The 55,788-nt window shown below is 39.5% G+C and carries 67 protein-coding genes (1 of these 67 cut by a window edge); 38 read left to right on the top strand and 29 right to left on the bottom strand.

Translation table 11 applies throughout. The features are described from left to right. Positions 1–71: 71 nt before the first annotated feature. The 12 genes from argS (at position 72) to QOL23_RS01730 (ending at position 9,670) form a co-directional block, all read left to right on the top strand. Positions 72–1,706 carry an arginine--tRNA ligase gene (argS, locus tag QOL23_RS01675; RefSeq protein WP_283399846.1) on the top strand — a complete coding sequence of 545 codons (1,635 nt, stop codon included), beginning with the start codon at positions 72–74 and terminating at the stop codon, positions 1,704–1,706. Continuing rightward, entirely contained in the window at positions 1,706–2,329 is a 624-nt protein-coding gene (locus QOL23_RS01680) for an SPOR domain-containing protein (protein WP_283399847.1), read from the top strand. Before argS ends, QOL23_RS01680 begins: the two co-directional genes overlap by 1 nt. Next, positions 2,326–3,711 (top strand): YchF/TatD family DNA exonuclease, encoded by a 1,386-nt coding sequence (locus QOL23_RS01685; RefSeq protein ID WP_283399848.1) that lies wholly within the window; start codon positions 2,326–2,328, stop codon positions 3,709–3,711. The genes QOL23_RS01680 and QOL23_RS01685 overlap by 4 nt, the downstream gene beginning before the upstream one ends. Next, positions 3,699–4,106, top strand: coding sequence for a nickel-responsive transcriptional regulator NikR (gene nikR / locus QOL23_RS01690; RefSeq protein ID WP_283399849.1), 408 nt, complete (start codon positions 3,699–3,701; stop codon positions 4,104–4,106). The genes QOL23_RS01685 and nikR overlap by 13 nt, the downstream gene beginning before the upstream one ends. A 34-nt stretch (positions 4,107–4,140) precedes the next feature. Then, the gene (locus QOL23_RS01695; RefSeq protein ID WP_283399850.1) at positions 4,141–4,884 is read left to right on the top strand and encodes a YebC/PmpR family DNA-binding transcriptional regulator; all 744 of its coding nucleotides are present in this window, start codon (positions 4,141–4,143) and stop codon (positions 4,882–4,884) included. Beyond that, on the top strand, positions 4,877–5,965 hold the full coding sequence (locus QOL23_RS01700) for a lytic transglycosylase domain-containing protein (protein WP_283399851.1): 1,089 nt from the start codon (positions 4,877–4,879) through the stop codon (positions 5,963–5,965). Before QOL23_RS01695 ends, QOL23_RS01700 begins: the two co-directional genes overlap by 8 nt. Next, entirely contained in the window at positions 5,952–6,752 is an 801-nt protein-coding gene (locus QOL23_RS01705) for a tRNA (adenine-N1)-methyltransferase (RefSeq protein ID WP_283399852.1), read from the top strand. The genes QOL23_RS01700 and QOL23_RS01705 overlap by 14 nt, the downstream gene beginning before the upstream one ends. Then, positions 6,739–7,359: a MotA/TolQ/ExbB proton channel family protein gene (locus QOL23_RS01710; RefSeq protein WP_283399853.1), complete on the top strand. Its 621-nt coding sequence runs from the start codon at positions 6,739–6,741 to the stop codon at positions 7,357–7,359. Before QOL23_RS01705 ends, QOL23_RS01710 begins: the two co-directional genes overlap by 14 nt. Further along, positions 7,356–8,135: an exodeoxyribonuclease III gene (gene xth, locus QOL23_RS01715; protein ID WP_283399854.1), complete on the top strand. Its 780-nt coding sequence runs from the start codon at positions 7,356–7,358 to the stop codon at positions 8,133–8,135. Before QOL23_RS01710 ends, xth begins: the two co-directional genes overlap by 4 nt. 17 nt (positions 8,136–8,152) lie before the next feature. Then, the gene (locus QOL23_RS01720) at positions 8,153–8,971 is read left to right on the top strand and encodes a 2,3,4,5-tetrahydropyridine-2,6-dicarboxylate N-succinyltransferase (RefSeq protein WP_283399855.1); all 819 of its coding nucleotides are present in this window, start codon (positions 8,153–8,155) and stop codon (positions 8,969–8,971) included. A 70-nt stretch (positions 8,972–9,041) separates the two neighbouring features. After that, positions 9,042–9,257: a hypothetical protein gene (locus QOL23_RS01725; protein WP_283399856.1), complete on the top strand. Its 216-nt coding sequence runs from the start codon at positions 9,042–9,044 to the stop codon at positions 9,255–9,257. Continuing rightward, complete coding sequence (locus tag QOL23_RS01730; protein ID WP_283399857.1) at positions 9,254–9,670, top strand: PIN domain-containing protein; 417 nt, start codon at positions 9,254–9,256, stop codon at positions 9,668–9,670. Before QOL23_RS01725 ends, QOL23_RS01730 begins: the two co-directional genes overlap by 4 nt. On the opposite strand, the gene QOL23_RS01735 is transcribed toward QOL23_RS01730, so the two are convergent. From QOL23_RS01735 to QOL23_RS01745, 3 genes are read right to left on the bottom strand one after another with little or no spacing between them, the layout of a single operon-like run. Further along, positions 9,667–10,509: a CoB--CoM heterodisulfide reductase iron-sulfur subunit B family protein gene (locus tag QOL23_RS01735; RefSeq protein ID WP_283399858.1), complete on the bottom strand. Its 843-nt coding sequence runs from the start codon at positions 10,507–10,509 to the stop codon at positions 9,667–9,669. The two genes, QOL23_RS01730 and QOL23_RS01735, sit on opposite strands and share 4 nt — an antisense overlap. After that, positions 10,509–11,624, bottom strand: coding sequence for a succinate dehydrogenase/fumarate reductase iron-sulfur subunit (locus tag QOL23_RS01740; RefSeq protein WP_283399859.1), 1,116 nt, complete (start codon positions 11,622–11,624; stop codon positions 10,509–10,511). Before QOL23_RS01740 ends, QOL23_RS01735 begins: the two co-directional genes overlap by 1 nt. 13 nt (positions 11,625–11,637) lie before the next feature. After that, positions 11,638–13,332, bottom strand: coding sequence for an FAD-binding protein (locus QOL23_RS01745; protein WP_283399860.1), 1,695 nt, complete (start codon positions 13,330–13,332; stop codon positions 11,638–11,640). A gap of 148 nt (positions 13,333–13,480) precedes the next feature. Between QOL23_RS01745 and sdhA the strand changes: the two genes are divergently transcribed. From sdhA to QOL23_RS01760, 3 genes are read left to right on the top strand one after another with little or no spacing between them, the layout of a single operon-like run. Further along, on the top strand, positions 13,481–15,181 hold the full coding sequence (sdhA, locus tag QOL23_RS01750; protein ID WP_283399861.1) for a succinate dehydrogenase flavoprotein subunit: 1,701 nt from the start codon (positions 13,481–13,483) through the stop codon (positions 15,179–15,181). A gap of 11 nt (positions 15,182–15,192) precedes the next feature. Then, a complete protein-coding gene (locus QOL23_RS01755) occupies positions 15,193–16,158 on the top strand; it encodes a succinate dehydrogenase/fumarate reductase iron-sulfur subunit (protein ID WP_283399862.1) in 966 nt (321 codons plus the stop codon). A 2-nt stretch (positions 16,159–16,160) separates the two neighbouring features. Continuing rightward, on the top strand, positions 16,161–17,018 hold the full coding sequence (locus tag QOL23_RS01760) for a CoB--CoM heterodisulfide reductase iron-sulfur subunit B family protein (protein ID WP_283399863.1): 858 nt from the start codon (positions 16,161–16,163) through the stop codon (positions 17,016–17,018). A 2-nt stretch (positions 17,019–17,020) separates the two neighbouring features. Here the strand turns inward: QOL23_RS01760 and QOL23_RS01765 are convergent, their stop codons facing one another. Continuing rightward, the gene (locus tag QOL23_RS01765) at positions 17,021–17,704 is read right to left on the bottom strand and encodes an O-methyltransferase (protein WP_283399864.1); all 684 of its coding nucleotides are present in this window, start codon (positions 17,702–17,704) and stop codon (positions 17,021–17,023) included. 134 nt (positions 17,705–17,838) lie between these two features. Here QOL23_RS01765 and QOL23_RS01770 point away from each other — a divergent pair, with 134 nt between their 5' ends. After that, positions 17,839–18,690: a nucleotide-binding protein gene (locus QOL23_RS01770; protein ID WP_283399865.1), complete on the top strand. Its 852-nt coding sequence runs from the start codon at positions 17,839–17,841 to the stop codon at positions 18,688–18,690. Next, entirely contained in the window at positions 18,681–19,553 is an 873-nt protein-coding gene (locus QOL23_RS01775) for a P-loop NTPase (protein ID WP_283399866.1), read from the top strand. The genes QOL23_RS01770 and QOL23_RS01775 overlap by 10 nt, the downstream gene beginning before the upstream one ends. Here QOL23_RS01775 and QOL23_RS01780 read toward each other — a convergent pair. Beyond that, positions 19,536–19,832: a NifB/NifX family molybdenum-iron cluster-binding protein gene (locus tag QOL23_RS01780; protein ID WP_283399867.1), complete on the bottom strand. Its 297-nt coding sequence runs from the start codon at positions 19,830–19,832 to the stop codon at positions 19,536–19,538. The genes QOL23_RS01775 and QOL23_RS01780 overlap by 18 nt on opposite strands. A gap of 76 nt (positions 19,833–19,908) precedes the next feature. Between QOL23_RS01780 and QOL23_RS01785 the strand changes: the two genes are divergently transcribed. Genes QOL23_RS01785 through QOL23_RS01795 form a run of 3 tightly spaced genes read left to right on the top strand, consistent with a single transcriptional unit; the run spans position 19,909 to position 20,960 of the window. Continuing rightward, positions 19,909–20,193, top strand: a complete 285-nt coding sequence (locus QOL23_RS01785) for a type II toxin-antitoxin system RelE/ParE family toxin (RefSeq protein ID WP_283399868.1) — start codon at positions 19,909–19,911, stop codon at positions 20,191–20,193. 20 nt (positions 20,194–20,213) lie between these two features. Then, a complete protein-coding gene (locus tag QOL23_RS01790) occupies positions 20,214–20,558 on the top strand; it encodes a HigA family addiction module antitoxin (protein WP_283399869.1) in 345 nt (114 codons plus the stop codon). Between the two features lie 18 nt (positions 20,559–20,576). After that, complete coding sequence (locus tag QOL23_RS01795) at positions 20,577–20,960, top strand: NifB/NifX family molybdenum-iron cluster-binding protein (RefSeq protein ID WP_283399870.1); 384 nt, start codon at positions 20,577–20,579, stop codon at positions 20,958–20,960. Here the strand turns inward: QOL23_RS01795 and polA are convergent. Together polA and murC are read right to left on the bottom strand one after the other, a co-directional pair. Next, the gene (gene polA / locus QOL23_RS01800; RefSeq protein WP_283399871.1) at positions 20,957–23,461 is read right to left on the bottom strand and encodes a DNA polymerase I; all 2,505 of its coding nucleotides are present in this window, start codon (positions 23,459–23,461) and stop codon (positions 20,957–20,959) included. The two genes, QOL23_RS01795 and polA, sit on opposite strands and share 4 nt — an antisense overlap. Further along, positions 23,454–24,809 (bottom strand): UDP-N-acetylmuramate--L-alanine ligase, encoded by a 1,356-nt coding sequence (gene murC / locus QOL23_RS01805; RefSeq protein WP_283399872.1) that lies wholly within the window; start codon positions 24,807–24,809, stop codon positions 23,454–23,456. The genes polA and murC overlap by 8 nt, the downstream gene beginning before the upstream one ends. Positions 24,810–24,882: 73 nt before the next feature. Between murC and rsgA the strand changes: the two genes are divergently transcribed. Genes rsgA through QOL23_RS01820 form a run of 3 tightly spaced genes read left to right on the top strand, consistent with a single transcriptional unit; the run spans position 24,883 to position 27,522 of the window. Beyond that, a complete protein-coding gene (gene rsgA, locus QOL23_RS01810; RefSeq protein ID WP_283399873.1) occupies positions 24,883–25,764 on the top strand; it encodes a ribosome small subunit-dependent GTPase A in 882 nt (293 codons plus the stop codon). 12 nt (positions 25,765–25,776) lie between these two features. Then, on the top strand, positions 25,777–26,568 hold the full coding sequence (gene panB, locus QOL23_RS01815) for a 3-methyl-2-oxobutanoate hydroxymethyltransferase (RefSeq protein ID WP_283399874.1): 792 nt from the start codon (positions 25,777–25,779) through the stop codon (positions 26,566–26,568). Between the two features lie 6 nt (positions 26,569–26,574). Next, positions 26,575–27,522: an RluA family pseudouridine synthase gene (locus QOL23_RS01820; RefSeq protein WP_283399875.1), complete on the top strand. Its 948-nt coding sequence runs from the start codon at positions 26,575–26,577 to the stop codon at positions 27,520–27,522. Here the strand turns inward: QOL23_RS01820 and QOL23_RS01825 are convergent. After that, positions 27,506–27,946: a hypothetical protein gene (locus QOL23_RS01825; RefSeq protein ID WP_283399876.1), complete on the bottom strand. Its 441-nt coding sequence runs from the start codon at positions 27,944–27,946 to the stop codon at positions 27,506–27,508. The genes QOL23_RS01820 and QOL23_RS01825 overlap by 17 nt on opposite strands. Next, positions 27,943–28,230, bottom strand: a complete 288-nt coding sequence (locus QOL23_RS01830) for a nucleotidyltransferase domain-containing protein (protein ID WP_283399877.1) — start codon at positions 28,228–28,230, stop codon at positions 27,943–27,945. The genes QOL23_RS01825 and QOL23_RS01830 overlap by 4 nt, the downstream gene beginning before the upstream one ends. Before the next feature lie 179 nt (positions 28,231–28,409). Here QOL23_RS01830 and QOL23_RS01835 point away from each other — a divergent pair, with 179 nt between their 5' ends. Both QOL23_RS01835 and QOL23_RS01840 read left to right on the top strand, forming a co-directional pair. Next, positions 28,410–28,790: a prepilin-type N-terminal cleavage/methylation domain-containing protein gene (locus QOL23_RS01835; RefSeq protein WP_283399878.1), complete on the top strand. Its 381-nt coding sequence runs from the start codon at positions 28,410–28,412 to the stop codon at positions 28,788–28,790. Positions 28,791–28,848: 58 nt separating this feature from the next. Beyond that, positions 28,849–29,220: a type IV pilin protein gene (locus QOL23_RS01840; RefSeq protein ID WP_283399879.1), complete on the top strand. Its 372-nt coding sequence runs from the start codon at positions 28,849–28,851 to the stop codon at positions 29,218–29,220. Positions 29,221–29,230: 10 nt separating this feature from the next. Here the strand turns inward: QOL23_RS01840 and QOL23_RS01845 are convergent, their stop codons facing one another. After that, positions 29,231–31,210 (bottom strand): LPS-assembly protein LptD, encoded by a 1,980-nt coding sequence (locus QOL23_RS01845; protein WP_283399880.1) that lies wholly within the window; start codon positions 31,208–31,210, stop codon positions 29,231–29,233. A gap of 110 nt (positions 31,211–31,320) precedes the next feature. On the opposite strand from QOL23_RS01845, the gene QOL23_RS01850 reads away from it, so the two are divergent. Together QOL23_RS01850 and QOL23_RS01855 are read left to right on the top strand one after the other, a co-directional pair. Further along, positions 31,321–31,629, top strand: a complete 309-nt coding sequence (locus QOL23_RS01850; RefSeq protein WP_283399881.1) for a hypothetical protein — start codon at positions 31,321–31,323, stop codon at positions 31,627–31,629. 3 nt (positions 31,630–31,632) lie between these two features. Beyond that, entirely contained in the window at positions 31,633–33,090 is a 1,458-nt protein-coding gene (locus tag QOL23_RS01855) for an ABC1 kinase family protein (RefSeq protein ID WP_283399882.1), read from the top strand. On the opposite strand, the gene QOL23_RS01860 is transcribed toward QOL23_RS01855, so the two are convergent. Genes QOL23_RS01860 through QOL23_RS01885 form a run of 6 tightly spaced genes read right to left on the bottom strand, consistent with a single transcriptional unit; the run spans position 33,037 to position 38,322 of the window. Further along, positions 33,037–33,567, bottom strand: a complete 531-nt coding sequence (locus tag QOL23_RS01860; RefSeq protein ID WP_283399883.1) for a shikimate kinase — start codon at positions 33,565–33,567, stop codon at positions 33,037–33,039. The genes QOL23_RS01855 and QOL23_RS01860 overlap by 54 nt on opposite strands. Continuing rightward, positions 33,564–34,376 carry a hypothetical protein gene (locus QOL23_RS01865; protein WP_283399884.1) on the bottom strand — a complete coding sequence of 271 codons (813 nt, stop codon included), beginning with the start codon at positions 34,374–34,376 and terminating at the stop codon, positions 33,564–33,566. Before QOL23_RS01865 ends, QOL23_RS01860 begins: the two co-directional genes overlap by 4 nt. Next, positions 34,367–35,602: a hypothetical protein gene (locus QOL23_RS01870; protein ID WP_283399885.1), complete on the bottom strand. Its 1,236-nt coding sequence runs from the start codon at positions 35,600–35,602 to the stop codon at positions 34,367–34,369. Before QOL23_RS01870 ends, QOL23_RS01865 begins: the two co-directional genes overlap by 10 nt. Further along, the gene (locus QOL23_RS01875) at positions 35,580–36,026 is read right to left on the bottom strand and encodes a TIGR00725 family protein (protein ID WP_283399886.1); all 447 of its coding nucleotides are present in this window, start codon (positions 36,024–36,026) and stop codon (positions 35,580–35,582) included. Before QOL23_RS01875 ends, QOL23_RS01870 begins: the two co-directional genes overlap by 23 nt. Then, positions 36,023–36,916, bottom strand: a complete 894-nt coding sequence (locus QOL23_RS01880; RefSeq protein WP_283399887.1) for a KaiC domain-containing protein — start codon at positions 36,914–36,916, stop codon at positions 36,023–36,025. The genes QOL23_RS01875 and QOL23_RS01880 overlap by 4 nt, the downstream gene beginning before the upstream one ends. A gap of 11 nt (positions 36,917–36,927) precedes the next feature. Continuing rightward, positions 36,928–38,322, bottom strand: coding sequence for a phosphoglucomutase/phosphomannomutase family protein (locus QOL23_RS01885; protein WP_283399888.1), 1,395 nt, complete (start codon positions 38,320–38,322; stop codon positions 36,928–36,930). An 80-nt stretch (positions 38,323–38,402) separates the two neighbouring features. On the opposite strand from QOL23_RS01885, the gene QOL23_RS01890 reads away from it, so the two are divergent. The 4 genes from QOL23_RS01890 (at position 38,403) to QOL23_RS01905 (ending at position 41,021) form a co-directional block, all read left to right on the top strand. Next, positions 38,403–39,122, top strand: coding sequence for an MBL fold metallo-hydrolase (locus QOL23_RS01890; protein WP_283399889.1), 720 nt, complete (start codon positions 38,403–38,405; stop codon positions 39,120–39,122). After that, positions 39,123–40,475, top strand: a complete 1,353-nt coding sequence (gene ffh / locus QOL23_RS01895) for a signal recognition particle protein (RefSeq protein WP_283399890.1) — start codon at positions 39,123–39,125, stop codon at positions 40,473–40,475. 64 nt (positions 40,476–40,539) lie between these two features. Then, entirely contained in the window at positions 40,540–40,770 is a 231-nt protein-coding gene (gene rpsP / locus QOL23_RS01900) for a 30S ribosomal protein S16 (protein WP_283399891.1), read from the top strand. Between the two features lie 11 nt (positions 40,771–40,781). Next, positions 40,782–41,021 carry a KH domain-containing protein gene (locus tag QOL23_RS01905; protein ID WP_283399892.1) on the top strand — a complete coding sequence of 80 codons (240 nt, stop codon included), beginning with the start codon at positions 40,782–40,784 and terminating at the stop codon, positions 41,019–41,021. An 18-nt stretch (positions 41,022–41,039) separates the two neighbouring features. On the opposite strand, the gene QOL23_RS01910 is transcribed toward QOL23_RS01905, so the two are convergent. The 13 genes from QOL23_RS01910 to QOL23_RS01970 form a co-directional block, all read right to left on the bottom strand. Beyond that, positions 41,040–41,594 (bottom strand): hypothetical protein, encoded by a 555-nt coding sequence (locus tag QOL23_RS01910; RefSeq protein ID WP_283399893.1) that lies wholly within the window; start codon positions 41,592–41,594, stop codon positions 41,040–41,042. 21 nt (positions 41,595–41,615) lie between these two features. Further along, positions 41,616–42,278 carry a fructose-6-phosphate aldolase gene (fsa, locus tag QOL23_RS01915; RefSeq protein ID WP_283399894.1) on the bottom strand — a complete coding sequence of 221 codons (663 nt, stop codon included), beginning with the start codon at positions 42,276–42,278 and terminating at the stop codon, positions 41,616–41,618. Further along, positions 42,275–42,787, bottom strand: coding sequence for a metal-dependent hydrolase (locus tag QOL23_RS01920; RefSeq protein ID WP_283399895.1), 513 nt, complete (start codon positions 42,785–42,787; stop codon positions 42,275–42,277). Before QOL23_RS01920 ends, fsa begins: the two co-directional genes overlap by 4 nt. Continuing rightward, on the bottom strand, positions 42,784–43,431 hold the full coding sequence (locus tag QOL23_RS01925; protein ID WP_283399896.1) for an MBL fold metallo-hydrolase: 648 nt from the start codon (positions 43,429–43,431) through the stop codon (positions 42,784–42,786). Before QOL23_RS01925 ends, QOL23_RS01920 begins: the two co-directional genes overlap by 4 nt. 4 nt (positions 43,432–43,435) lie before the next feature. After that, complete coding sequence (locus QOL23_RS01930; RefSeq protein ID WP_283399897.1) at positions 43,436–43,978, bottom strand: LabA-like NYN domain-containing protein; 543 nt, start codon at positions 43,976–43,978, stop codon at positions 43,436–43,438. Further along, on the bottom strand, positions 43,947–45,224 hold the full coding sequence (locus QOL23_RS01935) for a cation diffusion facilitator family transporter (RefSeq protein WP_283399898.1): 1,278 nt from the start codon (positions 45,222–45,224) through the stop codon (positions 43,947–43,949). Before QOL23_RS01935 ends, QOL23_RS01930 begins: the two co-directional genes overlap by 32 nt. 1 nt (position 45,225) lies before the next feature. Next, entirely contained in the window at positions 45,226–46,737 is a 1,512-nt protein-coding gene (locus tag QOL23_RS01940) for a helicase HerA domain-containing protein (protein WP_283399899.1), read from the bottom strand. A 106-nt stretch (positions 46,738–46,843) separates the two neighbouring features. After that, complete coding sequence (locus QOL23_RS01945) at positions 46,844–47,341, bottom strand: hypothetical protein (RefSeq protein WP_283399900.1); 498 nt, start codon at positions 47,339–47,341, stop codon at positions 46,844–46,846. A 72-nt stretch (positions 47,342–47,413) separates the two neighbouring features. Continuing rightward, the gene (gene cmk / locus QOL23_RS01950; RefSeq protein WP_283399901.1) at positions 47,414–48,067 is read right to left on the bottom strand and encodes a (d)CMP kinase; all 654 of its coding nucleotides are present in this window, start codon (positions 48,065–48,067) and stop codon (positions 47,414–47,416) included. Continuing rightward, positions 48,067–49,392, bottom strand: a complete 1,326-nt coding sequence (locus QOL23_RS01955; RefSeq protein ID WP_283399902.1) for a nicotinate phosphoribosyltransferase — start codon at positions 49,390–49,392, stop codon at positions 48,067–48,069. Before QOL23_RS01955 ends, cmk begins: the two co-directional genes overlap by 1 nt. Positions 49,393–49,394: 2 nt before the next feature. Continuing rightward, positions 49,395–50,051 (bottom strand): endonuclease III domain-containing protein, encoded by a 657-nt coding sequence (locus QOL23_RS01960; protein ID WP_283399903.1) that lies wholly within the window; start codon positions 50,049–50,051, stop codon positions 49,395–49,397. Next, complete coding sequence (gene kdsA, locus QOL23_RS01965; protein WP_283399904.1) at positions 50,044–50,835, bottom strand: 3-deoxy-8-phosphooctulonate synthase; 792 nt, start codon at positions 50,833–50,835, stop codon at positions 50,044–50,046. The genes QOL23_RS01960 and kdsA overlap by 8 nt, the downstream gene beginning before the upstream one ends. Positions 50,836–50,849: 14 nt before the next feature. Beyond that, positions 50,850–51,611, bottom strand: a complete 762-nt coding sequence (locus QOL23_RS01970; protein WP_283399905.1) for a pseudouridine synthase — start codon at positions 51,609–51,611, stop codon at positions 50,850–50,852. 131 nt (positions 51,612–51,742) lie between these two features. Here QOL23_RS01970 and deoC point away from each other — a divergent pair, with 131 nt between their 5' ends. From deoC to QOL23_RS02005, 7 genes are all read left to right on the top strand, one after another. Next, positions 51,743–52,402, top strand: coding sequence for a deoxyribose-phosphate aldolase (deoC, locus tag QOL23_RS01975; protein ID WP_283399906.1), 660 nt, complete (start codon positions 51,743–51,745; stop codon positions 52,400–52,402). Beyond that, complete coding sequence (locus tag QOL23_RS01980) at positions 52,356–53,231, top strand: riboflavin kinase (protein WP_283399907.1); 876 nt, start codon at positions 52,356–52,358, stop codon at positions 53,229–53,231. The genes deoC and QOL23_RS01980 overlap by 47 nt, the downstream gene beginning before the upstream one ends. Then, positions 53,203–54,126: a GTPase Era gene (gene era, locus QOL23_RS01985; RefSeq protein ID WP_283399908.1), complete on the top strand. Its 924-nt coding sequence runs from the start codon at positions 53,203–53,205 to the stop codon at positions 54,124–54,126. Before QOL23_RS01980 ends, era begins: the two co-directional genes overlap by 29 nt. Positions 54,127–54,136: 10 nt before the next feature. Beyond that, the gene (waaF, locus tag QOL23_RS01990) at positions 54,137–55,135 is read left to right on the top strand and encodes a lipopolysaccharide heptosyltransferase II (protein ID WP_283399909.1); all 999 of its coding nucleotides are present in this window, start codon (positions 54,137–54,139) and stop codon (positions 55,133–55,135) included. Positions 55,136–55,197: 62 nt separating this feature from the next. Next, positions 55,198–55,446, top strand: coding sequence for a type II toxin-antitoxin system prevent-host-death family antitoxin (locus QOL23_RS01995; RefSeq protein ID WP_283399910.1), 249 nt, complete (start codon positions 55,198–55,200; stop codon positions 55,444–55,446). Continuing rightward, positions 55,443–55,724 (top strand): type II toxin-antitoxin system RelE/ParE family toxin, encoded by a 282-nt coding sequence (locus tag QOL23_RS02000; protein ID WP_283399911.1) that lies wholly within the window; start codon positions 55,443–55,445, stop codon positions 55,722–55,724. Before QOL23_RS01995 ends, QOL23_RS02000 begins: the two co-directional genes overlap by 4 nt. A gap of 54 nt (positions 55,725–55,778) precedes the next feature. After that, positions 55,779–55,788 carry the 5' end (the start) of a methionine adenosyltransferase gene (locus QOL23_RS02005; protein WP_283399912.1) on the top strand. It continues 1,187 nt past the right edge of the window, so only the first 10 of its 1,197 coding nucleotides appear in the window; its start codon is at positions 55,779–55,781; its stop codon lies beyond the right edge, outside the window.

The raw sequence follows: 55,788 nt of genomic DNA on the forward strand, positions 1-55,788 counted from the left end.
ATCTGTTGATAGATAAGCCTGAATTGTAAGATAATTTCTCTTAAACAAATCCAGAACCGGAGCAAAGGAAAATGAAGGAATTTATAAAAGAAAAAGTATCAACAGCGGTCAAAAATTTGTTTAATAAAGAAGAAGTAGTTGAAAGAGCTTCTTTTGAAAAACCTAAAAGAAAAGAATACGGAGATTTTGCTACAAACGTTGCGTTTCTACTGTCAAAACCGCTTAAAAAAAACCCAAGAGAAATAGCCAAAAAAATAGCCAGCGAGTTGAAATCCCTACCAGAATTTGAAAACGTAGAAGTAGCTGGCGCCGGTTTCATCAACTTTAAGTTTAGCCAAACGTTTTATTCCAACTTACTGAAAGAAATCAAAGAAACTGAGTTCTATAAATCCAACTTCGGCAGAGGACAGAAAGTTTTACTTGAATACGTTTCCGCTAACCCCACAGGTCCTCTACACGTGGGACACGGTAGGGGAGCAGTTGTTGGTGATGTAATCTACAACGCTATGAAGCTAACAGGATTTGAACCAGAAAGGGAATTCTATATCAACGATGCCGGAAGGCAGATTAGACTCTTAGGGATTTCCATACTTTACAGGTTAAAAGAGCTATCAGGAGAAGAGGTTGAACTACCCGAAGATGCATACAGAGGAGAGTATATAAAGGAATTAGCGGAAAAACTCTTAAAGGAAAAACCTGAAATAAGAGAGATGGACGAAGAAGAGGCGATAAACGTAGCTGCCGAGTTCGGCAAAAACGAGATGTTAAAAGAAATAAAAGAAGACTTGAAGGCGCTGAGAGTTGAATTTGACAACTGGTTCAGCGAAAAAACGCTCCACGAAACAGGAATGATAGAAAAAGCCATAGAAACGTTAAAAGATAAAGGTTTGATTTACGAGAAAGAAGGAGCATTGTGGTTTAAATCAACAGCTTTCGGTGATGATAAAGATAGAGTTGTTAAAAGGAGCAATGGAGAATATACATACTTCGCGGCAGATATAGCCTACCACCTAAATAAAATAGAAAGGGGATACGACAGAGCTATAAACGTATGGGGAGCAGACCATCACGGATACGTTAAGAGAGTAAAAGCTGCAATAGAAGCGTTCGGTAAAGACCCTGACTGGCTTGAAGTAGTTCTCATACAGCTGGTCAAACTGTTTAGAAACGGACAGGAAGTGAAAATGTCAAAAAGAGCAGGAAACTTCGTAACGCTGCGCTGGTTGATGGATGAAGCCGGAACTGATGCAGTAAGGTTTTTCTTCCTGCTTAAAAGGCACGATACACCTCTTGATTTTGATATAGACCTTGCCTTATCTCAAAAGAGCGAAAACCCCGTTTACTACGTCCAATACGCCCACGCAAGATTGTGCAGTATTCTTGATAAAGCTGAAGAAAAAGGGCTGAAACCTTCCGATGAAAACCTTAACCTGTTATCTTCTGAGGAGGAAAAAGAACTGATAACCGGTTGCTATTCCTTAAGGTATGAACTCCAGCACGTAGCAGAAAGAATGGAACCACACAGGTTAACTTACTACCTCATTGAACTTGCATCAAAACTACACAAGTTTTACAACAAACACAAGGTAATTGATGAAGAAAACAAGGCGTTAAGCGAGGCAAGGCTTTACCTCATCAGCGCTGTAAGAAAAACCATAGCCAAAGGGCTTGAGATTATTAACGTAACCGCACCGAGGAGGATGTAATGGAAAACAGTAAAAAGCTTCAAATGATACTTATGTTCGTTGCAACACTCGTTATGGCACTTGCTTACATGGTGGGGTACTTTGTGGGCAAAGAAGCCGGATTTAAACAGGCAAGTGCAAAGTTTGAAGTGGAAAAGAAAAAACTTTTAAAAACGTTAGCTGAGCTAAATCCAGTTTCAAGACCGATAGAAGAAAGGGTTGTAAAGGAAACTGCAAAAAAACCGCCGGTAAGCAAAAAAGAGACAAAAGCTAAAGAGAAGCAGCAAGTTAAAACTGAAAATGCAACAAAACCCCAGAACCAGACGGTAAAAGTGGAAGAAGAGAAAAAAGCAGAAGAAAAGACTGAATCTACCGCGAATAGCAATACAAATATTCAGGAAAAAGTCAAAAAGTATGAGAATGGCAGGTATTATGTGCAGGTGGGGATTTTTAGGAATAAAGCAAACGCATTAAAACTTGCAAGTAAATTGAATAGCAAAGGTTTTCCCACAAAGACACTGATAACGAAACACTACGTGAAAGTTATAGTAGGCTACTATGAAACCTACAAAGAAGCTTACCAGGCACTGAAAAAGCTTAAAGCAGAGGGATATCAGGGAATAGTAAAAAGGAGGAAATCTTGATAGACACTCACGCTCACATACATTTCCCGCAGTTCGACGAAGACAGAGAACAGATAATAAGAGAATGTGAAGAAAAGTTAGACGCTGTAGTTACCGTAGGGTGTGACCTTGAAGATTCTAAGAAAGCGATAAAAGTGGCTGAATCTTCAAAAAACGTTTATGCATCGGTAGGGATACATCCTCACGAAGCGAAGAACTACTCAGAGAAGGATTACGACCGCTTAGTTGAACTGATAAAAAGTAGCAGTAGAGTTGTAGCGGTTGGGGAGGCGGGGTTGGATTTTTACAGAAACCTTTCTCCTAAAAATAAGCAATACGAAATCTTTGAAATGCAGGTAGAAATAGCAAAACAGCTTAATTTACCCATCATTATTCATACACGGAACGCTGCGAAAGAGATGGCAGCATTTATAAAAACTAAAATGGCTGGCTGTAAAGGCATAGTTCACTGTTTCAGCGGTGAAAAAGAGCTGTTAGAAGCAGCACTTGATGAAGGACTTTTTATATCCTACTCAGGGATAGTAACCTATCCCAAAAACAGCCAATTGAGAGAAACGCTAAGATACGTCCCAAGTTCAAGACTTCTCGTAGAAACTGATTGCCCATACCTTTCACCTCAACCAGTAAGAGGGAAAAGAAACAAGCCAACTTACGTAGCTTATACAGCAATGGAAATAGCTAAATTCCTTAAAATAAACTTCACCGATATAGACAGAATAACAACCATCAACGCAAAGAGAGTATTTCATTTACCTTTAACAGCAGAAGAAAAGAAAGAAAGGCTCGTCTATCAGGTGGGGAATAAACTCTACATCAATCTAACAAATAAATGTCCCTGTAACTGCAAGTTTTGCTTCAGAGGAACAGAGAACTTCATTTTAGGATACAACCTCAACTTAACGAGAGAACCAATAGCCGAAGAATACATGTATAGAATCAAAAACCCATCTATTTACGATGAAGTAGTCTTCTGCGGTTACGGAGAACCGTTTGAAAGATACGAAACTCTCAAAACTGTAGCCAAATGGCTGAAGAAAATGGGAACAAAGAAAGTCAGAGTTGACACCTGCGGTCTTGGAAATCTAATAACTGGTAAAGATACAACCAAAGAACTAAAGGGTCTGATAGATACTTTCAGCATCAGCATCAACGCCGGTAATAAGGAAGAATACCTTAAAACGGTAAGACCTAAATTCGGAGAGAAAAGCTGGAACGCCGTTATAGACTTTATAAAAGAAGCAAAGAAAGAAGGTTATGAGGTTATAATAACCGCTGTGGAACATCCTCAATTTAACAAAGACGATTTCATTAAATTAGCTAATGAACTTGACGTTAAATACAGGATAAGACCATTTAAGAGGTTTAAAAAATGGGAAGAGTAGCAAGATTTGCAGTATCAATAGATGAAAAGCTGTTAGAAAGGTTTGACGACTACCTTGAAAAGAAAGGATATGTAACCCGCTCAGAAGCTGTTAGAGACTTGATAAGGAACGCCCTAATTGAAGAATCTATAGGAGAAGATAAAGATGTTTTCGGCACTATAACGATTGTTTACGACCATCACCAGAAGGAATTAGCAGATAAAATAACAGAAATTGAGCATAGCTACCTACACAACATTATCTCTACCATGCATATACATATAGACCACAACCACTGCCTTGAAACCATCGCCGTAAAAGGAAAGGCAAGTAAAATAAAAGAGTTAGCAGATAAAATAATCACCCTGAAAGGAGTTAAACACGGGAAACTGGTCGTAACAGGAATAGAACCTTAATTTTTTAACCGAAAAAAAATAAGGAGGTTTATAGATGGCTGGACATTCCAAATGGGCAAACATTAGACATAGAAAAGCTGCTCAAGACGCTAAAAGAGGAAAAATATATACAAAATTAGCAAGGGAAATAACCGTAGCAGCAAGAGAAGGAGGTGGAGACCCGGAAACAAACCCAAGACTCAGAGCTGCAATTGAGAGGGCAAGGAAATTCAACATGCCCAAAGAAAACATAGAAAGGGCAATAAAAAGAGGAACTGGCGAGATAGCTGGTGAATCCTACGAAGAGGTAACTTACGAAGGTTATGGACCAGGTGGAGTTGCCATAATAGTTAAGTGCCTCACTGACAACAGAAACAGAACCGCTTCAGAAGTAAGACATGCATTCTCAAAACACGGCGGAAACTTAGGAACTTCCGGTTGCGTTTCATGGATGTTTGAAAGGAAAGGAGTAATTACTGTATCTGCTGAGAAGTATGATGAAGAAGAAGTAATGATGGCAGCAATAGAAGCAGGTGCCGATGACGTTGTAAAGGAAGAAGACAAGTTCGTAATTTATACAGAACCTTCCTCTCTTGAGGAAGTAAGAAAAGGAATTGTAGAAGCAGGAATAGAAATAGAAGAAGCAAAACTTGATTTAATTCCCACTACAACTACAAAAGTGGAAGGCGAAACAGCAGAAAAAGTATTAAAGCTACTTATGGCGCTTGAAGACTTAGATGACGTTCAAGAAGTTTATTCTAACTTTGATATGCCTGAAGAGGTTTTAAAGAATGCTTAAAAAGCTATTAGCACTTTCCTTGTTGAGTCTCTTCCCATTAAATGTCAAAGCTGACAATCAACAAAACTTCAGCGGAACAGTATTTTCCGAGTCGGTAGCAATACTTTCCACAGCGTTAAAATCCAACCAAAACGTTTTAAACTATCAAAACTTAACTTTAGATATACCCTGGGATAAACCCTCTTTTCAATTCTGGAAATCCTATTATCAAAATAGATGGAACAGGCTAAAACTCATATCTCAACTGGAAAGCTTCAAGCTATTCTATCCCACCATCAAAAAAGTATTCAAAGAGGAAGGACTCCCAGAAGAACTTTCTCTATTAGCAGTAGTAGAAAGTCACGGAAATCCAGCTGCAGTTTCAAAGGCAGGTGCAGCCGGATTGTGGCAACTAATGCCAGCTACAGCAAGGCTTTACGGATTAAAAGTTAACTGGTTCATAGATGAACGGTTTGACATTGAAAAATCCACCCACGCCGCCGCCCGCTACCTCAAATACCTCTACTCACTCTTCGGCAGGTGGGATTTAGCAATAGCAGCATACAACGCAGGACCAGGCACAATTCTGAAACGCATTAAAGCCTTAGGTAAAGACCACTTCTGGGATTTAACAAAACTTCCCGACGAAACCCTCAACTACGTCCCCAAATTCTACGCCGTCCTTTCCGTTGCAGAAAGCCTGGGCATATTCAAAAAACCATCTCAAAACCACCTGATAAAAATCAAAGTCTTAGGAAGAACTTCCCTCTACAGAATATCAAAAAGGCTAAAAGTCCCCTACTCAATAACCAAACACTTCAATCCTCAGTTTAAAAGGAGAATCGTTCCTTACGGCTACTACGTCTACTTACCAAACAACTACATCCACAGAGAAAAACTCTTAAAATACGTAAAATCCTCCCGCATCTACGTCTACGTTCCAAGAAGAGCCGAAAGAATTACTACAATAGCAAGGCGCTTCGGCGTAAGCCCAAAGCTAATAAAAGAACTTAACAGCATAAGAAGAAACGTCGTTTACAGAGGTCAAACCATACTTATCGTGAAAGTTGAAAGGAGTAACGCAGATAATGGCAGCAGTTAAAGAAACCGACACCGTAATCCTCTACGACCCGGAAAAAGAGAAGAAATACTTCCTCAACCTTTCTCTATCTAAAGGAAAGTTCAACACAGACAGAGGAGAGATTGAGTTAGAATCACTAATAGGAAAACCCTACGGCAGCTTCATTGAAACCCACAAAGGTTTCAAATACATTATCCTGCCATGCACCGTCGTTGACTTCATAATGCACAAACTTAACAGGCTAACCCAGATAGTCTATCCAAAAGATGCAGCGTTCATAGCCCTGAAGCTCAACGTAAAGCCGGGAGACACCGTGATAGAAAGCGGAATCGGCAGCGGTGCAATGACGGCAGTCTTTGCCCACATAGTCGGAGAAAACGGCAAAGTCATAAGCTACGAAAAAAGGGAAGAATTCATAAAAAACGCCCTATCAAATCTGAGAAAATTAGGCTACGAAAACAGAGTTATTACAAAACATAAAGACATCGCCGAAGGATTTGAAGAAACAGAAGTAGATGCAGTATTCTTAGACGTAAGAGAACCCTGGCTCTACATTCATCACGCCTACAAAGCCCTGAAAACAGGAAACATGTTAGGAATCTTAGTCCCAACGGTAAACCAAATCATTGAAACGCTCAAAAAACTGCAAGAACTACCTTTCATGGATATAGAAGTCTGCGAAATCCTTCTAAGAAAGTATAAAACCGTTCCAGAACGTTTAAGACCGGAAGACAGAATGCCGGCACACACGGCGTTCCTGATTTTTGCCAGAAAATTACCGCAGGAGACAGAAAATGGAAGCCTTTGAACTACTACAAAAATCTGGAATAATAGGCTACATACTGCTGTTCCTTTCCATAATTTCTCTAACCATAATAATTGAAAAGCTAATCGTTCTAAGGCTTTCAAAGTTAGTTCCAAAAGAAGATTTAAAGCTCTTAGTTGATTTCTTGAGCGAAGGAAACATAGGAGACGCCGTAGAACTGTGCAAAAGGAGAAAATCCCTTCTCAACTCAATAGTGATGGAATCCCTGAGAAACATAGGAACACCTTCAAAAGAAAACTTCCTTCACGCTTTTGAAGCTGTCGCTAAAAGAAAATTCTTAGAACTTGAAAGGGGACTTGCCCTCTTAGCCACAATTGCAGCCATCTCACCGCTTTTAGGTTTAACAGGAACTGTTTTAGGAATGATTAAAATATTCGGCGTCCTTACTGCCGGCTCGTCAGCAATCGGCAACCCTCAACAGCTATCAGCAGGAATAGCAGAAGCCTTACTTACAACTGTTTTTGGACTATTCGTAGCAATTCCGGCAGTTGTAATGTATAACCTGTTTCAGAAAAAGTTAGACAAAATAGCTGCAGAAGTTGAAACAGCCGGAATTTTAATAGCAAACAACTTCAAAGGGTTAAAATGATTAAGGTAGCAACCTGGAACGTAAACTCAATCAGAGCAAGACTAAACTACGTATTAGACTGGTTAAAAGAAACGAAAACAGACGTTCTATCAATGCAGGAAACGAAAGTTGAAGACCACCTTTTCCCGGAATTAGAATTCAAAAATGCAGGTTACCACGTTTACTACTACGGGCAGAAAGCCTACAACGGCGTCGCTACCTGCTCAAAAGAAAAGGCAGTAAAAGTAATCAAAGGCTGGGGAGACGACGAAGACGACGAAAAAAGAGTTATTACGGTAAAACTTCCCGAACTATCCATAGTTAACGTCTATGCACCAAGGGGTGGCGAAAAAGGGACAGAAAGGCACGCATTTAAAATTTACTTCTTTGCAAGGTTAAAGCTTTTCCTTCAGGAAAACTTCTCACCTGATGAACCTCTGTGCGTCGTAGGGGACATGAACGTAGCAAGAGACGAAAAAGACGTTTTTGACCCGATTATCTGGAAAGACCGCCCCGGATTTATGGACGAAGAAAGAGAAGCCTTTGAAGACTTACTCTCTTTCGGGCTTTACGACCTATTCAGAGAAAAACACCCCGACAGAATCCAGTATACCTGGTGGGACATAGAAACAGGAGCGTTCAGCCAGAACAGAGGGCTCAGAATAGATTACATATTAGTAACAAAACCGTTACTTGAAAAAGCAGTTCAGGTAGATGTAGATATAAACGCAAGGAAGAAAAAGAAAGGTATCTTACCGTCCGACCATGCTCCAGTATGGGCAACGTTCAACATATAAATAAGGAGGTCAAACAGATGGAAAACCTGAAAAAACTCATAGAAGAAGCCTGGAAGAACAGAGAACTTCTTAAAGAAAAAGAGTATCAGGAAGCTATTAGAGAAACCGTAGATTTAATAGACAAAGGGAAGCTAAGAGTTGCAGAAAGAATTTCCGTAGGAAACTGGAAAGTAAACGAATGGGTAAAGAAAGCTATACTGCTCTTCTTCCCAATTTCCGAAATGAAAGTGATGGAAGTAGGACCTTTTGAGTATTACGACAAAATACCTCTAAAGAAAAACTGGGAAAAGTTAGGCGTAAGAGTCGTTCCACCTGCAACTGCAAGATACGGCTCTTTCATAGAACCTGGCGCCATTTTAATGCCCTCCTACGTTAACATCGGCGCTTACGTAGGTTCTGGAACGATGGTTGATACGTGGGCAACGGTAGGTTCCTGCGCACAGATAGGTAAAAACGTCCACCTTTCAGGAGGCGTAGGAATAGGCGGCGTTTTAGAACCACCAAACGCAAGACCTGTAATAATAGAAGACAACTGTTTTATCGGTTCAAGGTGTATTATCGTTGAAGGCGCAATAATAGAAGAAGAGGCTGTTTTAGGCGCTGGTGTCGTAATCACTGCGTCAACTAAAATTATTGACGTCACCGGCGACGAACCTGTTGAATACAGAGGTAGAGTTCCTGCAAGAAGCGTTGTAATTCCAGGAACAAGAGTGAAGAAATTTCCAGCCGGCGAATACCAGATTCCCTGCGCCCTGATTATCGGCAAAAGAAAGGAATCAACGGACAAAAAGACATCGTTAAACGAAGTATTAAGAGAATTCAACGTTCCCGTATAACTCTCTCGGTGGCTTCCGCCACCGAACCTTAATAAATTAAATTTAACAAAAGCAAATTCAGAGGAAAAAATTGGGAAAGTTAGTTATAAAAATACCGGGTAATAAAGAGGAAACTTTTGACCTCACTTCTCCTGAAAAGCACACAGAAAATATGGAAAGACTTCAATTTTTGCTTACTGAACTACAGCAGAAAAATGCACTAAAACGACTAAAAAACTTACAGGGGATATTATCCAAGGATTTTCACGTAACAGAAGATGAACTCCACATGCAGGAAAGCAAATGACAAGAGTTTTTATAGATAGCTCTTTCATAATAGAACTTCTCAAAGGGAACGAAAAAGCAATAGCTCTAAATGAGAAACTAATAGAAACTTACGGAATTCTACTCGTTTACAACCATATAGTTTTCAGTGAAATAACCTATCAACTATACTTCAAAAGAAATATACCTTGGGAAACGCTTAACGATATCTTGGCAACTTTTCTGATATTAGAAATGGATAAAAAAGTCTTAAACATAAGTTTTGGTTTTATCAAAAACTACAACTTAAAACCAAACGATGCTTTAATACTTGCTACCTGTAAACGATACAATGTCAAATACCTAATCTCTTTAGATGAAGACTTCTCTCTCCCATGTAAAAACGAAGGGATATCTCTCTTAAACTCTCCAGAAACTTTCAGTAAACTTTTCTAAACAGGAACTTTAATCAAATGGTATTTCAAACCGCTTTCCTCTCCACTAAGCCCAAAAGCGTAAGCCATAAGCTCCGTTAAAAACGCCGATGGAACGTTCGGCGGTAATTCCATCTTCGTCTGGTATATATCAAAAGCCTTAAAACATAATGGACATGGCGTGGCAATAATATCGCCACTAACTTCTTTAACGCTATTTAAAATCCTGTCAATCTTGCGTAAAGTCATGCTTTTATCTGTATAAAAAGAGTGATAACCGCAACAAACGTCTTTACACTCGTAATCACTTACAACCTTCGCCCCCAGAGCTTTTAAGATTTCTTCAAGAGAAGAAGGATTATCGCTGTTATCAACTGCTATCTCTTTAGGATAGAGAACGTGGCAACCGTAATAAGGAACAACCTTAACGCCTGTTAAAGGATTTACAACCGCTTCCTTTATCTTCTCATACCCAACAACGTCCCTGAAAAAATCAAGTAGGTGATAAATCTTGGCAGTCCCTTTATATTCAAGCCCTTCAGGTTTAAGCAATCTATTCATTTTCTCTTTCAATTTTTTATTCCTATCAGCAGCCAACTTGGCTTTCGCTATAACCATATAGCAGGTATTACAGGATATCAACATATCAAGACCTTTAGCTTCCGAAAGGGCAATATTCCTCAGGTTTATCGCGTATGAAAGCTCTCTTTCTTCTTCCTCTATCGTATTTCCGCCGCAACAGGTAGTTTCCTCCAAAAGCTCAAGCTCCACTCCCAACTTCTCAAAAACTTTCCTCATAGTATCAAACATGTGAGCATCCTGTCCCTGAAAACAGCAACCCTGATAAAAACCGATTTTCATTAGTTCCCTCCGAAAAAACTCTTCAACTTTTCAACTAAACCTTTAGCGGTTTCTGAATCAGAAGAAACCCTATCAAGCACGGTACATATATCAGCCTTAAAGAAATCGCTCACAAGCCTGTCTATTTCTCTAACGTGAGAAAAATCAATTCTCATCGCTTTCTCTTCCGATTTAGAAAGAATTTCAAGATAAGTATCCCTGAACTTAAGTAAACCTTTAACAGGCTTCGGAACTTCCCAGACTTCAGCTCCCATACTCTCATAGGCAGATTTCAGTTTCTCAGCTTCACTATCCCCATAAACTTCAGCAGGAAGATAAAGCCTGTTTATCTGCCCGGTTGCGTATATCCAGTCAACGTAATGCTTGAGCTTTTTAGCTCCCGGTTTATCGGTAAAGCCTTTCTTTATTGAACGCCTGCGTAAATTCTGGATATCCTCTGCAGGTTTAACCCCTTTAGGACAAACGTGAAGACACTTCTGACACTGAACGCAGCTCCACAAACCGCCAGAAATGGCGTATCTGATTCTCCTATCCTTTGCAGTTTCTATATCTCGCCTGTCAACTTGAAACCTGTATGCCCTTGAAAAAGCAAAAGGTCCTCTATACCTTTCGTTATCCTCCACAGCTTCACAGGCAGAGTAACATGAAAAACAGAGCATACAGTGAATCTGGTCCTTATAAAGCTCCATTTCTTCAGGATAGATAATGCTCTCATGCATCGGGTCTGAAGGAACAACAGAAGGATCAGGAACGAGCCACGGCATCAAACTTTTCATCTTCTCTATAGGTTCATCAATATCGGTAACCAAATCTTTAATCACTTTCATATGATTTAAAGGCTCTATCTTTAAAAGTTTCCCTTTCCAGGTCTCGTAAAGCTCTTTCATGGGCGTTTTACACGCCAACTTTGTCTTCCCGTTGACCCTTACAGCACAGGAACCGCAAACTTCACTCCGGCAAAACGCCCTGAAAGAAAGAGTTGGATCAAGGTTATCCTTCACGTATAAAAGCGCGTTTAGAAGCGTCCCTTCTACAGGAACTTCATAATCCTTATAATAAGGAACGCTATCCTTATCCGGGTCGTATCTAAAAACCTTCAGGATTACAGTTTCCATAAGTTCCTCCAGATTAATACTTCCTCTCTTCTGGCTGAAACTTGGTTATTCTCACCGGTTTCCAATCTAAAACTAAATCTCCGCTTCCATTCCTTTTAACAATTGAATGTTTCAGGAAGTTCTTATCATCTCTTTCGGGATAATCCGTTCTCGCATGAGCTCCACGGCTTTCTCTTCGCTCTATCGCAGGTAAGGCAATAGGTATAGACAAATCAACAAGGTTGAGAAATTCAAGAACTGAAATTAAGTCAGTATTAAACCTTTTACCCATATCGTAAACCTTAACATGCTTAGCCCTTTCCTTAATCTCATAAAGTTTCTGTAACCCTTCCTTCATAGAAGTTTCCTCTCTAAAAACTCCAAAATGGTTCATCATCACTTCACCAAGCTCCCTTCTTAAATCAGCTAACCTTTCCTTACCATCATTTTCCATCAGTTCAATTATCTTTCTCTCATCATCCTTTTGAACAGCTAAAGATGGATTAGTTTCCGGCGCTTCATCCGCATACTTTACAGCCTCTAAAGCTGTCAATCTTCCAAAAACTAAAATATCAAGTAGAGAGTTACCACCAAGCCTGTTTGCGCCGTGAACGGATATGCAGGCACATTCACCTGCTGCGTAAAGTCCTTTTATCTCAGTTCTTCCCATCTTATCCGTATCTATTCCACCCATAGAGTAGTGAGCAGTCGGTGCAATAGGTATGGGTTCTTTTACAGGGTCAACGCCTTCATACAAAATTGCGTGCTCTCTCGTTTGTGGAAGCCTCTCGTTTATCCTCTCTTCACCCAAATGGGTAAGGTCAAGGCAGACGTAATCTCCCTTTTCTCCGCAACCCCTACCCTCGTTTATCTCCGTTTGTATTGCCCGAGCCACAATGTCTCTTGGCGCAAGCTCCATCTTTTCAGGCGCGTAACGCTTCATAAAACGCTCTCCATCCCTATTCCTTAAGTATCCGCCTTCACCTCTCGCGCCTTCTGTCACGAGTATCCCCGTTTTAGCCAGTCCAGTCGGATGAAACTGGATAAACTCCATGTCCTTCAACGGCAACCCTGCCCTTAAAGCCGCGGCAGTTCCATCACCGGTATTACCTAAAGCGTTTGAAGACCTATTCCAGTAAACTCTCGCATGACCGCCTGTAGCTAAAATTACCGCCTTCGTTCTTATCAGATGAACGCCACCGTTCCTTACATCCCAGGCAGTGACGCCTTCTATCTTTTCCCCATTGTGAATTAGAGAAAGAAGAAACCACTCATTCAAAAACGTTACGTTATTTTTCAAGCACTGCTCATAAAGGGTCTGCAGTATGTAAAACCCCGTTTTATCCGCCGCATAACAGGTTCTCGGAAATGAGGCACCGCCAAAAGGTCTCTGCGCAATCCTTCCATCAGGACGCCTTGAAAAAGGAACGCCTCTGTGGGCAATATCGTAAATAACCGCTGCTCCCATCTTACACATAATGTCAACGGCATCCTGGTCAGCCAAAAAATCGCTTCCCTTCACCGTATCATAAGCGTGTGCATCAGGGCTATCGCCCACCGAATGAGTCAAAACAGCGTTAATACCACCTTCAGCAGCACCTGTATGAGAACGAGTCGGATAAACTTTGGTCATTACAGCAACTTTAAGAATCGTATTTTCTGCCGCCCACAGCGCTGCGTATAAACCAGCACCTCCACCACCAACTATTAGAATGTCATAATCCAGCATATTAATCCTCCAATAAAAATCAGAAGATATGAATACTCAAATATAATACACCTTAATCCAATTTTACAAAATTTTTACATCTTTTTAAAAATCCCCACCTCTTTATGTTATCATTTCCACCACTAACAACAGTCCTCAGGGAGGAAAAATGCTTCAGTTTGACATCCTAATAGTAGGCGCAGGTGGAGCCGGTCTATACGCAGCCTTAGAAACGAGTAAAAGGAAAGGTTTAAAAGTAGCCGTTCTATCAAAAGTATTTCCAACCCGTTCCCATACAGGAGCAGCTCAGGGCGGTGTAAACGCAGCTTTGGGCAACGTTGCCCCCGATAGCCCAGAAAAGCACTCTTACGACACAATAAAGGGAAGTGACTTTTTAGCCGACCAAGACGCAGTAGAGCTAATGTGCGAAATGGCACCTAAAATAATAAGAGAAATGGAACATATGGGACTTCCATTCTCAAGACTTGAAAACGGAAAAATAGCCCAGAGACCATTTGGCGGCGCTTCATTTCCAAGGACCTGCTACGCAGCGGACAAAACCGGACACGTAATGCTTCAAACTCTCTACGAACAATGTTTGAAAAACGAAGTAACGTTTTTAAACGAATGGTTTGCCCTATCCCTCGTTCACAACGGCGAAAAAATAGCCGGCGTAGTAGCAATAGATTTGAGAACCGGAGAAATCCACGGCATAAAAGCAAAAGCAGTAATTTTAGCCACAGGCGGTCACGCAAGAATTTACTGGAAAAGAACGTCAAACGCTTTAGGTAACACAGGCGACGGTCCAGCAATGGCTTTAAGGGCAGGCGTGCCGTTGAAAGACATGGAATTCGTTCAGTTCCACCCAACAGGACTCAGAAGAACAGGAATACTCGTGACAGAAGGTGCAAGGGGCGAAGGTGGATACCTCATAAATAAAAACGGCGAAAGGTTCATGGAAAAATACGCGCCTGAAAAGATGGAGCTCGCACCGAGAGACTTGGTTTCAAGGGCAATAGAAACTGAAATAATGGAAGGTAGAGGTTTCAAAGACGATGAAGGCAACGAATTCGTTTACCTTGACCTGAGGCATTTAGGAAGGAAAAAAATACTTGAAAGACTTCCTCAGATTAGAGAATTAGCAATAGACTTTGAAGGCGTTGACCCCATAAACGAGCCAATACCTATAAGACCAACAGCCCACTACTCTATGGGTGGAATAGATACAGACATTTACGGAAGAACAGAGATAAAAGGACTTTACGCAGCAGGCGAATGCGGTTGCGTCTCCGTTCACGGTGCAAACAGACTCGGTGGTAACTCTCTACTTGATATAGTAGTCTTTGGAAAGATAGCTGGAGAGGACGCAGTAAATTACGTAAGCGAAACATCTTTTGCTGAATTTGATGAGAGTGCAGTTAAAGTTGAAGAAGAGAAAATCAGAGCGCTCTTTAACAACGAAGGCACAGAAAAGTTAGTAGAACTGAGAAACGAGTTAAGCGACATAATGACATACGGCGCTGGAATATTTAGAGAAGAGAAAAAGATGAAAGAGGCTCTTGAAAAGGTCAGAGAGATAAAAGAAAGAGCAAAGAAAATCAAAGTTTACGATACCGAAATGGTCTTTAACACAAACTTGCAGCAGACTCTTGAATTCTTAAATATGGTGGAAGTTGCAGAAACAATCGTTTTAGGTGCTTTAGAGAGAAAAGAGAGCCGCGGAGCACATGCAAGAACAGACTATCCGAACAGAGACGATGAAAACTTCCTGAAGCATTCAATCATCAGGAGAAAAGAGGACGGCGAACTTGAGATAAGCTGGAAGCCTGTGAGAATAACCAAGTTCCAGCCAGAAGAGAGGAAATACTAACGGAGGAAGGAATGGAAAAGAGGAACGTTACCTTCAGAATAAAGAGGTTCAATCCTCAAAAGGATGAAAAGCCATATTATCAGGAATTCACAATAGAAGTTCCCAAAGGAATGACAATATTAGAAGCCCTGCAGTATATAAAAGACAACGTAGACCCAACCCTTTCTTTCAGAGCGTTCTGCCGAAGCGCCATATGCGGTTCCTGTTCGGTTAAAATCAACGGATACCCCAAGCTTGCCTGTAAAACGCAGGTATTCAACGAACTTGACATTTATAAAACAGATACGCTAACGATAGAACCTTTAGACAACATGACGGTAATTAGAGACTTAATCGTTGACTGGGATTCCGCTCTTGAAAGAATGGAAAGAATGAAACCTTACCTGATACCAGACCCTGAAATCGTCCCTGAAACCCTTGAAGAAGAAAGTAAAGTTTATCCTAAAGAGCTTAAAAAATTTGATAAACAAACAGATTGCATCCTCTGCACCACCTGCTTCTCCGTCTGCGGTATAGCAAAGCTTGACAAAAACTACGGTGGTCCTTTCCCCCTTGCACGCGTTTACAGGTTTGCCGTTGACCCAAGAGATGCTCTCAAAAAAGAAAGGGCAAAAATCGGCTACGCTTACGATATGTGGAACTGCGTTCGCTGTAACAAGTGTGCAGACGTCTGCCCCAAACACGTCGCACCTGTTGACGCAATAATGAAACTGAGAGGACTCTCTATTGAAGCAGGACTGAAAGATAATCCAGGCGCAAGACACGTTTACGCCTTCTATAAGTCCCTGCTTGAATCCGGAATGCTCAACGAGGTTATGCTTCCTCTAAGGGCAAAAGGTATCAAAGGAATCCTTGAGAACCTGCCTATCGGTATTCAGATGATTCTTAAAGGAAAAGCTCATTCACCATTTATGAAACCGATTAAGGACCATGAAACGCTCCGCAAAGTTATGAAAGCAGCTATGGAGGTTGAATAGCTATGGGGAAATACGCCTTTTATCCAGGATGCGCAGCAAAAGGAGCTTCAAAAGAACTATACGAATCAACAACGGCAGTTATAGAAGCTTTAGGATTGGACATGATAGAGCTACCAGAATTTAGCTGTTGTGGAGCTGGCGTTTTAGAGGAAGTAAAGGACGTTCTTGACATAGCCGTAAATGCAAGAAACTTAGCCTACGCAGAAAAAGCCGGTAGAGATATAGTAACAGTATGCAGCACCTGCCTATTAGTTTTAAGAAATGCAAAGTATCACCTGGACAACGATGACGACCTGAGAGAAGAGGTCAACGAAATCCTAAAAGAAGCAGGTTTAGAATACAAAGGAACGGTTGACGTTAAACACTTTCACTGGGTTTTGTTAGAAGAGTTCGGCGTTGAAGGATTAAAGAAAAAGGTAAAAAGACCTCTTGAAGGACTAAAAGTATATCCATACTACGGATGCCATACGGTAAGACCAAAAGATATATTAGGTTTTGAACCTTCGGAAAACCCATCTTCCTTAGAAGACATAATAAAAGCCTTAGGCGCAGAAGTAGCCAACGCACCAAGAAGGCTGGAATGTTGCGGATTTCATGGGTTCTGGCCTGCACCGGAAATTTCCATGAAACTAACCGGTCTAAACCTGAAAGATGCGAAAGATAACAATGCTGATGTAATGGTAACGCCATGCCCCCTGTGCCACATGAACTTAGATGCAAACCAGTCAAGAGCGTTGAAGGCTATTGGCGAAAACTTCCAAATGCCTGTTTTACACCTGCCTCAGTTAGTTGGATTGGCTTTAGGCATAGAACCTCAAAAGTTAGGAATTCACAGACACATCGTTCCAGTCAGGATATAGTTTTAGCCCCTTTCGGGGCTTTTCCTTTTTAAAATCAAAAAACCGTCCCCCAACGGCAAGAGCGTCACACTGAAATCTGGATATTCTTTAATTTGATTAAGAAACAGTTTTAGCAGGTTAACCGTTCTGCTATAACGCTTCTCATCGTAGCTCTTACCGCACACGTAACCCCGAAAAAGAACGTTATCAAATACCGCCATACCCCTCTCACTTAAAAGTGCCTGGATTTTAAAATTAAAGAACGGATACTCGGACTTAACAGAATCAACAAAAATAAAGTCAAACTTTTCACCTTCTGCAAGTAAATCCTCAATTAACTCAAAAGCATCAGAATGAATTACTGTAACGTTTTTTAAACCAGCTTTTTTAAAAAACTCTTTTGCAACTTTCAACCTTTTTAAGTTGGAATCAACCGTTAAAATTTCAGCATCAGGAAATGCTTTCGCCATAACGATTGTGCTGTAACCTATTCCTGTTCCTATCTCAAGAATCTTTTCAGGTTTAACCAACTTAATAAGTAATTCAAGAAGCGCAGCCGCAGATGGAAGAAGAATCGGCACCTTTTCCTCTACAGCGAACTTCTCAATATCCTCCAAAACCTCATCTCTGCTGTTGTAAACATTAACAAAAGACTCAACATCTACAGGTACAATTTCACTCAGATTTTTCCACCTATTGAACTCCATCTGCAACACCCAAACTCTCAGTTTTTAGCAAATTGTATAACGAGTAATAGCATGAAAAATACAGCAAAAGAGTTTTGACTTTCAGTTTTTATTTACTAACTTTTTTAGTATATCTTTAAACTCTGGAGGCATTAATGATAATAAGCATTTCTGGAGGCAAAGGCGGAACAGGAAAATCCACCCTCTCCACCAACCTCTCAATCCTCCTTCAACAATTCACCCTGGTCGACTTAGACGTAGAAGCTCCAAACGACCACATCCTTTTAAACGTTAAACTAACTAACGGAATTCCTGTCAAACTATTCAAACCAAAATTCAACCATAGCTACTGCACAAGCTGTGGCATCTGCGCATCTGTATGCAACGACAACGCAATAATCTTAAACAAAGAAAGAAAACCAATACTACTCAAAGACCTTTGTGGTGGATGCACAGCTTGCAAACTGGCATGCCCTTCAGAGAAAGCAATAGAAGAAGAACACGAAATTATCGGTTACATATACGAAAACGAAACTTCTTACGGATTTAAACTGATAACGGGCACTTTACTTGAAGGAAAAGAAAAAACCTACAAAGTCCTGTTAGAAACAAAGAGAAGAGCCACAAAAGAAGAAAAAGTCATTTTAGATACAGCAGCCGGTGCCGGAAACTCAATATTCAAAGCTCTGGAAGGTTCTGACATCGTAATTGCAGTCACAGAACCAACCCCTTTTGGAGCAAGAGATTTAGAAAAAATCCTCCACGTCACATCCTACCTTAAATTAAAAACTGTAATCGTCATAAACAAAAGCGGGTTGGGAAATGAAAAAGAAATTATCAACTTATCCGAAAAGTATAACTACCCAATAATCGGCAGAATCCCCTACAGCGAAAACATAATCAAATGCTATTTTGACAGAACACCGATAGTCAAAACCCAATTACCAGAAGCAAAAATCTTCGAAGAAATCAAAGAAAAAATCATGGAGGAATTAAAATGCAACTAACCGTTGCCAGCGGCAAAGGAGGCGTGGGCAAGTCATCAATAACCGCTTCTCTATCTTTCCTCTTATCAAAAAGCGTTAAACTTGTTTCCTTGGATGCAGACGCTGACACTCCAAACCTTGAAATACTCCTAAAAGTGAAAAGCTGGGAAGGGAAAAAACCTTTTGAAGGAGAAAGAATCGCAGTAATAAATCCTTCCAAGTGTATCGGTTGCGGTATATGTGCAGAACACTGTCCTTATGAATGTATATATCCCGAAAGTAACTATTACAAAATAAGCGAAATATTGTGTGAAGGTTGCAACGTCTGCTCCATGGTTTGTCCGGAAAAAGAAACAATAAGCTTCAAACCAACAATCCCAGGCTTTGTAAAGTGGGGAAAAACAATCTACGGATTCCCATTAGTAACTGCCGAACTCCTACCTGGAAGACCAAATTCAGGAAAACTGGTGTTTGAAGCCAAAAAAATAGCGAAGAATTTTGACCACGATTTACTCTTAATAGATGCAGCAGCAGGAATAGGATGTTCAGTAATAGCCAGCATCAACGGAAGTGACTACACGATAGTTGTAGTCGAACCGACAGAAATCTCCTTCTCTGACGCCAAAAGACTTCTAAAAATAACAGACCACTTCAAAGTAAAAACCCTTGCCGTCATAAACAAATTCAACGTAAACGAAGAATACTCAAAAAGATTAGAAGAGTTTTTCACTGAAAGGAATATCAGGGTAATAGGAAAAATCCCCTACGACAAATCGGTAGTAGAAGCACTCGTAAAAGGGGAACCAGCCATTAAAACGTTTCCTGATTCCCCATTTTCAAAAGCAGTAAAAAAAGTAGCAGAAAATCTAAAGGAGATTCTTTAAAGTTTTAAGATTTTCATTTACCTCAACGGTTACACCAGCCTGTTCCAGCGCAGACCCGGCATTAGGACCTGCAGGCTTTTTTAATACCACTTTATCAACGCCAAGACTTAAAACGAACTGAGAAGCTTTAACGCCAGCTCCACCCGATGCAGAAGCACCCGGATTATCGTAGAAAGAAACTCTTCCATCTTCAATGACCGCAAAGAAAGGCGCCCTGCCAAACTCCTGAGAAATTTCAGCGTCCTCGCTCTTACTCAAAACCGGAACCAGCACTTTCATTTCAACCTCCGGCAACTACAAAAGTTTGGAAGAATTGTATAATTTAAAGTAACTTCTATCACCTAAAAGGTGCAGAGTGATTAAATCCTTTTTAGACAAGGAAACCAGAGAACTTTTTGTAAAAGGAAAATGCAAATCTCTTCCTGCTAAAATACAACGAGTAGCAAGAAGAAAGTTATTCCAACTTGACAAAGCTAAAGTTCTTAATGATTTAAAAGCACCACCAGGAAACAAATTGGAAGCTTTAAAGGGAAATCTAAAAGGATTCTACAGTATAAGGATAAACAGGCAATACAGGATTATATTTAAATTCGCAAATGGTAACGCTTACGATATTGCAATAGTGGACTACCACAAATAACCTAATAAGAGGCTAAATCTATGGTTATTAAACTAAGCAAACTGGAAAAAACAATAAAAAAAGCAGAAGCTTTTCCACCAGTTGATATTTTGGAACTTGAAGCTCCTCCCACCCATCCGGGTGAAATTCTAAGAGAAGAATTTTTAAAACCTCTTAATCTAACTCCTCAGGAATTAGCAAAAGAATTGAAGATTCCAATAGAAACTATTGATGAACTGATAAAAGAAAAACGCCCCATGTCGCCAGAAATAGCTATAAAACTTTCTAAAAGATTTGGAACAACACCTCAATTCTGGATGGGATTTCAAGTGGATTACGACTTGTGGAAAGCAGCAAAAGAAATGAAAATAGCAAATGTTGGATAACCTGAAAGGAGGTCAGCCATGAAAATAGCCGTTCCGATAGAGGAAGTAAACGGCCTTGAAAGCAGAATCTGTGAACACTTCGGTAGAGCACCTTACTTTGCGATAGTAACTGTTGAAGGTGAAGAAGCGAAGATAGACGTTTACGAAAATCCCGCCCTACAGGACCACCGCCCCGGACTGCTACCAGAAATGTTACGTTCCTTAGGAGTTGAAAAGCTTATAGCAAGAGGAGTAGGAAGGAGAGCTGAAATCCTGTTTAATGAATTGGGGATAGAAGTAATAAAAGGCGTATCCGGAACGTTAGGCGAAGCGTTAGAAAGGTTTTTAGAAGGAACGCTAACAGGAAACCCAGACTACGAACCGGAAGATAGGCACGGAGAGTGTGAACATCACGACCACTAACTCCAGTGCTTCCCGGACTCCACATCAACCGATAGGGGAACGCTCAAACGGACAACAGATTCCATTACCTCTTTTACCTTTTCTCTAACCTCCTTCTCCGCCTCCTGCGGCGCTTCAACAACAATTTCATCGTGAACCTGAAGAATCATAAAAGCGTCAAACTCTTCTAAAGGTTTAAGAAGCTCTATCATCGCCAGCTTCATAATATCAGCAGCCGTCCCCTGAATGGTAGCGTTAACCGCTGCCCTCTCACCAAAGTTTCTGATGTTTTTGTTCGGTGATTTAAGCTCCGGCAGAGGTCTCTTTCTGCCAAAAAGGGTTTTTACGTAACCTTTCTTATGAGCTTCTTCTATCGTTGAATCTATGTATTCCTTGACTTTCGGAAACTTCTTAAAGTATGTATCTATATACGCTGCAGCCTCTTCAACGGGAATTCCCAATCTTTCTGCAAGCCCGTGTGGACTCATTCCGTAGATGATTCCAAAGTTAACGGTCTTCGCCACCCTTCTCAAACGCTCATCTACCTGACCGAAAAGGTGGTAAGCCGTTTCTGAATGAACATCTTTACCTTCTCTGTAAGCGTTTATCAACTTTTCATCGCCGCTCAAGTGTGCAAGAATTCTCAGTTCAATCTGAGAGTAATCAGCCCAGACGAGAGTTTTACCTTCAGGCGCTTCTACGGCGTAGCGTATCTTTTTCGAAATTTCGTCAGAAACGGGAAGGTTCTGCAGGTTCGGTTCGGCAGAAGAAAGCCTCCCTGTAGCTGTTCCAGTTTGAATGAAGGTAGTATGAACCCTTCCCTTTTCATCAATATGCTTGAGAATTCCCTTCACGAAGGTGCTGTTAAGCTTTGAAAGTTTCCTGTATTCAAGGAGAAGCTTTGCTATTTCATGACCTTCAAGAGCTAAAGTCGTTAGAGTTTCAACGTCTGTTGAATAACCGGTTTTCGTCTTTTTAAGAGGTTTGAGTTTTAACTTCTCAAACAGAATTCTCGCAAGCTGTTTCGTGGAATTGACGTTAAACTCTTCACCTGCTATGGAATGTATCTCTTTTTTTATCTCTCTACACTTCTCATCAAGTTCTTTCCCAAAGCGTTCAAGGTATTTCCTGTTAAAAGGAACGCCTGCTTTTTCCATTCTGTATAAAACGTAAATGAGCGGATGTTCTATCTCCTCGTAGAGAGAATAAAGGTTCTGCCTTTTAAGGTCTGAAACGACTTTTCTTCCAAATTCAATAACGTGAGGAGCGTAAGGAGGAAGTTCCTTAATTCCCACCGTTCCAGTGTGCATTTCAATAAGCGTTTTAGCCGAATAGCTTTTCAAAAGTGGATTGAGAAGGTAGTAGGCAATAGAAAGGTCAATCACTTTATCTTTTAAATTTTCAAGCCCCGTTTTATGCAGGAAAGATTTAAAATCAAATGTAAATACTCTCTTGCTGAGAGCGGTAAACTTTTCTAATTCATGAGGTTCTATTTCCGTGTAACCATCTTTAACTGCAACGGTTAACGGGCTTTCGTGAATTAAAGCTACATCCGGCATAGAAAAAAGGTCGTTGGCACTCAACCTTTCTAAAAGTTCTTCTTTAGTGATTTTTTCAAACCTTTTAGCACTTTCTTCTTCAAACTTAACGTCAGGGAAGAGCTTTTTTACTTCCTCAACAACGCTTTTCATTTCAAGTTCTTTAAACAGCTTCTTTAAACATTCAGCGTCAGGTTTCCTCACTTTAAGGTCTTCAAGTTTCACATCAATGGGAACGTTTGTGTCTATAACAGCCAACTTCTTACTCAGAAAAGCCTGCTCTTTATACTCTTCTAAAAGTTTTCTTCTCTTAGGTGTAAGTTTCTTAAGACTTTCGTATATGTCTTCAAGGCTTCCGAACTGCTGTATCAGTTTTAGAGCAGTCTTTTCGCCAATTCCCGGAACGCCTGGGATGTTATCTATGGAATCACCTGAAAGTCCGAAAACGTCGGGAAGTTTATCAGGCTCTATTCCATACTTTCCTTTAAACGTTTTAAGGTCGTAAATCTCTTTCTTGCCCGTTCTGTTTGAAATGGCAACGATGGAAACGTGCTCATTTATGAGCTGCCTCATATCTTTGTCAGGCGTAATGATAACGACTTCGTAACCTTCCTGTGAAAGCCTTTTTGAAAGAGTGCCTAAAACGTCGTCGGCTTCGTAACCTTCCTTTTCAATGACAGGAATGCCTAAACATTTAAGAAACTTTTTTATGTAAGGCAGCTGTATTTTAAAGCTGTCAGGCGTCGGTTTTCTATTCGCTTTGTAATCTTTAGATATTTCGTTTCTAAACGTTTTTTTACCGACATCAAAGGCAACGGCAACGTATTCAGGCTTGTTAAAATCTTTGTAGAGTTTTAAAAACATTCTTATAAAACCGAAAACGGCGTTTGTGGGTAAACCTTTACTCGTTGAAAGTCCCTGTATTGCGTAAAAGGCTCTGTATGCAAGGCTCGTTCCGTCAAAAAGGTAAACCTTTTTACTCATCAATTTCACTCCTTATAAGGTCAAAGGCTTTTGTGATGTCTCCTGCTCCCATTGAGAGGAACACGTCGCCCTGTTTGAGGTTGGCGGAAATTCTTTTGCAGGCTTTCTCAAGACTTCCAAGATAAACGGCACCGCACTCTTTAGCAAGTTTCTCGGCATCTATCCCTTCTATCTCTTTTTCGCCTGCGGGGTATATATCGCAGATGAAGAGGTCAGGAATGGCTTTTAAAACCCTGACAAACTCTTTCCAGAGAATTTTAGTCCTTGAATACCTGTGAGGCTGGAAAAGAACGACTATCTTGCGGTTCGGGAAAGCCTTTCTAACAGCGCTGTAAGTAGCCTTTATTTCTGAAGGATGGTGGGCGTAATCGTCAATAAAGGTAATACCCTTAACCGTTCCTTTCAGTTCCATTCTGCGACTGGCGTTTCTGAACTGTTCAAGGTATTCTGCAACTTCAGAGAAAGGAATACCAGCCTCAAGGCAAACCGCTACCGTTGCTATTGCGTTTAAAACGTTATGTTCTCCCGGAACGTTAAGCTTTACGTTACCAAGCTTATCGCCTCTGTAGTAAATCTCAAAGAAACTGCCCAGACCCTTATAGACAACTGACGGTGCGTAAAAGTCCCAGTTTTCTGAAAAACCGTAGGTTGACTTCCTTTTATAAACTTTTTCAAGGATGTTCCTTACGTTCGGACATTCACCGCACAGGAAAACTTTGCCGTAAAAAGCCACCCTGTTTGCAAATTCAACAAAAGCAGATTTAAGGTTTTCAAGACTGCCGTAAAAGTCTAAGTGGTCTCTATCTATGTTCGTTATAACAGAGAGGGTGGGGGAAAGCTTCAAAAACGTTCCATCGCTCTCATCAGCTTCTGCTATGAGCCAGTCGCCGTCTCCCGATTGAGCGTTTATTCCGCCTAAAAGAGAAAGCCTTCCGCCTACTAAAATTGTAGGGTTAAGACCGGCACTGTAGAAAACCGTTGATATCATTGAACTTGTAGTGGTTTTGCCGTGAGTTCCCGCTACTGCAATGCCTTCTTTGAAGCGCATAACGTCGGAAAGGATGTCGGAGCGGGGGAGGGTGGGGATTTTTCTCCTTTTAGCTTCTACAATCTCAACGTTATCGCTCTTAACGGCTGAAGAGTAAATAACGATATCTGCACCTTTAACGTTTTCAGGGGAATGTCCTATAAAAACTTTTATTCCTTTCTCTCTCAGTTTCTGCGTCATTACCGATTCTTTTATATCAGAACCGGAAACCTCATAACCTCTATCTTTAAGAATCAGAGCAATTCCTGACATTCCTATTCCGCCTATACCTACAACGTGAACCTTCAACCGTTTTTCCATTGTATCTCCGTAAACCTATATTAATAGCTGGTAGAATTGTAGAACAAAATTAAGCTACAAAAGCAGGAAAACAATGGAAGGAATAGTTACAGAAAGAGCAGGACAGAAAATCACCGTTTTAATTCCAGAGGAAAGTAAAGAATACCGCGGAATACCTTTAGGAAAGGTCAGGAAGAAAGAGAAAATCTTCGCAGGCGACTACGTGGAAGGCAGAGTCGTTGATTCACAAACGTTTGCCATAGAAAAGGTAAAAGAGAGGAAAAACTTACTTATAAGACCTCCCATTGCCAATGTTGATAGAGTAGTAATAGTTTCAACAATCCAGAACCCTCCGTTCCAGAACTATTTACTTGATAACCTATTAGTAGTTTACGACTTTTTAGGGCTTGAGACTTTAATAGTGTTCAATAAAGTAGATGCGTTAGATGAAACGGGAAAAGAAGAACTTAAAAAGTGGGAAGACATATACAGAAACGCAGGTCATAAGATTTTCCGCACAAGTGCTCAAACGGGCGAAGGAATAGAAGAGTTAAAAAACGAACTATCAGAGGGAATAACTATATTTGCAGGGGCTTCCGGCGTAGGGAAAAGTTCTCTTATATCAAAAATTACAGGCGTAGAGCTAAAAGTTGGGGAAGTAAGCAGTAAAACGGAAAGAGGTAAACACACCACAAGAGAAGTAAGGCTTATACCCTTTAGAAACGGGTTTATAGGGGATGCGCCGGGATTTTCACGAGTGGAAGCTTTAAACTTTATGGAAAAGGAAGAAGTGAGAAACCACTTTCCCGAGTTCTTAAGATACGAATGTAAATTTTCCGACTGTATGCATTTAAACGAAGACGGATGTCAGGTAAGAGAAGCCCTTAAAAAAGGCGAAATATCCTGCGAACGGTTTAAAAGTTACTTAAAGATGATTCACGAATACGTTGACTGGCTAAACGAAGTTTGCTCTTAAAGGAAGATAAGGATGAAAGTAACGACTAAAACGTTTTTAGAAAAGAAACGAAAAGGTGAGAAAATAACCGTTTTAACCGCATACGATTACCTGACGGCAAAAATCGTTGACAGCGCGGGAGTTGATGCAATACTGGTGGGCGACTCTTTGGGAATGGTAGTTTTGGGATATCCATCAACAGTGCCGGTCACATTAGAGGAGATGATTCACCACACAAAAGCTGTAGTTAGAGGAAGAAAGCGCGCAATGGTGATAATGGACATGCCGTTTTTAAGCTACCAAACGGGAATAAGAGATGCCATCTTAAACGCCGGCAGAGCTTTGAAAGAAACGTTGTGCGACGCTGTAAAAATAGAAGGCGGTGTAGAACAATCTGAAACTATAAAAGCGCTGGTTGATGCTGGAATTCCCGTCATGGGACATATCGGCTTACAACCGCAGAAGATAAACGTTTACGGCAGTTACGATGTAAGAGGGAAAGGAGAAGAAAGGAAAAAATTGATTGAAGATGCCAAAGCAGTTGAAGAAGCTGGAGCCTTTGCTATTGTTTTAGAAAAAATACCTTCTGAACTTGCAAAAGAAATTACGGAAATGCTTTCAATCCCGACCATAGGTATAGGAGCAGGAAAGCACTGTGATGGACAGGTTCTGGTAACTCACGACCTTTTAGGACTCTTTGAAGATTTTAAACCGAAATTTGTAAAGAGATACGCAGAATTAGGAAAAACTGCAAGAGAAGCCGTAAAAACATTTATAGAAGAAGTAAAAGAAGGAAAGTTCCCCTCAAAAGAACACGAGTTTTAATAGAACATGAAAAGCTTCAAGGTTACGGAAGAACTAAATAAAGAAAGGTTAGATGTTGTTCTATCTGAAAAAGCGGAAATTTCCCGCTCAAGAGCCAAATCTTTAATAGAAGAAGGTCTGGTTTCAGTAAACGATAAAGCAGTAACGAAACCCTCTCACAAGGTTAAAGTCGGCGACATCGTCACCTATGAAATTCCAGAACCAGAGCCTTTAGAAGCAAAACCTGAAGACATACCTATAGATATAGTGTATGAAGATAAAGACGTTCTGGTCATTAACAAACCTGCAGGACTTGTTGTTCACCCAGCCCCAGGACACGAAAGCGGAACTTTAGTTAACGCTGTTCTCTACCACTGCAAAGATTTACAGGGGATAAACGGCTGCCTGCGACCCGGCATCGTTCACAGGTTAGACAAAGATACGGCAGGACTCTTAGTAGTGGCAAAAAACGATGAAGCTCAACAATCACTTATAGAACAGTTTAAAAACAGAACGGTAGGAAGGTTCTACCGCGCCCTAATTTTAGGAATACCAAAAGAGAAGAAAAAGCGAATCGTTCTACCCATTGGAAGAGACAAGTTTGACAGGAAAAAATTCTCTCCAAACACTTCATCACCAAAAGAAGCCATAACTAACTATGAAGTGATAGCAGAGTTTCCTGAACGCAACGTAGCCGAAATTAGATGCAAACTTGAAACCGGAAGAACTCATCAAATTAGAGTTCACATGTCTCACCTGGGATATCCTTTGTTGGGCGATAAAACCTATGGTTTCAAACCTTCAAGAATAAAGGACGAAAAACTCAAAAAACTTATAGAAGAAGCGAACATGCACATGCTCTGCGCTTACTACCTTGCTTTTGACCATCCAAGAACCGGCAAGAGAATGGAATTTGAGATAGACCTTCCTGAAGGTTATAGAAGCGTTTTAAACTACCTTAAAGGTAACTCTTAGCAAAGTTTATTACATTATCGCTTATTTTGAAAACAACCGGTGTTTTTTCAAGAACGGCAAAAAATAAATCGTTTAGATTTTCAAATATGTATTCATGAGCTATGAGATTCCTTATATCTCTTAACTCTAAAAACTCATCTGCACTGTCCACAAGACCTAACTTTTCAAGGTAATTGGCAACATCTATAAGCGTTCTCTTTTCTTCTCTTAAATAGTTGAGCAAGGAACGAATGAAACGTGAAGTTAAGATATCAACGCTTCTGGCAAAGCGTGACGTCAGCGCTTCAAACTCCACTAACTCTTCTGAAGAATAGGAATCTTTCAAACCTATTTTTCTACATCGGTTATACGATTCTTCAAGAACTGAAAGGCTTTTTTCTAAAAGAGATATATTGTCAAGAAGAATTTCTTTTAAATCTTTCACAGTTTCACCCCTTCTTTGAGGGCGAGGGTTTTGAAGGGGGGATTTTCTTCTCTGGTAAAGGAAACTATATCTAATTTTTGTTCACCAAATTGTTTGTAAAACGCAGTCCTGATTTTAACCTTTTCCATCAAAGAAAGTCTCCTGTTACCAACAACTAAAATATCTATATCACCACCCTTCTTTTTATCATCCACTCTTGAACCGAAAAGATAAACTTCTGCATCAGGAAGGAATCTCTTAATTTCTTCCTTCAAAAATTCGGCAATCTCTTTTCCTAACCGCATTTTGAACTCCAATAAAAGGATTATACTAAAGAACAAAATTTACAATTCGCGACACACTTGTTGACAAAATTCGTCACAAAAGCACTATAAACACTTGAAAGATAACGAAAATTTTTGGCACAACTATTGCTATAATTAAAGTTAGAAAACAAAAACTTTACTTAGACAGGAGGTCTAAAATGAGAAAGGCGTTTACACTTGTAGAACTATTAATCGTAATTGCAATCATCGCGATTCTGGCAGCGATTGCTATCCCACAGTATACAAAGTATGTTAAAAAAGCAGCAGCAGCAAATGCACAATCTGCATTATCAGCTTGTCTCTCTGAAGCAATGGCGGAATTTGCCGACAATGGAAGCTTAAATTATACCTGCAACTTGCAAGATTCAACTCCTTCAAGCATAACGATAAAACTTAATACAGATGGAAATCTATCAGGTTTTATTACTTCAAACGGAACAAATAGCACCGAATCAACTTCTGTTGATATCACAATTAAAGGGCATACTGTAACTTGCACAGCAAACACAAATACAAACACAATTACATGTAGTGAATAAATGTAGTTAAGGGAGGGTTTCCCTCCCTCTTTCTTTATCTTACAAACAGGAGAAAGGTTTGAAAGTAAAGGCTTTCTCTTTGATAGAACTTCTCATTACCATAACTATTCTTTCCATTCTCACTGCGATAGCCATACCTTCCTATATGAAATACAGACAAAAAGCTATAGTTTCCAGAATTCAAGGTGACTTAGTAGCATGCGCTGGAGAATTAATGGCAGAATACGCAAACAACGGAACAACAACAAAAACATGTAAAGTTTATAAAAGTAGCGATAATTGTACCTTAGTAATAGATAAATTAAACGATAAAATTAAAATAGAGAATTCTTACTGTGATTTCAATATAAATAGTAAAGTTGTCCGCTGTGAAATCCACACAAATTACGGAAACGTCAACGGTTATATAGACTGCTATTACAAAGAATAAACTAATTCAATTAATCCTCTTTCCTTCCCGCAAACCTATACCCATAACTTCCCAACTTAAGCAAATTCACCACAAACATAACCTGATAATCTATAGAGCCGTCGTAGTTTTTAACCCATCTGTAAGAAATTCTTCCGTTCCAGCATCCTCTGTTGATATTTATTGCATAATCTCTTTCTCTATCCATAGAATACTTAACATCATACCGTTGCTGGAAAGAAAAACTTACATATTTACCAATCGGAATATTCGTCCCCCACCTTACATACTTAACCTGTGGCTCTTCTTTTTGATAATAAAAATCCACCCAACCTCTTCCCCCTTCCAAACCATATCCATCTACTTCCAAAGGAAATCCCAAATAAGTATTTGCAATCTTTAAACTCCCATCATCGGAAGAAAGCTTCAAATCCTGCTGAAGCGTCAAATTAGAAACAGGAGTAAGGCTCAACTGAACTCTCCAGTCTTTCCAGTTATCTTCACCTTTAAAATCATACCCACCGCTAACATTTAACCTTCCAAGTTGCCTTCCAGAAGCGTAAAGGTAAGTTTCCGCACCCCAAAACGCTTCTCTCCTACTTTCAACCTTATCGTTCAGGTCGAAAATCACGTTATTCCCCAAACCCATAACATCAACAACCCTAAAACCAAACTTAGGAGTAACCGAAAAATCCCCCACCCTTCCCACCTTCTCAGCAACGTTAAAACTATTCAAATTCTCAAACTTAAAAATCCTACTTGTCCCGCCAATCTCATAATCACTAACCAAATAACTAACCTGCGTAGAACTCTTAAACTTTCTAAACGCCTTAACGTACCTCAAGCCAGGTTCAAGACTAACTCTATAACTGCTCCCCCCAGCTTTCCTGTAAAAGTAAGTAGCATCTCCGCTAAAGTTAAACGTAAACGGAAATCGGGAAACAGGAACATCCATAAGATAAAACTGCAAATCCGGCAACTTCTGATAAACCCTATCGGTAGAACCATCAAGATAATCAAGGTAAACAAGGTTAGCATTAATTACAGCGTGCTCCCACAACTTCGAAAGGTTGGCGTCAGATTTCGTATAAACCTGCGTCTTTTCCTCTACGTCAAAGGTAGTAGTGGCTTTATAATAACTTCTACTATTTACCATTTCAGCGTGAGCAGTCCCGTAAACGTAATCGGAAGGTCTATAAGAATGGTTAAAAGTAAATTTCCAGCTCTTTTCCGAAGGCAAATCCAATTTATTCACCCAAATATCACCGCTGGAATAAGGAGAAAGAACGTATCTAAACTCTGCTGATTTCCCATTTCCACCTTTAAAACGCTTTTCATAAGCAAGTGTCAAATCAGCGCTTCTTCCTAACACTAAATAAAATGGCTGCCTGTAATAAAATCCCCCCTCACTCACATACCCTATCCTTGGCGTCAAAAATCCGCTCTTTCTCCCTCTCACAACAGGACCGGTCAAAACAGGCGTGACCAAAACAGGAATCTCTTTTATCCTGAAAGTAACCCACCTACCTGCAAAACTCTCTCCCAATAGAACTCTAAACTTCTTTGCTCCAATAGACCAATCAGGACAAACCTGCCCCGTGCAAGGCGTATACTCTCCATCATAAGCAATCCACTCTTTCTCAGATAACCTTTCTATCCTATCCGCCCTTATATAATCTGTTGGAGAAAGTTTCCCACTAACCCTTTCAAGAACCGCCCTTTTACTCTTCAAATCGTAAATCAGCGACTTACACTTTAAATCAACATCTCCCTCCACAACTTCTACGTTACCCCATACCCTCAAAATCCCGCTTACTCTATCGTAACTTGCATTATCACCTTTAACCACAACATCCTTAAACCTTACAACAACCTTTCCGTGTGCTTCCACTTTCTTATTAATATTTCCGCAGAGCTTTTCAGCAGAAAGCCTTACAGGAACTTCCTGAGCATTCGCCGACGCCAAATAAAAACAAAAAATCAAGAGAATAATCGATAATTCCCTTCTCAAAACTTTCCCCTTTACCGAAAACTCACTAAAATTTTAAACGATTTAACCTCCATTTGTCCTCAAAAGCCATATAATTATTTTTAGTAAAACCTCATTTACAGGAGAAAACCATGAAGCTCACAGAACTCTTAAGAAAAATAAACCTCCTCCACGCTGGTATAGTCTCTTTCACTTTAGATAAACTTGACGAATTCATAAAAGAGTTAGAAGAAAAAGGGAAACTGACAGAAGCAGAAGGAAAGGAGCTAATTCAAAAGCTAAAGAAAATAGCAGAAAAACAGAAAGAAGAATTCAAAAAGGAAATTGAAGAAACGTTTAAAGAATTAAAACCTGCCACAAAAGAAGAAATAGAAGAACTCAAAAAAGAGATTGAAAAGCTAAAGGAAGAAATTGAAGAATTAAAAGAGGAAAAGTTCTAACCAATGATAAAAAGGCTCTACCAGATAACAGGAACGCTCTTTTTCTGCTTCTATGAAAAAATCCCCCTCTCTTTCCTCCTCTTCCCTCTCTTCCTCCCTTACAGGAAACTCCTCCGCCACCCACCGCCCCAAAGGCTCAGAACAGCATGCGAAAACTTAGGTGCAACCTTTATAAAATTAGGACAGATACTCTCAACAAGAGTTGACCTACTTCCGCCCGAATACATAAAAGAACTCCAAAAACTGCAAGATAGCGTCCCCCCTGTCCCTTTGAAAACTCTACTACCAAAAGATTTCTACAAAAACTTCACAGAGATAGAAGAAACTCCCATAGGTTCAGGTTCCGTCGCTCAAGTCCACAGAGCAAAACTCAAAACAGGCGAAGAAGTTGCAGTAAAAATAATCAAGCCAGATGCAGAAAAAACAATCAAAACCGACATGAAAATCCTCAAAACCACACTCTCTCTCCTCTCCTTCCTACCAATAGTCAGAGAACTAAAACTCAAACAGGTTGCAGAAGAGTTAGAAACCATCCTGTTAGACGAGTTAGACCTTTCAAGAGAAGCTTCCTATCTTGAAATGTTCAAAAACTTTTCAAAAGAAGAAAAATATCTCTACGTCCCAAAAGTTATCTGGAGACTTACAAACGAAAAAATCTTAGTTACAGAATTCATAAACGGAATAAAACTAACAGAATTCATAGAAAAGTACGGAACAGACAAAGAATTAGCCGAAAACTTCGTCAAATTGGTAAATAAAATGGTTTTTGAGTTTAACGTCTTTCACGGAGACCTTCACCCCGGAAATATCTTCATAACAAAAGATAAGAAATTCGCCCTCGTAGATTTCGGAATAGTAGGAAGGTTAACCCCAGACACTGCTTCCCACTTCTTTCTTTTCTCCTTAGGCGTAATGGAAAAAGACCCGGATATAATTGTAGAAGCCCTTGAAAGAATTAACGTTCTTCCACCAAATATTAACGTTCCCCTTCTAAAAAGAGAAATTCTCAAATTTTTAGATAAGTACTACAACCGCCCCCTATCATCAATAGACGCAGAAAAAATCTTTTACGAAGAACTCTCAGCAGCAAGAAAGTTCAAAATAGTTCTACCGGAAGAATTGGTAATACTCATGAAAACCATAGCACACACCGAATCAATAGCAAGATTAATATACCCTGACTTCAGACTCCCTCCACTACTTAAACCCTACCTCAAAAAACTACTACCCAAATTTGCCGTAAAAGAAATCAAAAGAAGAACCATAAAAACAGCTCTTTTTATTGACAAAACGTTAAACAGCCTATTAGAACGAAAAACAGAAAAAGGAACAAACCAGAATTCTCTGATACTTCCCGCTCTACTGATAAGCTACGGCATAGTATTAGCCATTAAGCCTATTATGTTCCTACCCTTTATTCTCATCTCTACTGCTACCTACAAACTCTTTAAAAGCAGTTAAAACTTCCTCAGCCACATCCTCAACAGACTTACCTGAAGTATCAACAATTAAATCCGCCTCTTCGTAAAACTTCTTCCTCCTCTCAAACAAGGCTTTCACTTTCTCCTTTCCCAAAGAGGCAAGCGGTCTCTCTCTATCTCCCTCTATCCTTTTCCATAAAACGTCAAAAGGCGTATCAAGGTAAATCAACAACGCTTTCTCCTTCAACAAGGACAGATTATCCCCCCACGTAGGCGTTCCTCCACCTAACGAAATAACAAGGTTACCTTCCCTATTCAAAACACTTTCCAATACTTCTCTTTCCACCCTTCTAAACTTTTCCTCTCCACCACTTTCAAAAATTTCCCTTATTTTCTTACCTGTAACTCTCTCAATCTCTTCATCAAGGTCTAAAAACTTCCACCCTAACTCTTTTGCAACTACTTTACCAACGCTACTTTTTCCACATCCCATAAACCCAGCTAAAGCAATTTTCATTTCGCAGGCACCTCAAAAAACGGAACATAACCACTCTTTGGAAGTTGACCTACAAAATATCTACCAAACTTAGTTTCAATAAATACTTTACCTCCTTCTACCATTAGCTTTCCACTACAAACAGCCGACTTATCAATCGGTTTTTCCAAAACCTTTTTAACCAAAATTTCATTCATAATCTCATTCCTCTTCTCTAAAACAGCCAACCTATCATAGTTTTTAGGTAAAACAACAAGAACTAATACAACCAACAACAGAACTGAAAAAACAACCCTAAAAACCGCATTGGCAAAAGCCCCTTCCTTGTAAGGCTTAATAGTAACTACTTTTTCATCTATCCAATCTACAAGGTCCAACAAAGAAACACCGTGAGAATGTAAATCTTCAAAAGTAATAGGCTTCTGAGCCAACTGCACAGCCTTTAAAAATTTTGGCACAGAATTTCCCACTTTTTCAACAACAAATTCTCTTGGCAACGAGTTCAACCTTTTTAAATTCTGCGCTGAAACAAATTTCTTCAAATCATCAATAGTAACAAAAGAGTTCCAGCTACAAACAACATCCTTAGAAACCTTAAAATAAGGATGCCTTTTATTTAACCACCAATCTTCAACCAAAATCTTTAAATAAACATCTGCAGGTAACTTATCTTCCCCATTAAAATACACTTTTCCATCTTTCACGCAGAACTTAACTTCTTTGAAAGGATGAAGAAAAGATAGGATTAAACAACCTTCTCCTTTCTCATTTAACAAATCAATCAACTCAACCACATCATCCGGTTTAAAAAGCTTTCCTGTTAACTGCACATTAGAACCCCAAAAAGTAGATTTAAAGCCGCCACAAATAAAGGTAAAACCACAAATGGCTTCATTTCGGCATTTATAAAACTAACTGTTCCTGGCACTTTTAAAATATCTTCTCTAAAGTAACCATAATTTATTGGAATGAATTTCAAAATTAACATTCCAAGAATAAGTCCCAAAACTACACTTATTAAATGGGGCAAAAGAACTGAAAAAAAAGAAACTCTTGAAGGATAAAGATGCATAGGAATAGGTATTCCTTTCGCTATAAGAGGAATATTTCTTATCTTATCTGCAAGACGCCCTGCATTAACAGAAGTATCAAGCATAGCAGAACGCGTCAAAAACAAATTATACTCAACAATAGAAGCCCTTTTTTCCCTTAAAGCTTCAGAAAAAAGCTTCCTTGCTTTTTCAAGCTTTCCTTCCATAAAAGAAATAACCCCCAAATCATTCAACAATACCACTTTTTCTTCAGAATTTGACACTTTTTTCAAAAGGTTTCTCAATCTAAAAGCAACGGTATAGTTTCCCCAAGATATTCTATTCGTGAGCTTCTCTATCTCTGCACGTATTGGGAAACCCCCAAAAGCTTCTTCAACCAAATAATCAGGAGCATACCAATCTCTATCAACTTTAACAGTAAACTCCTCTGCTGGTGAATTTATTAAGCGCTCTAAAAATCCCTCTCCAACTACACAACACCCCAAAACTGCTAACAATCCAAAATAAAAATAAACAAAATTCCACTTCTTAAAAGAAAAAAGAAAGACTCCAGAACACGCAAATAGAAACAGAAGCAACAAGAATTTTTCCTCAAGGATTAAAAAAAACACCAAAAGAAGAAAGGCAACAACAAAAACCTGTACCCAATAGCCAAACTTTTTAACCTGCTGAAAGAAAAACAACACCGAAAAGAAAGCAAGAATCACTAAACCACAAAGGGAATATACCTTTAAAGGCTGGATAACTTTTAAAATTCTTACAAAAAGAGAAAGCTCGGTAGAAGGTAATTTTTCTATTTCCCTACCTGTTAAATAATTTAACTCTGGAACATAAATAACAGGCAATTCTCCTTTCTTTTTTAAGATGCAAGAAACATCTTCATTTATTACAACACTACTTTTATTAGCTTTTAGGTCCCGTTCAAGCTTATAAACAAGTTCATCTAACGAAGATGAGAAAGCTGACCTCAAAAAGAAAAAATTAAATGTTATTAGTAACAGCACTAAGAAAAGAACCCCTCTCCTCATACCTTTCAATTCCTTTTATCCCCCAAGTTTTATAACCGATAACCTTTTTCCCCAACTTCAAAGCATGACCTATTTCACTCAACGTTCCGTAACTACCACCAACGGCAATTATAACTTTTGAAGAAGCAACAACCAACACGTTCCTCGCTTGATACATACCGGTAGGAATTTGAACATCTATGTAAGGATTAGCGTTAAACTCATAACCTGGTAATATCCCAACCGTTAATCCCCCTCCCATCTTCGCACCTTTAGCAGCAGCTTCCATAACCCCATAAAGACCCCCACAAACTAAAACGTATCCTCTCTTCGCTATCAATTTTCCAACTTCAAAAGCCACATTATAAAGCTCACTACCTGGTTCAACGTTCCCATCACCTATAACTGCTACGTTCCTCACTTAGCCTTACCCCTCAGGTAGTCAACAAGTGGTTCCTTTATCTCAACAAGCCCTAACTCCGTAATCTCCATTAAATGAATCTTAGTATCATGACCACACAATCTACAACCATCAATTCTGAACAGCCTCAAGATATCCCCTAACTCTTTCTTAAACGCTTTTGCCCTTGAAGGAGAAAGAAGAATCTCTTTAGAAAGTACCATAGTGCAGTCAACTATATGACCTACTGCGTAGCCTCCAGCAGCCTCAGCCGAAAGCTCATCATGCCCACTTCTTTTCTGAGAAACGAAAATTGCTGTCTGATACCACTTCTTCATAAAGTTAAAGAAAGCTCTAACAATGGAACGAGCAAGCATCTCCTTAGCCTCGTAAAGTCCAGTAATAGAATCAATTACAGTTCTATGACAACGATAGGTTCTATAAACGTAAGCAAGAGTATCAAGCATCGTAGGAACATCATCTCTCAAACGAGCATTACTTGCAGCATCTATCAGTATGATATTGTTCTCTATTTCTTCAAAATTTACTCCCATAGCCGTTGCTCTTTCCCTTAAACCTGCTGCAACGAACGAAGCAGGACTTTCCACTGTTACAAAACATACCTTCTGCCCCAAAGAAGCCTGTTTTATAGTAAACTGCTCAGCAATCAAACTCTTACCTGTATCTGGCATGCCCGTCAAGTTAACAACAGCGTATTCAGGAATTCCACCAAGAGACTTCCTAACAGGCTTACCGTCTTCCCACTCTACTTTAAAAAACAAATCATCAAGCCCTTTAACTCCCGTAGGCACGCCTCTTAGTTCAGGCGCTTTCTTAACAGCTTCCCCTAAAACGTAAACGTAGTCTTTCATTACCTGCGGTTGCCTGTCGGAAAACTGATAATCCGCCATATCTATCCCCTCTAATTAGATTTCACTAATTTACAACCCCACTCCAACAGTTCCCTCGTTCTTTCAACACTCGGAGTTTCAGCGTAAACCCTGAATACCGGTTCTGTACCAGAAGGTCTAAACAGTATCCAGGAATCATCTTTAAATATAATCTTTAAACCATCAATCGTTATTACCCTGTCAACAACCAAATCGTTCCACTTTTCAGGAGGATTCTTTTTTAACTTTTCTAAGTTCTCTCTTTCTTCTTCAGTAACAGGCAGGTCTCTCCTCAGGTAGTAAGCTTCTCCGAACTCTTTAAAGAGTGCCTTAACCATTTCAGAAACGCTTTTACCTTCTGCAAGCATCTTCTCAACTATCAAAAGTCCCATTAAAAGACCATCTCTTTCTGGCAAGTAGTCCATAAAAGCATAACCACCACTTTCCTCTCCACCAAACATAACCTTTTCTTTTAAAGCAACTTCAGAAATATTCTTAAATCCAACAGGTACCTCTTTCAACTCAATACCTTCAGCTCTACAAACCCTATCAACTAAATAACCTGTTGAAACAGTTTTTACCACAATTCCATTTCTTACCCCTTTGTTCCTTATAACATGCTGAAGCAAAAGAGTGTAAACAATTTGAGAATTAACAAAACTTCCTTTTTCATCAACTATACCAACTCTATCCCCATCTCCATCGTGAGCAATACCTACATCCGCTCTTTTAGCCCTAACAACCTCTTTTAAAGCTAAAATATTTTTTTCAACTATAGGCTCAGGATGCTTACCGCCAAACAGCGGGTCTCTATAGGAATGAATAGAAACAACCCTTGTTTTTGTTCCTTCAACAGCTCTTGAAAGTAGTCCTTGCTGAGCACCAAACATGGGGTCATGAACTATCTCTACAGCTTTCTCTTTAAAAAGGGATAACTCCAATTGCTGTCTAACTCCTTCAACGTAAGGAGTGACAATATCTTCAACTTCAAAATCCCCACTTCCCTTCACTTCATCCAAAAACTTTTCCGCCTCTTCTAACTTACTTTCTATTCCCCTTGTAAACTCTGTAGTCGCAGCCCCACCGAAAGATTCTTTTACTTTATAGCCGTTATACTTACCGTGGTTATGAGAAGCAGTAATAACTATCCCATTATCAAAACCAGCATATTTAGTAGCGTGAGAAACTGCAGGAGTAGGTGAAAAAGTCTTGGATAGAACAACCTCAAATCCCATGTCTGCAAAAATCCCCGCCACAAACCTCCCATACTCTTCAGACAGAAACCTTAAATCGTAACCAACAACAACCCTTTCAGCGCCCAACTCTTTCAGGTAAAGCGCATGCGCAACGGCAACCTTTTTCAGATTATCAAACGTAAAATCCTTTGATATAACGCCCCTCCAGCCGTCAGTTCCAAACTTTATCATTCTACTTCCTCCGCTTTTCAAATGGCATAAAGCTAAATTTTTTAATAGATTATAGCTTACAATCAGCAGACGGAGGAAAGATGGAATCCATAACTATCCTTTACGATAACAAAGCAGTAGAAGGCTTTACAGCAGATTGGGGATTCAGCGCCTTAATTGAAACAGACGAAGAAACTCTCCTCTTCGATACAGGCGCAAAACCCGAAATTCTCAAAGAAAATGGAGAAAAAGCTGGCGTTGACTGGCAATCAATAGACTTTATCTTCATTTCCCACAACCATTGGGACCACACCGGCGGTCTCCCGTTCATCTTACAGGTAACAAACCAGCCTGAGCTTGTTATTCCAGAAACAGACTTAGAATACTTTGAAGAGTTAGCCGGAGAAAAAGCCATTTGCGTTCCCGTAAACGCTCCAACATACATAAGCGAAAAGTTCATATCAACAGGAATAATGGCAACCGGCATGGAAAACCCGGCTGCCGAACACTCCCTGATTTTCCAATCTTCCAAAGGCTTCATTCTCATAACAGGATGCTCACATCCCGGAATAGTTGAAATAGCAAAAAGAGCAACAACCATCTGCGGAGAAAAACTCCTGCTAACCATAGGCGGTTTCCACCTCTACAAAAAAGACGCAGCAGAAATAGAAGAAATAGCGCAACAACTTAAAAATTTCACAGAATACGTAGCGCCCTGCCACTGCACAGGCGATTTAGGAATAGAAATATTTAAAACTCTCTGGAAAGAACGTTTCATAGAAGCCAAAGCCGGCGTAGAAATTCCCCTACAGGAGGCATAAATGTTTGACGCTTTAGCAGAAAAGATTCAATCAACGATAGAAAAATTAGGAAGAAAAGGCAAGATAGATAAAGAAACATTAGAAAAAGGATTAAGAGAAATAAAGTTAGCTCTCCTTGAAGCAGACGTTAACTATAAAGTTGTCGCAAAGTTTATAAACGACATAAAAGAAAAAGCTTTAGGTGCAGACGTAACCAAAGGCGTTACCGCAGCACAGCAATTAGTAAAAATCGTTTACGACGAATTAGTTCAAGCATTAGGTGGAGAAGAGGCAAAACTAAACCTAAAAAACAAGCCGGCAGTTATCTTGCTGATAGGTCTTCAAGGTTCAGGAAAAACCACAACAGCTGCCAAATTAGCTAAATATCTAAAGAAGCAGGGCAAAAAAGTTCTCCTCACATCGGCAGACGTTTACCGTCCTGCAGCAATGCTTCAGCTTAAAAAGTTAGGTGACCAGATAGGCGTTCCCGTATTCTTAGAAGAAAACGAAAAAGATGCAGTAAAAATAGCTAAAGACGCCCTGAACAAAGCAAAAAGTGAAGATTACGACGTTCTAATCATTGATACCGCAGGAAGACTTCACATAGATGAAGAACTCTTAGAGGAAGCAAGAAAAATTAAGGAAGCTACAAATCCCGATGAAACGCTCTTTGTAATTGACTCAATGACCGGTCAAGAATCGGTAAACATAGCCAAAGCCTTTGACGAAGCCGTAGGAATGACCGGAATTATTCTTACAAAGATGGATTCCGACGCAAGAGGTGGCGTAGCTTTATCTGTCAAAGGCGTTACCGGTAAACCTATAAAGTTTGCAGGCGTCGGAGAAAAAATAGACGATTTCCAACCTTTCTATCCAGATAGAGTCGCTTCAAGAATCTTAGGCATGGGAGACGTCGTAACGCTCGTAGAAAAAGCGCAGGAAGTTATAGACGAAAAAGAAGCTCTATCAATGCAAGAAAAACTCCTCTCCGGCGAGTTCACCCTTGAAGATTTCCGCAAACAACTAAAAATGATTCAAAAGTTAGGACCTTTACATCAAATAATGAGAATGATTCCAGGACTCGGCAGCCAGAAGATACTGAAACAGTTAGAACAGGCAATAGACGACAAAAAGCTCAAAAGGATAGAAGCAATCATAGATTCAATGACTCCTGAAGAGAGAAGAAACCACGCAATAATCAATGCAAGCAGAAAGAGAAGAATAGCAAGAGGAAGCGGAACAAGCGTCAAAGAAGTGGACGCCCTGTTAAAGCAGTTCGTTCAGGCAAAAATGGCTATGAAACAGATGAGAAAGATGCAGAAGAAGATGGCTAAAAAGGGTGGAGGCGGAAAGTTTCCATTTCCCTTCTTTTAAACCTTGATTAAATCCAAATTTGGAATAAAATTCTCCCACAAAACTTGATATTAGGAGGAAAGCGTTGGTAAAGATAAGACTCAAAAAGATGGGAAGAAAGAAACTTCCAGTTTATAAAATCGTGGTAATGGAAGCTATGTCAAAAAGAGATGGAAAGGCTGTAGATATCTTAGGAACTTACAACCCTAAATCCAAAGAACTTCAGGTTGATGTAGAGAAAGTTAAAGAATGGCTCTCTAAAGGTGCTCAACCTACAGAAAGAGTTGCTTCTCTTCTCAAGAAGGTAGTTCAATAAGGAGGTGGAAAATGTCTGCTCTCAAAGAAATGGTAGAGTGTGTAGCTAAAAGATTAGTTGACAATCCTGATGCTGTATCTGTAACAGAAACGGAAGGTGAAAGAACTATTGTTATTGAACTCAAAGTTGATGCAAAAGACTTAGGAAAAGTTATTGGAAGACAGGGAAGAACCGCAAAAGCATTGAGAACCCTTCTTTCTGCCGCTGCAACAAAAATGGGCAAAAGAGCTGTTCTTGAAATAATTGAGTAGCGGGCTTTCCCGCTACTCTTATTTAACTAACTTTTCAAAAATTAGGTCCGCTGTCATATCCGGTGTTACATCAAGATGTCTTATATCAAAATTAACAAGCACTTTTTGCGTACTATAGGTTTGTGCTTTCAAATTTAAAAGCATCGCTTCCAATCTTCTAACAATAGCTTCTGCCTGTTCTTTTCCGCCAGCGAAAAAAACCATACCCAAAGAAGCATCGGACAGCTTAAACAACAAATCACCAGGTCTAATTCTCCTGTCAAGATAAATAGCTATTTGATTCATTATCTGTTTTTCTTCTCTTTCTGGAATAGGCTCAACTAAAGAAAGGTTCACGCCAACAGCTAACAAATGGTCCTCGGGCGAATACTTTATCCTATCTATTAACCTGTTTATCTTTTGTTTAACAAACTTAGCTTTAGGTAAAAGCGTCTCCCTATCCACAAGCTCTCTGTACTCGTTTAACTCTTTTTCTAACAGTTCAATAGCATACTCAACCTGTTCAAGCTCGTGTAAACTCTCCTTAAAAAGCCTAAAAACTTCTTTTATTTTCTTTATTCCCGTATTTTCCAACCTTCCCTCCCCTTATAGCAGTTAACCAAATATAGAATCCTTATCAGGAACTTTTGCCCAGTCTTCTAAAAATCTCTCAATACCAACATCGGTAAGAGGATGCTTCGCAAGTTGCTTCACAACTTTAAACGGAATAGTAGCGATATCTGCCCCTAAAAGCGCAGACTGAAGTACATGTTGAGGATGTCTAACGCTTGCAACAATAATTTCAGTGTCAAAACCATAGTTGTCATAAATCTGAACAATCTGAGCAATCAATTCCATACCATCGTGACCGATATCGTCAAGCCTTCCCACAAAAGGAGAAACATAAGTAGCACCAGCCTTTGCTGCAAGCAACGCTTGCAACGGAGAAAACACAAGAGTCACATTTGTCTTTATACCTTCTTCAGAAAGAATCTTAACAGCTTTTATGCCCTCAACAGTCATAGGTATCTTAATAACAACGTTATCTCCCAACTTCGCCAACTGTTTTGCTTCATCCACCATTCCTTGTGTATCAAGACTAACTACTTCAAGGCTAACAGGACCAGGAACCGTCTCCACAATCTCCTTAGCAACTTCCATAAAAGGTCTTCCCGTTTTTGAAATAAGCGTCGGATTGGTTGTCACTCCATCTACCATTCCCATTTCCATTGCTGCTTTTATCTCGTTTATATCAGCAGTATCAATAAAGAATTTCATCTACAAACCTCCTCCACAAGATTTTTTATCAAATGCACCAATTTCCCATCGAAAGAAAAACCTAAAATTTGAAAATCCTCCACGCTAACAGCAGCTAACAGCGTAGATATCAAGAGAAGTATAACAAATATCTCTCCCAATTTTCCCGTCTTCATCAACTTCAAAGTTAAACGGGGATAGTAAGAAAACTTATAAGGAATCCCCAAAGGATTAAGCACGTCCAAAAGAAGATGTGAAATATAACCTACTGTAAAAGACAACAGATAGACGGAAACGCCATAAAACCCTTTCATTCTAAGGAAAAACACCAATAGCAACAAACATAAAGGAATAACAGGATGGTGAGTTATCCCTCTATGACTATTTAAAAGATTCCTCTTATAAGGAGGGGGTAATCCTTTACCTACATCAATGTCAGGAAATATACTTCCTACAGCTGCTGGCAAAACAGGTAACTTTAAAAGCGTAGCTACCAATATTCCAGCCAATATATGCGTTCCAGCTGTCATCCTACAAGTTCTGCTATAAAAGGATTGTTCTTCAACTCTTCTGAAATAGTCGTTTTTTCGCCATGCCCAGGAAATAAAACAGTATCACCTTCAAGAACATTGAGAACTTTCAAAATAGATTTCTTTAAGTCATTATAATTGCTCATAGGCAAGTCATACCTTCCTATACTTCCCTTGAAAATCAAATCCCCTACCAAAGCAAACTTTTTACCACTATCAAAAACAACAATACTACCCGGAGAGTGACCCGGCGTATGAAGCACCTGAAAAATAACGTTTCCCAACGCGAATTTACTCCCTTCAGACAAAGTCTCATCGGGAGGAGGAGAATATTCAGCTCCCGCCATTCTTCCTATTTCACTCTCTATCCAAAAGTTTAAATATTTAGCCGCCTCCTCATGCATTATCAGTTTAGCTTCCGGAAACTCAAGCTTAGCCCAAACGTTCGCTGCCGTATGGTCTGGATGCTCGTGAGTATTCAAGATATACTTAACAACCAGCTCGTTTCTATCAATCTCATCCCTCAACTCCTCAACAGCTTCCCTGCTTCCTGGGTCTACTACCATAGCTTCTTTAGATTCTTCATCCCAAACAAGATAGGTATTTACCAAAAAACTCCCTGACGGATAAATAGTTATCTTCATAACACTACTCCTTCAAAGATATGAATTCTCCAATTTCTTCAAGGTCTACATATTCATTTGCAGCCTGAATAATCTCTTTCGCCGTTATTGATTTAAAAGAAACAACCTCTACCTTAATACCTTTGGCTTTCAAATAATTAATTAAATCAACAAAATCCCCATCTCCACTCATTATAACAACCACATCTGCCTTTCCATTTTCCGTTATAGCAATAGCATCAATAGCAATACCCATATCCCAATCAGCCTTATATTCCACCCTATCCCAGTTATAAAACTTCTTAGGCTCTTTAAGTTTTATTTCATAACCTATACTTTTCAAAACGTAAATAAAACTGTCCTGATTAACTCTATCCAAATCAACTAAATAAGCTATAGCCCTTACTAACTTCCTTCCTCTAACACCTACTTCTAAAAGTTTCCTGAAGTCAACTTTTTTCTTCAAAGCATTTTTTGAACCATAGTAAATGTTCTGCATATCAACAAATACAGCAACTCTCAGGTGAGAAAATACACTATCCCTTTCTATCAGGTCTTCCGCCTTCACTCTTAACTCCTCCAGAATTGATGTCACAGGCGTAACTATTCCAAACGGCAAGTGGTGGTTGACATTCCGGCTCTTTTCTCAAAACTTCAAGAAACCTCTCAAGGTTAGACTCCGGAATCAATTTCATTCCAATACCGTAATGAGAAAGCGCAAATATTACACCTTTACCTAAAGGAAGAGTATTGACAGCGATACAATCAACTCCTCTATCAGCCAAGGCTTCAACTAACTCTATACACTTTCCAGCTTTAAAGTCCTTAGCCGGATTCTCTATCCTCCCCAAAATCTTAAAGCCATCAGCGTCTCTCTTCAATATCAACAACTCTGGACACTCACCGAACTTTCCACACACCTTATCCCCTTCAACAGGAACCGCGTAAATAGATGAAGTCTTTTCCTCCGGTTCAAAATGAATAATTATTTTTTCTATAAATGGAATATCTCTCTTTATCTCCGCTTCAATTTCATGGACTATACTATGAGCTTTTTCAAGGCTATCGGTGGAAATCCCTACTTCAACTTCTATAAACCTATAACTTCCTGAACTTCTTCCTGTAATACTTTTAACCGAAGAAACCATAGGATGAGAGAGTATTATTTCTTTTATCTTGTCAAGCGTCTCTTTATCAACAGAAGCATCAAGCAAAACTTTTAAGGCTTCTACCAATATCTCATATCCTGAGTGGAATATGAACAGAACGATAATTAACACCGCTACTTTCTCAACTATAGGATAGCCAAAATAGTTACCTAAAACACCTGCAAGAACAACAATAGAAGACAACATATCGGTTTTCACGTGTTCCGAATCTGCAATCAGGCTTGGAGAGTTTAACTCCTCTCCTTTTCTCCTCTCAAAGCGGGAAAAGAGAAAAGTAGAAACAATTGTTATCAGAATTGCCCCAACAGCAACAGGTAAATTTTTAATATGAAGAGTTTCATTTTTAAACAGAACATCTCTTGCTATCTCATAACCTGCAAAGAATATGGCAAACGCACTGGCAAGAGAAATAATGTTCTCAACCTTATACAGACCATAAGGAAATTCTTTCAATTTCATATTGGAAATAACAATTCCAGCGTAAACAGAAAGAGCAGCAGCAAGGTCAGCAACAGAGTGAATACCATCAGCTATAAGCGAAGCTGAACCTGACAAGAATCCTGCAACAATCTTTAATACAGAAAGAAAAAGGTTTAACAGAACTGAATAAAGAGCAATCTTCTTTTTCTCTGTAACCAATTCCATACTAAAACTCCATATCTTCCATATTCATAAGGTCTTCAAGTTTTTGTTTAGTTTCTGACGCTTGCTCTCTATACTTAGCCCACTCTTCAACTGCGCTAATATCGTTTCCAGACCTTTTCATCTTAGCAAGGTCTATCTTAACAAGCGCCGGTACAGGTATCATCTTTCCCATTACCAACGCTTCTCCAACGTTCAACGAAGGTAGCTGTTCTACCAAGTCGCTGCTCAAAGACTCCGATGCCTGTTGAACGTGCCTTTGGTCTCCAGGTTCTATAAGTCTTAAAATAATCATATTGTTTGCCTGAGAAAGAGCGTTAGAATCAAGAGCTTTCGGTCTTTGAGTTACAAGGCACAAACCCAATCCAAACTTCCTTCCCTCTCTTGCTATTCTGGATATCCAGTACCTTGAACGCGTGTTAATAGTGGACGAAGCCAAAATGTGAGCTTCTTCAAGAACGGTAAACAGAGGAAAAGGTAACCCGCTACCATAACGAACGTAAGACTTTCTATTCTCAAGAACATTCCTTAAAACGTGGCTTACCACGATGTCAGCTATTTTTTCATCAACGTGAGACAAGTCAACAACGTTTAACTTTCCAAACTCAATCTGGTCAACTATAGGCGTAGCAAGAGGGTCAAAAAGTTCACCGTAAAACTCTTTCATATCCTCCACTTTATTAATAACCCCAGTAATAGACTTCCAATCATCTTTAAAGGCTTCATCACTTCTATACTTTTGAAGTTCCAGTTCAAGCCTTGCCCAGAATTCTTCCGCCGGAGTTTTAAAATCTTCTGTGATTTCCTTAACAACTTCTTTAAACGCTTTCCTTAAATACCTGTCCTGTATATAAGCACTATCATCAACGTTCGCAAATATCCTAAACTCCTGATAACTGAGTCTCAAAGGATTTAAAACCAGGTCTATTCTTTTAAGCTTTTCCCCATCTCCAAAGTCTACATATTCTCCGTGCATATCAAAAACAAGAATCGTTCCACTCTTTGAAAGGAGTCCTTCCAAAATCACAGAAACAGTATTGGACTTACCACCACCTGTAACAGCAAGTATGGCAAGATGCCTGCTAACTATACTATCTACATCAATATAAACACTAACATCAGGTCTCGTTAAAAGATGACCTATCTTAATTTTTTTCTCATCTCCTTCACCAAAGACCTTTTTAAGAATTTCAGCCGATGCCCTATAAACTTTCGTGCCAGGTTCAGGAGGAATCCTCGGTACAAACATACCTCTAGTAGGATCCCCTAAAATAGATATCGTCCCCTTAAAGAAAGAATCTTGTGAAGTAAGTTTCTTTATGCTTTCAACTTCTTCAGGCTGGAATATACCTTCTATATGTTTATTAATTCTTCTAACGCTTCTTACAAATCCTAAAACTCTATACCCCTCATAGTTAATCTCCACATAATCACCCAAAGAAACCTTTTGAGAAGCAACAAACTCCACTTCTCTCGTTCCCGGCTCTCCAACGCAAACACCCAAAACGTCGGACACAGCAACCTCCAGAAAAAAAGAAAAAAATTACCACTAAGTATAGAATACAAAATCTGTTTTACCACTATTAGAATTTAGAAAACGTTCAAAGGAGAAAAACTTAGACCTAAAGTGAAACTGTATAGTTAATTATGCAAAAATCCCCCTCCTTCACCAACGGGCACCTTTCCAACCCCTGATACTCCAACTTAAAATCCAAATCACACAAGCTATTTATAAAAGACTCAAAAAGTTTTGGAAAAGGACACAAAGTTCCTTCCAACTCTGCTTCCCCTATCCCTTTAGGACAGAACCGACAGGAAGAAGAAAGAATTTTTACCTTTACCTTTCCATCGCTGCCTTCAACGCTGAGCTTTCCTATTCCTAATTCTTCATTCAATCTGTTTAAAACTTTCTCCACTCTTTCCTCAACAGAACAATCCCCTTCTACACCACTATCCACAGCTTTCAAATAATTAACCAAGTACTTCCCCGCCCTTTCTGCTGAAAAATCCACGATAGCCTGGTTAAGCACTCCAAACTCGTTAAGCCCAGCAATAAAAGAAGCGATAAAAACGTTTTCCGCCCTTAAATTTCTACTTTTAACCTTTTCTTCAAAACCCATACTTCCCTCCCCAAATTGCGATATTTATTATTATCCTAAATTACACTAACAGTAGTCAAGAATAACAATTTTTTATTTGTTCTTAATTAACCCCTCAATAATCCCCATAACCTCTTCAAAAGTTTTACCTGTAGTATCAACAACTACCGCCCCCTCAGGAACTACAAGCGGTGCAAATTCCCTTCTTTTATCCGATTCATCCCTATCTAAAACTTCTCTTAACACCTCCTCATAAGAAGCACTTTCTCCTTTCCTCAAAAGTTCCAAGTATCTTCTTTTTGCCCTCTCTTCTGGAGATGCAGTTAGATAGATTTTTAGCTCCGCCTCAGGAAATATATAACTTCCAGCATCTCTACCATCTATAACCACTCTCCTACCTTTTGCTACTTTTCTCAAAATCCTCACTACAATCTCTCTAACTTCTCTAAACTTAGCAACTTTTGAAGCCAACTTTCCCGCTTCAAGAGTCCTTATCTTCTCACTATAATCTTCTCCGTCAACCAAAACCCTTCCACTATCCGTTAACTCAACGCTCAAATCACTTGCACACTCAACAACTGCCTTTTCATCATTAAGGTCAACTCCCCTTTCGCTACAAACCACACCAATGGCTCTATACACAGCTCCAGAATCAAGATGCAAATACCCATAACGCTTAGCAATCTCTTTAGCAACACTACTCTTTCCAGCACCAGCAGGACCATCTATAGTAATAATCTCAGGCATCAACTCCTACTACCTCCCAACAACCTCTCTCTCAACTCTTTATAAAGCCTATTTAAACTGTCAGAAATATCAACGCGATAGTTAACCTTTCTATCTATGGACAACACGCTTTCAGGCAAAGAATGCAGTTGCTCTATCGTGTATTCTCTAACCTCATTCAAAGAAGGTAAGCTCTCAACAACTCTTCCATCTTTCATAAACTGTTTTAACAGCGGCTTTCCGTCAAACTGCTCTCCCCACAGAGAAACAACGTCGTAACCTTCCAAACGGAAGACCTGTTTTCTGCCCGGATACATTTTCTTTCCGCTACTCGTTTTCATAACAGGCTGTCCATCAAATTCAACAAGCTTGTAAACAAAATCTATATAAGGCGCATCAGCTGACGTTCCTACCTTCGTTCCAACTCCAAACCCATCAACAGGCGCACCAGAGGAGATAATTTCTTTAATCCTGTATTCATCAAGACCACCGCTAACGATAATTTTGACGTAATCCATTCCAGCTTCGTCTAAAAGCCTCCGCGCTATTTTCGCAAGCTCTTCCACATTACCACTATCAAGCCTTATACCTTTTAACCTGAAACCTCTCTTTAAAAGCTCCTCCCCAACTTCTATCGCTTTCTTAACGCCTTCAACTGTATCGTAGGTATCGACCAAAAGTACCGTATTATTGGGGAAAACCTTAGCGTAAGCTCTAAAAGCTTCTTCTTCACTTTCAAAAGACATAATGAAAGAATGAGCAACCGTTCCAACAACTGGAACGCCGTAAATTTTTCCTGCAAGAACGTTAGAAGTCGCATCAAATCCCGCCAAATAACAGCTTCTCGCGACTTTCAAACCTGCATCAATACCGTGAGTTCTCCTTAAAGAAAAATCCGCCAAAACCCTCCCCTCAGCAACAGAATAAACACGCGCTGCTTTAGAAGCTATCAGCGAAGAAATATGAATCTGGTTCATCACAAACGTTTCAAGGAGCTGCGCTTCCGCTATCGGCGCTTCCACCCTTAAAACCGGTTCATACTGAAAGAACGGCGTTCCTTCATCCATAGCATAGACATCACCAGAAAAAGAAAATTCCTTTAAGTAATCCAAAAACCAGTCAGGAAAAATCTTCAAAGAGAATAGGTAATCAATGTCATCTTTTGAGAAATGAAACTCTTCCAAAGCCTTCAGAACTTCCTCTAAACCTGCAAAAACCAAATAATTACGCTTTTCAGGAAGCTCTCTTACAAACAGCTCAAACGCAGCCCTTTCTTTCTTCCCGTTCTCAAGGTAAGCACACATCATCGTCAGTTGATAAAGGTCTGTAAAAAGCGGAGAAACCATAACTACCTACTCCTTTCAACTCCCACTTTTTCACAATACTCACTTACAGGACACTGAGAACACTTAGGAGACGTAGGATGACATATATGCTGACCCAAAGAAACGAGTAAATCGTTAATCTCTATCCAGTACTCTTTCGGAAGTTTTTCTCTCAGAGCCATCTCTGTTTCTTCCGGCGTTTTAGTCTTAACGTAACCGAACCTATTCATTATCCTGTGAACGTGCGTATCAACGCAAATACCAGGTTTTCCGTAACCCAAAGTAACAACTAAGTTCGCCGTTTTCCTACCAACGCCAGGAAGTTTCAAAAGCTCATCAATATCAGACGGAACTTCTCCTCCATATTTCTCAACTATTATTCTTGCAACTTCTCTAATAGTCCTCGCTTTTCTTCTGTAAAACCCTACAGGATATATCAGCTTCTCTATTTCTCCTTCAGATAACTCCATCAACTTCTCAGGTGTATCAGCAATTCTAAAAAGCCTCTCAGAAGCTTTTGCCGTTACCTCATCTTTCGTTCTCAAGCTCAATATCGTAGCTATCAGTATCTTAAAAGGATTGTTCTCCGTTTGAGACATTAAAGTTACTATAGGAACATTCCACTTCTTTTTCTCTTTTCTCAGTATCTCAACCACTTTACTAATTGTGCTGTTATCCATTCTCTCCGAATTCCCTCCTGACGAAAGAATCAAGTTTAGTTAATCTCTCTATCAAGTCCTTAAAATCCTCTATTTTCAACATATTAGCACCGTCAGAAAGTGCCTTTTCAGGTTGTGGATGTATTTCAAAGAACAAACCATCAACGCCAACGGCAACGGCAGCGCGCGCAAGGTAAGGAACGAACTCTCTATCACCACCACTCACTTTCCCCAAACCACCAGGCTTTTGAACAGAATGAGTGGCATCAAAAATTACTTTTGCACCTGTTTTTTTCATAATAGGAATAGACCTAAAATCAACTACAAGGTTGTTATATCCAAAAGTGGTTCCCCTCTCCGTCAGCCAGATTTCAGAAGCATTACTCTTTTCAAGTTTATTCACAACGTTACCCATATCCCAAGGTGCCATAAATTGTCCCTTCTTCACGTTCACCGTTTTTCCGGTTCTCGCTGCAGCTACTAAAAGGTCTGTCTGCCTACACAGAAAAGCCGGTATCTGTATTACGTCAACAACCTCAGCTACAGGTTTTGCCTGCCACGACTCATGAATATCTGTAGTTACTTCCAAACCAAACTTACTCTTAACTTCTGAAAGCATTGCAAGACCTTTATCTATACCTGGACCTCTGTAAGAATCAATAGAACTCCTGTTAGCCTTATCAAAAGAAGCCTTAAAAACCCATCGATGTTCAGGGAAAGCATCTTTAAGAGATTTAACTTCAGAAGCAATTTCAAACAAAATATCCCTATCCTCAATAACGCAAGGACCAGCTATAACTATCATCTCAAACCTCTAAATCAGTTTCCTTTAGAAGCGTAAGATTCCACCGCTTTCTTCAACTTTTCCACTTCTTCCTTTGTCAGTTCTCTATATCTTCCCTTCGGCAAGTCACCCAACTTTAAAGGTCCTACAGCAACCCTTTTAAGCTTTAAAACGCCGTGGTCAAAACGGTCAAAAAATCTCCTAACAACTCTGTTCTTTCCCTGGTCTATCGTTATCTGCACGTAAGTATTTCTACCCGTTTTTGAAGGATGAAGCAACTTTACATCAAGAGGCTTTATAAAAAACTTTTTACCTTTATCATCAACGAGCAAAGCCCCCTTTCTCATCCTATCAACCTCGGCAGGCGTTACGCGCCCCTTTACTTTTGCAATGTAAGTTTTAGGAACGTGATAACGAGGATGCATAAGTTTCTCCGCCAACTCTCCATCGTTCGTCATTAAAAGTAAACCTTCTGTGTTGTAATCAAGTCTTCCAACAGGGAAAAGCCTTACAGGATACTTCCTGAAATAATCTGCAACGATAGGTCTCTTATCACCTGGTGCCCTCTCCATAGCCGTTAAAACGCCCTGCGGTTTATTAAACATGATATAAACAAACTTTTTCGGAAGCCTTACCCTCTCTCCATCAACTTCTATCCTATCTTTCTTCGGGTCTACCTCAACCGCCGGAGACGTTACCTCCTCTCCGTTTACAGTTACCCTTCCCTGCTTTATTATCTCCTCAACCTTTCGCCTTGCCCCAAATCCTGCATAAGCTAAAAATTTATTCAAACGCATCCTTTCCTCCTTAATAACTTAATTAGAAGCATAATGCTCTAAATATTGAAACTAAATTTAAAAACTATTTTAATTCGGTCAACATGGCTTAATTTTTTGATAATATTAGGATAAACACTTAGAGGTAAGCAATGAAAGAGATACTTACCAAGATAGACCTGGCTGTATTAAAAGCTACAACAACTCCAGGAACAGTATTAGAAGCTGCAGAAGCAGTTAAATATTATAACTTTGCCACCGTTTGCGTTTTTCCAAAACACGTTGAAGTAGCAAGAACAATACTTCCACCAGAAAAAATCTCTGCCGTCGTTGGATTCCCTCTCTCACCTACACCGCTAACAATCAAACTAAAAGAAGCAGTCTATTCCATAGAAAAAGGAGCAGGAGAATTAGACGTAGTTGTAAATATCAGCGCTGTTAAATGTGGTGACTGGAACAAAGTTGAAGAAGAACTCAGAGAAATAAGAAAAGAGATACCACTCGCCGTTTTAAAGCTTATATTTGAATGCTGTTACCTCACTGAAGAAGAAAAAATAACCCTGTGCAGATTAGCGGTAGAAAACGGTTGGGACTATTTAAAAACATCAACAGGTTACGGAAGTTACGGCGCCACCTTTGAGGACGTTGAACTTTTGGTAAAGTGTGCAAACGGAAGAGCTAAAGTCAAAGCAGCAGGAGGGATAAGAACTTTAGAGGACGTTAAGAAATTCATTTCTTTAGGAGCAGAAAGAATAGGAACGAGCAATGGAAAAGAAATCGCAAAACAAGTGCTGCATAGTGGGAAAATTTGAATCCCTCCACAGGGGGCACCAATTCTTGATTGAAAAAGCGAAAAAACTCTGCAATCAAGTAAACGTTATATCAATAAACAAATTTTTACAAAATCCCCTCTTCACCCCCGAAGAAAGAAACAAAATCGCAGAAAATTTAGGAGTAAAACTAACAAACCTTAAATTTGAAGAGATAAAAGACAAAACCCCTGAAGAATTCTTTCAGATACTGAGAAATTTAGGTTGTTCAAGACTTTTAGCAGGTAAAGACTGGAAGTTTGGCAAAAACAGGAGCGGTAATATTGAAACCGCCAAAAAGTTAGGCAAAAAGTACAACATAGAAGTTTTAGAAGTTCCCCTCATAACCAATAGCGGCGAAAAAATAGGAACGTCAACCATCAAAGCACTACTTAAAGAAGGTAAATTGGAAGAAGCCAATAAACTCTTAGGATTTCCCTACTTCTGCTTTGGCAGAACGGTAAAAGGAGACGGTAGAGGTAAAGAGTTGGGATTCCCAACCATTAACGTTAAACCAGAAAAAAGACTTCTCATACCTTACGGAGTTTACGCGGTAAACTTAAAAGTAAACGGCAAATACTACAGAGGAATAGCCAACTACGGTGTAAAACCAACTTTTGGAGAAAACGAGCCAATAATAGAAATCCACATTCCGAACGAAAAACTCCCTCCCCTCCCACTCCACACCCCAGCAACGGTAGAATTCCTGAAATTTTTCCGCAGAGAAAAACAGTTCAACAACGTTGAAGAACTAAAAAAACAGATTAAATTTGATTTAGAAAATCTAAAACAATTTTGGAGGAATGGTCTTGGAAGAGACACAGAAATTTAAATCAGGATACGTCGCTATTTTAGGAAGACCGAACGTAGGAAAATCCACCCTTCTCAACAGCCTATTAGGAACAAAAGTGGCAATCGTCACAGACAAACCTCAAACAACAAGACACAGAATCATCGGCGTCAAGCACTTAAAAGACGCCCAAATCGTATTCCTTGACACGCCAGGTATTCACAAAGAAAAATTTGAACTCAACCGCTACATGAACGAAATAGCTTTCAGCGTAATACCGGACGCCGACGTAATCCTGTTCTTAATTGACGCAAGAGCAGGACTAACAGAAGCCGACAGGAAAATACTTCAAAAAATAGGAGAAGAGAAAAGGAAAGATTCAAAAGTCTTAGTCCTGATTAACAAAATAGACGGCGTTCCCAAAGAAGAACTCCTGCCTCTAATAGAAGAGATAAGCAAAGAATTTCCTTTCGTCTCCGACATAGTCCCCATCTCAGCAACGAGAGGAACAAACTTAGACAGACTCCTTGACCTGATAGTTTCCTACCTACCTGAAGGTCCCAAGTACTACGAAGAACACATGGTAACAGATATGCCTTTAGAACAGTTCGTTGCAGAGATAATCAGAGAAAAAATAATGCTACTCACCAGAGACGAAATCCCCCACGCAACAACCGTTCAGGTAGTAAACATACAGCCAGGAGATAAAAACCCGAACATGCTTGTAATAGATGCAGATATAATCGTAGAAAGAGACTCACAAAAGGCAATAATCATCGGTAAAGGCGGACAGAAACTCAAAAAAATAGGAAAGTTAGCAAGAGAAGAATTAGAACAACTCTTAGGTAAAAGAGTTTACTTGAGGCTTTGGGTCAAAGTTAAAGAAGACTGGAGACAGAGGGCAGACCAACTAAGAAGCTTAGGATACTCCTACTAAAGAGAAAACAATGGCTTTCAAGAAAATCCTCATTTTCCAGACAGCATTTTTGGGGGACTTAATTCTCACGTCCCCCCTCATCAAAAGCGTTAAAAAAAGTTTTCCTGAAACTGAAGTTTCATTAGTCGTAAGAAAAGGATTCAAAAGCGTATTCGCCCAAAGCCCTTACCTATCAGAAATAATAGAGTTTGATAAAAAAGGCATCTTCAGGTTTTCCTCTTTCCTTAAGAGTAAAAACTTTGACTTGGTTATCTCTCCACACCGCTCCCACAGAACTTCTTTAATTCTTTTTTTGAGTGGCATTAGAAGAAGAATAGGATTTGACAAAAGCGGCTTCGCCTTCCTTTACACAGATAGAGTTAAACATAAAATGGAAAAGAGAGTACACGAGATAGACAGAAACCTAAACCTTTTAACTCCTCTCAAAAACTATTCCTTAATAGTAGATAATGAACCAGAACTCCCCATATCTGATGAAGAAGCCGAAAAAACCGCTAAAAAATTTAAGTTAGAAAAACCATTCATCGTTTTAGCACCGGGTTCTGTTTGGAAAACGAAAGCTTGGCTATCAGAAAACTTCGCAAAGGTAGGAGACTACTTCTACAAACAAGGTTTCCAAGTGGTAATCGTAGGCTCCAATAAAGACGCCCCTTACTGCCAAGTCACAGAAGAAAATATGAAAGGCAAAGCCAAAAACTTATGCGGAAAAACAACTTTAAGAGAATTTTTTTCAATAATAAAGAGAGCTTCTTTAGTAATTTCCAACGACTCATCTCCCGTTCACGCAGCTGTCTCTTTCAATACACCCGTTGTAGAAATATACGGTGCAACCGTTCCAGATTTCGGATTTTTTCCCTACAGAAACGGCATTTACGTAGAACCGCCCATTGAACTACCCTGCCGCCCATGTGGAATTCACGGCAGAAAGGAATGTCCAGAAAAGCACTTCAAATGTATGAAGTCAATAACCCCAGAAATGGTAATAACTACTGCAGAAAGTTTGATTTAACACCAAACAGCACTATAATTAAAACCGTTAACAGTACTTTAAACAGCATTCTGGAGGGAAAAGTGATAGTCTCCGCAAACGACCTTAAAAGAAAAGGCATTTCTTACGTGGGCAAACTCTTAAAGGAGTTTGAAAGCGTTTTCATCTCCGTTAGAGGTAAGAAAAAATACGTAATACTTCCCATAGAAGAATATGAAAGATTAAAAGAACTGGAACTTGAAAACGCCATTAGAGAAGCTGAAGAAGACCTGAAAAAAGGTAACTACGTGATAGAAAGTGCTGAAGAACACTTTAAAAGGTTAGGAATTTGAAACCTTACAGATTGATATTTACAGAATCTTACCTTAAAAGGGAAAAGAAATTTATTAAGAAACATCCAGAGCTTCTAGAAAGATACAAAAAAGTTTTACGTCTATTAGAACTAAACCCAAATCATCCTTCACTTAGACTCCACAAACTAAAAGGCAAACTGTCAGGTAAGTACTCAGTTTCTATTACTATGAGTTATCGTATTATTCTGACATTCGCCGTAACGGAAAAAGGCATAGTTCTAATAGACATCGGAAGCCATGAAATTTACGAGAAATAATTATACAATCTGTGATATATTTCTCTCATCCAATTTTCTGCGGGAGGCGGTTAAATGAACATAA

It is taken from the genome of Desulfurobacterium pacificum, from assembly GCF_900182835.1.
Classification (GTDB): Bacteria; Aquificota; Aquificia; order Desulfurobacteriales; family Desulfurobacteriaceae; genus Desulfurobacterium_B; species Desulfurobacterium_B pacificum.

Excerpts from the sequence above, each read along its gene's own strand:
- QOL23_RS01775 (WP_283399866.1), top strand. The coding sequence starts at position 18,681 with ATGCAACTAACCGTTGCCAGCGGCAAAGGAGGCGTGGGCAAGTCATCA.
- deoC (WP_283399906.1), top strand. The coding sequence starts at position 51,743 with ATGAAAGAGATACTTACCAAGATAGACCTGGCTGTATTAAAAGCTACA.
- ffh (WP_283399890.1), top strand. The coding sequence starts at position 39,123 with ATGTTTGACGCTTTAGCAGAAAAGATTCAATCAACGATAGAAAAATTA.
- QOL23_RS01770 (WP_283399865.1), top strand. The coding sequence starts at position 17,839 with ATGATAATAAGCATTTCTGGAGGCAAAGGCGGAACAGGAAAATCCACC.
- argS (WP_283399846.1), top strand. The coding sequence starts at position 72 with ATGAAGGAATTTATAAAAGAAAAAGTATCAACAGCGGTCAAAAATTTG.
- QOL23_RS01680 (WP_283399847.1), top strand. The coding sequence starts at position 1,706 with ATGGAAAACAGTAAAAAGCTTCAAATGATACTTATGTTCGTTGCAACA.
- QOL23_RS01885 (WP_283399888.1), bottom strand. The coding sequence starts at position 38,322 with ATGATAAAGTTTGGAACTGACGGCTGGAGGGGCGTTATATCAAAGGAT.
- QOL23_RS01740 (WP_283399859.1), bottom strand. The coding sequence starts at position 11,624 with ATGGAAACTGTAATCCTGAAGGTTTTTAGATACGACCCGGATAAGGAT.
- QOL23_RS01830 (WP_283399877.1), bottom strand. The coding sequence starts at position 28,230 with ATGCGGTTAGGAAAAGAGATTGCCGAATTTTTGAAGGAAGAAATTAAG.
- QOL23_RS01795 (WP_283399870.1), top strand. The coding sequence starts at position 20,577 with ATGAAAATAGCCGTTCCGATAGAGGAAGTAAACGGCCTTGAAAGCAGA.
- QOL23_RS01705 (WP_283399852.1), top strand. The coding sequence starts at position 5,952 with ATGGCAGCAGTTAAAGAAACCGACACCGTAATCCTCTACGACCCGGAA.
- QOL23_RS01760 (WP_283399863.1), top strand. The coding sequence starts at position 16,161 with ATGGGGAAATACGCCTTTTATCCAGGATGCGCAGCAAAAGGAGCTTCA.
- QOL23_RS01860 (WP_283399883.1), bottom strand. The coding sequence starts at position 33,567 with ATGAAAATTGCTTTAGCTGGGTTTATGGGATGTGGAAAAAGTAGCGTT.
- QOL23_RS01695 (WP_283399850.1), top strand. The coding sequence starts at position 4,141 with ATGGCTGGACATTCCAAATGGGCAAACATTAGACATAGAAAAGCTGCT.
- QOL23_RS01920 (WP_283399895.1), bottom strand. The coding sequence starts at position 42,787 with ATGACAGCTGGAACGCATATATTGGCTGGAATATTGGTAGCTACGCTT.
- cmk (WP_283399901.1), bottom strand. The coding sequence starts at position 48,067 with ATGCCTGAGATTATTACTATAGATGGTCCTGCTGGTGCTGGAAAGAGT.
- QOL23_RS01755 (WP_283399862.1), top strand. The coding sequence starts at position 15,193 with ATGGAAAAGAGGAACGTTACCTTCAGAATAAAGAGGTTCAATCCTCAA.
- QOL23_RS01935 (WP_283399898.1), bottom strand. The coding sequence starts at position 45,224 with ATGGAATTGGTTACAGAGAAAAAGAAGATTGCTCTTTATTCAGTTCTG.
- QOL23_RS01710 (WP_283399853.1), top strand. The coding sequence starts at position 6,739 with ATGGAAGCCTTTGAACTACTACAAAAATCTGGAATAATAGGCTACATA.
- panB (WP_283399874.1), top strand. The coding sequence starts at position 25,777 with ATGAAAGTAACGACTAAAACGTTTTTAGAAAAGAAACGAAAAGGTGAG.
- QOL23_RS01925 (WP_283399896.1), bottom strand. The coding sequence starts at position 43,431 with ATGAAGATAACTATTTATCCGTCAGGGAGTTTTTTGGTAAATACCTAT.
- QOL23_RS01850 (WP_283399881.1), top strand. The coding sequence starts at position 31,321 with ATGAAGCTCACAGAACTCTTAAGAAAAATAAACCTCCTCCACGCTGGT.
- QOL23_RS01970 (WP_283399905.1), bottom strand. The coding sequence starts at position 51,611 with ATGCGTTTGAATAAATTTTTAGCTTATGCAGGATTTGGGGCAAGGCGA.
- murC (WP_283399872.1), bottom strand. The coding sequence starts at position 24,809 with ATGGAAAAACGGTTGAAGGTTCACGTTGTAGGTATAGGCGGAATAGGA.
- kdsA (WP_283399904.1), bottom strand. The coding sequence starts at position 50,835 with ATGATAGTTATAGCTGGTCCTTGCGTTATTGAGGATAGGGATATTTTG.
- rsgA (WP_283399873.1), top strand. The coding sequence starts at position 24,883 with ATGGAAGGAATAGTTACAGAAAGAGCAGGACAGAAAATCACCGTTTTA.
- QOL23_RS01820 (WP_283399875.1), top strand. The coding sequence starts at position 26,575 with ATGAAAAGCTTCAAGGTTACGGAAGAACTAAATAAAGAAAGGTTAGAT.
- QOL23_RS01855 (WP_283399882.1), top strand. The coding sequence starts at position 31,633 with ATGATAAAAAGGCTCTACCAGATAACAGGAACGCTCTTTTTCTGCTTC.
- QOL23_RS01955 (WP_283399902.1), bottom strand. The coding sequence starts at position 49,392 with ATGGTTTCTCCGCTTTTTACAGACCTTTATCAACTGACGATGATGTGT.
- waaF (WP_283399909.1), top strand. The coding sequence starts at position 54,137 with ATGGCTTTCAAGAAAATCCTCATTTTCCAGACAGCATTTTTGGGGGAC.
- nikR (WP_283399849.1), top strand. The coding sequence starts at position 3,699 with ATGGGAAGAGTAGCAAGATTTGCAGTATCAATAGATGAAAAGCTGTTA.
- QOL23_RS01945 (WP_283399900.1), bottom strand. The coding sequence starts at position 47,341 with ATGGGTTTTGAAGAAAAGGTTAAAAGTAGAAATTTAAGGGCGGAAAAC.
- QOL23_RS01720 (WP_283399855.1), top strand. The coding sequence starts at position 8,153 with ATGGAAAACCTGAAAAAACTCATAGAAGAAGCCTGGAAGAACAGAGAA.
- QOL23_RS01780 (WP_283399867.1), bottom strand. The coding sequence starts at position 19,832 with ATGAAAGTGCTGGTTCCGGTTTTGAGTAAGAGCGAGGACGCTGAAATT.
- QOL23_RS01880 (WP_283399887.1), bottom strand. The coding sequence starts at position 36,916 with ATGGCGGATTATCAGTTTTCCGACAGGCAACCGCAGGTAATGAAAGAC.
- QOL23_RS01890 (WP_283399889.1), top strand. The coding sequence starts at position 38,403 with ATGGAATCCATAACTATCCTTTACGATAACAAAGCAGTAGAAGGCTTT.
- era (WP_283399908.1), top strand. The coding sequence starts at position 53,203 with ATGGTCTTGGAAGAGACACAGAAATTTAAATCAGGATACGTCGCTATT.
- polA (WP_283399871.1), bottom strand. The coding sequence starts at position 23,461 with ATGAGTAAAAAGGTTTACCTTTTTGACGGAACGAGCCTTGCATACAGA.
- QOL23_RS01765 (WP_283399864.1), bottom strand. The coding sequence starts at position 17,704 with ATGGAGTTCAATAGGTGGAAAAATCTGAGTGAAATTGTACCTGTAGAT.
- sdhA (WP_283399861.1), top strand. The coding sequence starts at position 13,481 with ATGCTTCAGTTTGACATCCTAATAGTAGGCGCAGGTGGAGCCGGTCTA.
- xth (WP_283399854.1), top strand. The coding sequence starts at position 7,356 with ATGATTAAGGTAGCAACCTGGAACGTAAACTCAATCAGAGCAAGACTA.
- QOL23_RS01790 (WP_283399869.1), top strand. The coding sequence starts at position 20,214 with ATGGTTATTAAACTAAGCAAACTGGAAAAAACAATAAAAAAAGCAGAA.
- QOL23_RS01745 (WP_283399860.1), bottom strand. The coding sequence starts at position 13,332 with ATGCTGGATTATGACATTCTAATAGTTGGTGGTGGAGGTGCTGGTTTA.
- QOL23_RS01700 (WP_283399851.1), top strand. The coding sequence starts at position 4,877 with ATGCTTAAAAAGCTATTAGCACTTTCCTTGTTGAGTCTCTTCCCATTA.
- QOL23_RS01835 (WP_283399878.1), top strand. The coding sequence starts at position 28,410 with ATGAGAAAGGCGTTTACACTTGTAGAACTATTAATCGTAATTGCAATC.
- QOL23_RS01735 (WP_283399858.1), bottom strand. The coding sequence starts at position 10,509 with ATGAAAATCGGTTTTTATCAGGGTTGCTGTTTTCAGGGACAGGATGCT.
- QOL23_RS01960 (WP_283399903.1), bottom strand. The coding sequence starts at position 50,051 with ATGGATAACAGCACAATTAGTAAAGTGGTTGAGATACTGAGAAAAGAG.
- fsa (WP_283399894.1), bottom strand. The coding sequence starts at position 42,278 with ATGAAATTCTTTATTGATACTGCTGATATAAACGAGATAAAAGCAGCA.
- QOL23_RS01980 (WP_283399907.1), top strand. The coding sequence starts at position 52,356 with ATGGAAAAGAAATCGCAAAACAAGTGCTGCATAGTGGGAAAATTTGAA.
- QOL23_RS01905 (WP_283399892.1), top strand. The coding sequence starts at position 40,782 with ATGTCTGCTCTCAAAGAAATGGTAGAGTGTGTAGCTAAAAGATTAGTT.
- QOL23_RS01730 (WP_283399857.1), top strand. The coding sequence starts at position 9,254 with ATGACAAGAGTTTTTATAGATAGCTCTTTCATAATAGAACTTCTCAAA.